Origin of the sequence: Aeromicrobium camelliae (assembly GCF_003850045.1) — a bacterium.
In the GTDB taxonomy this organism is placed as follows: Bacteria; Actinomycetota; Actinomycetes; order Propionibacteriales; family Nocardioidaceae; genus Aeromicrobium; species Aeromicrobium camelliae.
On the sequence record NZ_RQJX01000021.1, the window covers coordinates 1 to 56,873 of the forward strand.

Below are 56,873 nucleotides of genomic sequence, written 5' to 3' on the forward strand. Positions count from 1 at the left end.
ACGGCACACCGCCCGGTGACCTCACCGTCGACGCCACCGACGAGAACGGCAACACCGCCACCGAGACGGTCGAGGTCGCCGACGCGAATCCGGGTGAGCCGACCATCACGGCCGGTCCGGACACGGTGACGGAGGGCGACACCGTGTTCGTGCTCGGTGCCGGGTTCTCGCCGAACAGCGAGGTCACGGTGACGTTCACGGACGCCGACGGCAACGAGGCCGGCAGCGCGACCGCCACCAGCGACGACGATGGCACCTTCACCGCCGAGTTCGTGGTGCCCGAGGGCACGGCGATCGGGGAGCTGAGCATCGCAGCGGAGGACGCTGACGGCAACACCGCCACCGACAGCGTGACGGTCGAAGAAGCGCCCGCCCCGGGGGAACCGGTCCTGTCGGTCGACCCGGACACGGTCGACCCCGGCGACACGATCACCGTCGACGGCTCCGGCTACGCCCCGAACTCGGAGGTGACGATCATCTACACCGACGCGGACGGCAAGGTCATCGGTGAGCAGACCGTGACCACCGACGAGAACGGGGACTTCACCACGGAGTTCGTCGTTCCCGAGGACGCCGTGACCGGTCCGTTGACGATCGTCGCCACCGATGCGGACGGCAACTCCGCCAACGCGGTCGTTCAGGTCGCGGCGGCGGGCGACGGCGGAGCCCCGGGTAGCGGTGGTGGCGACACCGGTGCCGGCGCCGGCACGGGCGGCTCAGGATCGGGCGGCTACGGCTCGAGCCGGGGCAGCTCGTGGCTGCCGAACGCCGGTGCTCCGGTCGCCCTCGGCGGCCTGCTGCTCGGGCTCGCGCTGCTGGTCACCGGCGCCGCCGGCGTCGTGACCGGACGCACCCGGGGCCGCGCCCGCGAGTAGCGCGGCCGCACCGCGCGGCGAGGCGGTGGGGAGGGCTCGACGAGTCCCTCCCCACCGCCTTCGTCGTGAGAGCGGTTCGGCCTCAGGCGTGCGAACGACGCGGAATCAGATGCATGACGGCGACGATCGCCGCGCCCACGAGCACCCCGAGCAGCGCCGAAGCCGCTGTGTTCGTCAGCCAGGCGAGCAGTCCGTCGAGCGCCGGGCTGGCGTGCGCGACGAGCTCCTCGAGATGGTGGACGGCGTCGTAGAGGCCGTGCCATCCCAGATCATGGGTGCCGACGAGCAGGATGTGTCCGCCGACCCACAGCATCGCGGCCACACCGACGGTGGCGAGCAGCACCATGACCTTGGGCATGCCCTTGACGAGGGCGCGCCCGATGCGCTGCGCGCCTGGCGACTCGCGCTCCGCAAGGCCCAGACCGATGTCGTCCATCCGCACGATGAGCGCCACCACCCCGTAGACGAGAGCGGTGATGCCCACCGCCACGATCGCGAGGATCACCGCGCGGGAGAGCAGCCCCTCACCCGCCACCTCATTGAGCGAGATGACCATGATCTCCGCCGAGAGGATGAAGTCGGTGCGCACCGCTCCGGAGACCACGGCGTCCTCGTCCGGGCCGTCCTCAGCCGCGGCAGGCTTCTCGGGACCGTGATGACCGGGCCCGAACTTCTCCCAGAGTTTCTCCGCCCCCTCGAAGCACAGGTACGCACCACCGACCATGAGCAAGGGCGTCAGCAACCAGGGCAGGAACTCGCTGAGCAGCAACAGCGCCGGCAGGATGAACACCAGCTTGTTGCGGAACGAGCCCTTGGCGATACGCCAGATGATGGTGAGCTCGCGCTTGGGGTCCAGGCCTTGCACGTAGCGGGGGGTCACCGCCGCGTCATCGACGATGACGCCCGCCGCCTTCGCACTCGCGCGGCCGGCGGCCGTGCCGATGTCGTCGACCGAGGTTGCCGCCAGACGGGCGAGTGCTGCAACGTCGTCGAGCAGCGCGACGAGGCCGCCGCTCACCGGGGATCTCCGCAGATCGTGGAAGTCACGGGTTCAGCGTAGGGCGCGGGCGTGATCCGAGCGGCGTGCACCGACGAACGGGCGCAGACCGCACTAGACTCGCCGCCATGATGGGATTCGGCATCGACATCGGCGGCACGGGCACCAAGGGCGCTCCGGTGGACCTCGACACCGGTGCTCTGGCCGGTGACCGGACCCGCTTCGACACGCCCGAGAAGTCCACCCCCGAGGCGCTCGCCGACGTCTGCCAGAAGATCATCGACGCGTTCCCCGACGCCCCGCAGCCTCCCGTCACCGGTGTCGCCATCCCGGCCGTCGTCCAGCGCGGCGTGGCCCGGTCCGCCGCCAACATCGACAAGAGCTGGATCGACACCGACGTCGACGCCCTGTTCACCAAGCACCTCGGCCGGGAGGTGCACGTCGTCAACGACGCCGACGCCGCCGGCTTCGCCGAGGCGAAGTACGGGGCGGCGCGCGGTCGCGGCGGCGTCATCATGGTCATCACCCTCGGCACGGGGATCGGATCGGCGCTCATCATCGACGGCAAGCTCGTGCCCAACACCGAGCTGGGCCACCTGGAGTTCAAGGGCGACGACGCCGAGCATTACGCCGCCACCAGCGCCCGCGAGCGCGAGGACCTCAGCTGGGAGTCGTGGGCCGGGCGCCTGCAGGAGTACTTCAGCCATCTCGAGCGGCTGTTCTCGCCGGACCTGTTCATCGTGGGCGGCGGGGTCAGCAAGGACCACCAGCGGTTCCTGCCCCTGCTCTCGCTGCGCACCGAGATCATCCCGGCCGAGTTGCGCAACAACGCCGGCATCATCGGTGCCGCCGCCCTCGCCGCCGAAGAACACTGACCCCGCCCGCCTCTCCCCGTAGGTGGTCGAGTAGGCGAAGCTCTGCGGAGCCGATGGAGCCATCGCAGGAGGGGCGTAGCCGCGATGGAGCGAGACCACCTTGCGTCCACTGGTCTCGATACGCTCCCTCGTTCCGGTTCCTGAGCAGCCGCGAGGAACGAGCGGCGTATCGAAGGGCGGTCGCTACTCGACCACCTATCCGGGACCTCGGTGGTCGAGTAGGGAGGCCGGCCGCGGCCGACCGTATCGAGACCACCTACCGGGCGCTCGACCATCACACAGCGGGCTCGTGGTCAGGTCAGCAGGGCGCGGAGGGTGAGTTCCATGGCGGCGCGACACGCAGCGGCGTCGCGTTCATGGTCGTCATGGAGCAGCGACCACGCGTTCCAGCTCGCGGCGACGGTGAGCGCATCGAGCAGTGCATCGCGATGGTCACTCTCCTCGAGCTCGTCGGCGAACACCCGCTCCAGTTCGTTGCGTACCCGGTTGATGTGGCCGGCCCGGCTGGCGCGCAGCGTCGGTGAGACCGGCTCGAGCAGCAGCGCCGCCCGCGCAGCCGGAGCGATGTTGAGCAGCCGTCGCTCCCGCCCCGCGCAGAACTGGGTGATGCGGTCGTCCAGAGGCTGGTCGGCATCGATCGGCTCGACGAGCGCGTCGTCGGACGCGAACCAATAGGCCACCGTCTCGGCGAACAGGTTCTCCATGTCGCCGAAGCTCCCCCACAGCGTCCGCACCGACACGCCCGCCTCCTGGGCGATCTGCTTGGCGCTGGGGCGCAGTTCACCGTTCCGCAGCAGCCGCGCGTGGGCGTCGACGATGGCCGCGCGGGTGCGCTCCGAACGACGCGCCCGCCCATCGGTCTGGCGCGAGACGAATTCCTCCACGGCGAGAAATTTACACCCCGTGTGCAGAAAGTGGGTGACGCGGGTCACGTTGTGTGCCAGGATGCTGGGCATTCACTCACGCGGGAGTTAGGGAGTCGTCGTGCTGAGCGTGAAGAACCTCGAGGTCGTCTACAACGACGTCATCCTCGTGTTGCGCGGGGTGAGCCTCACGGTGCCCCGCGGACAGATCGTCGCGCTGCTCGGCGCGAACGGTGCCGGCAAGACCACCCTGCTGCGGGCGCTGTCGGGCCTGCTCGACATCCACGACGGCAGGATCACCAAGGGCGAGATCCTGCTCGGCGATCGGCCGATCCACGGGTGGGACGCGCCCAAGATCGTGGCGGCCGGACTGGGCCAGGTGCTTGAGGGACGCCGCGTCTTCGGCGAGTTCACCGTGGAGGAGAACCTCCGCGTCGGCGGACACACCCGGCGGGGAAGCCTGACCGACTCGATCGACGAGATCTACACGTTGTTCCCGGTGCTCAAGGAGCGCCGCAAGCGCACCGCCGGCTACCTGTCCGGCGGCGAGCAGCAGATGCTCGCGATGGGCCGCGCCCTCGTGGCGCAGCCCGACGTCATTCTGCTCGACGAGCCGAGCCTCGGCCTCGCGCCGCGGATCGTCCAGCAGATCAAGGACATCGTCGTGCAGATCAACGAGGAACGCGGCACCACGGTCCTGCTGGTCGAGCAGAACGCCACGATGGCGCTGTCGATCGCCCAGCACGGCTACGTCATGGAGCACGGGAAGATCGTGATGGATCAGCCCGCCGCGGCCCTCCTGGAGGACGACGACATCCGCGACTTCTACCTGGGCCGCGGTGAGCTCGCCACCTCCTACCGCGACATCAAGCACTACAAGCGCAGGAAGCGGTGGCTGTCATGACCGAGTCCATCCTCGAGGTGACCGACGTCGAGCTGAGCTTCGCCGGCGTCAAAGCGCTGGGCGGCGTGAGCTTCGACATCCGCGGGCACGAACTGTTCGCGATCATCGGCCCGAACGGCGCGGGCAAGACGTCGATCTTCAACGTGCTCTCCGGCGTGTACCGGCCGCAGGTCGGCGCGGTGCGGTTCGGCGGGGAGTCCATCCTCGGAGTCGCCCCGCACCGCATCGCCGAACGCGGCCTCGCCCGCACCTTCCAGAACATCGAGCTGTTCGAGAACCTCGACGTCGTCGACAACCTCATGCTCGGCCGACACCACCACCTCGGCTACGGCTGGCCTTCGGCGGTCGCCTGGCTGGGCAAGGCGCGGCGGGCGGAGGTCGCGAACCGCCGGCGCGTCGAGGAGATCATCGACTTCCTCGAGATCGAGAGCTACCGCCATCTGCCGGTGGGGATGCTGCCGTACGGCGTGCAGAAGCGGATCGAGCTCGGCCGCGCCCTGGCGATGGAACCGCGCCTGCTGCTGCTCGATGAGCCCGTCGCCGGCATGAACGGCGAGGAGACCGAGGACATGGCGCGTTTCATCCTCGACATCCGCGACGAACTCAAGATCCCGATGATCCTCGTCGAGCACGACATGGGGCTCGTGATGGATCTCGCTGACCGCGTCATGGCGATGGACTTCGGCGTCCCGATCACGATCGGCACCCCGCACGAGGTGCAGACCCATCCTGACGTCGTCCGCGCCTACCTCGGCACGGTCGACGACGCCACCATCGCCGACGTCATCGAGGAGGTCTCGACCCGATGAGCACCTTGGCCCTGCGCATCCGCGAGCGCGCCGAGCGCACCCCGGGCGCCGTCGCGATGCGCGAGAAGAACTTCGGTATCTGGGAACAGGTCACCTGGCAGGACTACTGGCAGAACGCCGTCCTCGTCGGACATGGTCTGCTCGCGCTGGGGGTGCAGCCCGGCGACCGCGTCGCCGTGCACAGCGAGAACCGGCGCGAATGGCTGTTCAGCGACATCGGCATCACCGCGGTGCGCGCCGTGACGGTCGGCCTCTACCCCACGAACCCCGCGCCGGAGGTGCGGCACGTGCTGAGCGACTCCGGGTCGTCGGTGCTCATCGCCGAGGATCAGGAGCAGGTCGACAAGACCCTGGAGATCGTCAACGAACTCCCCGACCTCAAGCACATCGTCTACATCGACCCGCGCGGCATCCGGGGCCGCTACACCGATCCGCGGCTCATGTCGTGGGAGGAGTTCCTCGCGCTCGGTGAAGAACACCGCGCACAGCACCCGGGCGCCGTGGAGGAGCGTGCGGAGCAGGCCGAACTCACCGACGTCGCGACGCTGGTCTACACGTCCGGTACCACCGGTCCGCCGAAGGGCGCGATGCTGACCATCAGCAACATCGAGTTCGTCATCGACACGCTCGCCAACCAGGGCGCGTTCGTCGACCCGCCGGCCAGCGACAAGGACCTCATCGTGTCCTACCTGCCGCTGTGCCACGTGGCCGAGCGCGTGTTCACGACGTGGTTCAACGCGGCGGTCGGCTCGCAGGTCAACTTCGCCGAGTCGATCGAGACGGTGCAGGTCGCCCTGCGCGAGGTGCAGCCCACGATCGTCTTCGGTGTCCCGCGGATCTGGGAGAAGATCGCCGCCGGTGTGCACATCCGCATGAGCGGCGCCTCGCGCCTCAAGCGCGCCAACTTCGCCCTGTGGATGCGCGTCTCGCGCTGGATCGGCCGCAAGCTCGTCGAGAACGAGGGCAACCACACCCTCGCCACCCGCCTGGCCTACGCCGCCGGCTGGGTGTTCTTGTACCGCCCGCTGCGCGAACGGCTCGGGCTGGCGAAGGCACGCTACGCCGCGTCCGGCGCCGCGCCGATCGCGCCGGAGGTGCTCGAGTTCTTCATGGGCATCGGCCTGTCGATGCACGAGGTCTACGGCATGACCGAGAACAGCGCGATCGCCACCGCCAACGTCGCCGGCCGCATCAAGGTCGGCACGGTCGGCGAGCCTCAGCAGGGCGCGGAGGTGCGGATCGACGAGGAGACCGGCGAGATCCTCACCCGTCACCCCGGCACGTTCGCCGGCTACTGGAACAACCCCGACGCCACCGCCCGCACCATCGACCCGGACGGGTGGCTGCACACGGGCGACGTCGGCGAGTGGGTGGATGGCACCCACATCAAGATCACCGACCGGATCAAGGACATCATCATCACCGCCGGCGGCAAGAACATCGCCCCGAGCGAGATCGAGAACAGCCTGAAGTCCTCGCCGTACATCAAGGAGGCGATCGTCGTCGGCGACCGCCGCCGCTACCTGACCGCGCTCATCGGCATCGAACTGGACACTGTGGGCGACTGGGCGCAACGACGCAAGATCGCGTTCACGACCTACCGCGACCTCACCGAGAAGCCCGAGGTGCGCGAACTCGTCCAGCAGATCGTCGACGAGACCAACACCAAGTTCGCCTCGGTGGAGACGATCAAGCGTTTCACGCTGCTGCCCAAGGAACTCGACCACGAGCAGGGCGAGCTCACCGCGACGCAGAAGGTCAAGCGATCAGCCATCACCGAGCAGTTCGCGGCGCAGATCGCGGCGATGTACGACGAGGCACCCCAGGAGGTGCCGGCATGAGCACCCACCAGGACGCCCGAATGACGCAGTGTCGACCCGTCGCCTGCCCCACCCTCGACTCTTCCAGGCAGGTGACCGGATGAACCAGTTCGCGCAGGCCATCTTGAACGGCTTCAGCCAGGGTGCGATCTACGCGCTCCTCGCGCTGGGCTACGTCATGATCTACAAGGCGACCCACGTCATCAGCTTCGCGCAGCCGGCGCTCATGGTGTGCGGCGGTTTGTTCAGCTACCACCTCACCGCACAGATCGGGCTGCCGTTCTGGCCGGGTCTGCTGCTCGCGATGATCCTCGGCGCCCTCCTGGGCATGGCAGTCGAGCGCCTCGCGCTCCGGCCGATGGTCGGCAAGCCGGTCTTCACGCTCGCGATCATCACGATCGGCGTGGACATCGTGCTGCGCATCGCCGCGAACCGCTACATGGGAGCCAACCCCCGCATCGTCACGTTCCCCGACGGATCGCGGCAGTACGAGTTCCTCGGGCTTTCCATCACTCATCAGCGGGTGGCGCTCATCGCGGTCACCGCGATCACGGTGGTGGCCCTGGTGATGTTCTTCCGTTACGCCAAGGCAGGCCTGGCGATGCGGGCGACGGCGCTCAATCAGGAGACGGCGCTCGCCCAGGGGATCCGCGTCGGCGCGATCTTCGCGCTGGCCTGGGCGATCGCCGGCGGTCTGGCCACCATCGCCGGCACCTTCGTCGCCGCGGGGTCCGCGGGCATGGAACAGAACACGTGGATCATCGCGCTCAAGGCGCTCCCCGCGATCATCATCGGCGGTCTGGACAGCCTGCCCGGGGCCGTCATCGGCGGCCTGGCGGTCGGCATCGTCGAGTCGCTCACCGCCGTGTACCAGCCGGACGTCGCACCGTTCCTCGGCGCGAACTTCGCCCTGGTGGCGCCCTACGCCCTGATGTTCCTGGTGCTGCTCGTCAGACCGTACGGACTCTTCGGCACCCGAGAGGTGGAACGCGTATGACCAGCATGCTCACCCCCCGCCGCGCTCCGCGGCCCCCGCGGGGCCGGCCTCAGCTGCGCACCTCCTACGCCCAGGACATGGGGCTGCTGAACACCCCGGCGAAACGGCGCTCGACGGCGCTGGTCATCCTCGCCGCGTTCACGGTGCCGTTCCTCGTCACCGACGACCTCCTGCTGATCTTCACGCTCGGACTCATCGCCTCCGTCGGAGCGATCGGCCTCAACCTCGTGACCGGCTATGCCGGACAGGTGTCCCTCGGTCACGCCTTCTTCCTCGGCCTCGGCGCCTACACGGGCGCGGTACTCGGCGGGGATCCGGAAGGCAGCGTGACCGGTTACGGGCTTCCGATGTGGATCTGGCTGCCCGCCGCCGGAGTCGTCGCCGCGATCGCCGGTCTCATCGTCGGTCCCGTGGCCGTCCGCCTGCGCGGGCTCTACCTCGCGATCGTCACGCTCGGCCTGGTGTTCCTCGGCGAGCACATCTTCCGCGAGGCGCGCACCTTGACCGGCGGCCCCGGTGTCGGTCGGCGCGGCCCGGATCTCGAGTTGTTCGGCATCGACTTCGCCGAGGCGGGATCGCTGTTCGGGCTCGGCCTCAGCCGCGACCAGCAGCAGTACCTGCTCGCGCTGGTCTTCCTCATCGTCTTCGCGATCCTCGGACGCAACATCGCCCGCTCCGGTGTCGGCCGTGCGTTCTCGGCCGTCCGCGACCGCGACGTCGCCGCCGCCGTCATCGGTGTGAACCTGACCGTTTACAAAGTCATGGCGTTCGCGATGTCGTCGTTCTTCGCCGGTGTCACCGGAGCGCTGTACTACGCCGTGGTCGGCGTGTTCGAGCCCGGCGCCTTCGGGCTGCTGCTGAGCATCCAGTACCTCGCCATGGTGCTCATCGGCGGCGTCGCGACGATCTCCGGCTCCATCATGGGCGCGCTGTTCATCACCTCGCTGCCGCGCATCGCGCAGGAGATCGCGCACCTCTTCCCGATCATCAGCACGTCCACCGTCGGGGGCGGCCTCATCAACGTCTTCCAGTTCGAGGCCATTCTCTACGGCCTGCTGATCATCGGCTTCCTCATCTTCGAGCCTCGGGGCTTGTTCGGCATCTGGATGCGGATCCGGAACTACTGGAAGGGCTGGCCCTTCTCCTACTGAAAGGAAAGAAGTGATCATGACGCACCGACGGTTCATGACCCGGGCGCTCGCGGGAGCGGCCATCGCCGCCCTCGTGCTCAGCGGGTGCCGCAGTGGAGGGGGCGGCTCGGAGGACGGCGCAAGCGCCGGCATCACCGAGGAGCCCTGTCCGGACGCGGTGAACGAGGACAACGGCTGCATCTACCTCGGCGCCATCTCCGACCTCACCAAGGGCCCGTTCGCGCCCTTGGCCGTGCCCATCACCGACGCCCAGAAGGCGTTCTGGCAGCGGGTCAACGAGGAAGGCGGCGTCGGCGGCTACGACATCAACATCGAGGACCACATCGCCGACGCCGAGTACAACCCGGAGATCCACAACCGGCGGTATCAGGAGATGCGCAACGACATCCTGGCGCTCGGCCAGACGCTCGGCTCTTCGCAGACCCTCGCGATCCTCGACGACATGAAGAACGACGACGTCATCGGCATCCCGGCGTCGTGGAACTCGGCGTGGTCGTTCGAGGACCAGATCCTCGAAAGTGGCGCGAACTACTGCTTCGAGGCGATGAACGGCGTCGACTGGGCGGTCAAGGCTCGCGGCGTGAGCGGCAAGGTCATGGCGATCAAGTACCCCAACGACTACGGCGGAGACGCCGCCGCGGGTGCGAAGGCGGCCGCTGAGGCCAACGACCTCGAGTTCGTGGAGGTCGAGACGCCGACCGGTCAGGACAACCAGGCCGGCGCCGTGGCCGCGGTGCTGCAGCAGCAGCCCGAGCTGATCGTCGTGACGACCGGTCCGGCCGAGATGGCCACGATCGTCGGCGGCGCGGCGGCTCAGGGCTGGCAGGGAACCGTCGTCGGCTCGAGCCCGACGTGGAACCCGGCGCTGCTGCAGTCGGCGGCCGCACCGGCACTGGAGGCGATGTACTTCCAGGCCGGTCCGTGGGGACCGTGGGGCACCGACACCCCCGGTCACGAGGCGATGCGCAACGCACTCGGCGACGTCACCCCCAACGACGGGTACACCTCCGGCTGGGCGTGGAGCTACCCGCTCCTCGCCGCGCTCGAGGCGGCCGCGGAGATGGACGGCGGCATCACCCGCGCCAACCTCGTCGAGGCGGCGCAGAACCTCGAGGAGGTCGACTACGAAGGCATGCTTCCTCCGGAGTCCGGCAACCAGGCCGGTGACCCGGAGGAGGTCGCCTGGCGCGAGAGCGTCATCAGCAAGGTGGATCCGGACGCCCCGACGGGAGTCTCGATCGAACAGGAGATGATGGCCGGCCCCACCGCCGAGTCGTATGACTTCTCCGAACCCTGCTTCGCACTGCGGTAACCGATCACGACACGAGGGGCCGGGCGTCTACCCGGCCCCTCGGTCGTGGTCGAGGAGTTGCTCGCAGGCTCGTCGGTCAGGAGATTGCACTGACGCCGGTAAGGTGGCCTATCGTGCCTGAGCTGACCGATCTCGAACGCCAACGCCTGGATGCGCTGCTGTCGGCGCACCCCGTGCTGACCGACCTCGGCCGGCGTTTCTCCGCGGCCGGACACGAACTGGTTCTGGTCGGCGGACCCGTCCGCGACGCCCTCCTCGGCCGCGTCGTCCACGACCTCGACTTCGCCACCTCAGCCTCCCCCGACGCCATCGAGAACGTGCTCACCGGGTGGGCCGACGCCACGTGGGACGTGGGACGTGAGTTCGGGACGATCGGGGCGCGCAAGGGTTCGGATCAACTGGAGATCACCACCTATCGCACCGACGAGTACGATCCCGCCACCCGCAAACCGGTGGTGGCGTTCGGCGACACCCTGGACGGCGACCTCTCTCGACGCGACTTCACGATCAACGCGATGGGCCTGCGCCTGCCCTCGGGTGAGTTCGTGGACCTGTTCGGCGGACTCGACGACCTCGCGGACCGGCGGCTGCGCACGCCCGTCACCGCGGAGCAGTCGTTCAGCGACGACCCACTGCGCATGATGCGCGCCGCCCGGTTCACCGCGCAGCTCGCCGTCGCGCCCACCGACGACGTGATCGCGGCGATGACCCAGATGGCCGAGCGTCTCGACATCGTCTCCGCCGAACGGATCCGCGACGAGCTCAGCAAGCTGCTGCTGGCGGACTTTCCCGTCGCGGGCTTGCGGATCCTCGTCGAGACCGGGCTTGCGGACCGCATGCTGCCCGAGCTCCCGGCGCTGATCCTCGAACGCGACGAGCATCACCGGCACAAGGACGTCTACGAGCACTCCCTCACGGTGCTCGAGCAGGCCATCGACCTGGAGGCGCGGCTCGACGAGCGGCCCGACCTCATCGTCCGGCTCGCGGCCCTGCTGCATGACATCGGCAAGCCCGCGACGCGGCGGTTCCAGTCCGACGGGACGGTCACGTTCCATCATCACGATGTCGTCGGCGCCAAACTCGCCCGCAAGCGGCTGCGTGCGCTGCGCTACCCCAACGATGTGGTGGACTCGGTGAGCAAGCTCGTCGAACTGCACCTCCGGTTCCACGGCTACGGCACCGGGCAGTGGACCGACTCCGCAGTGCGCCGGTACGTGCGGGACGCGGGCGACGAGCTCGAGCGGCTCCACATCCTCACCCGCGCCGACAGCACGACCCGCAATCAGAAGAAGGCACTGCGACTCCAACGTACGTACGACGATCTGGAACGACGGATCGGACAACTGGCCCAGCAGGAGGAGCTCAACGCGATCCGGCCGGACCTCGACGGCAACCAGATCATGCAGATCCTGGGCGTCGGGCCTGGTCGCGTCGTGGGTGAGGCCTACCGGTTCCTCCTCGACCTCCGCATGGACCGCGGTCCCCTCGGCGAGGAGTCCGCGGCCGAGGCCCTGCGCGCGTGGTGGGCCGCGCGGGACTGAACGGCAGGACGTCGCGATGCCCGGCCCGGTGTGCGCCCGCCCCTACCATGGGGCGGTGACCTCCCGACGGATCCGGCTGCGCGGCCTCCTGCTCGCCGTGGGCGCCGCGATGGTCTGGATGGTGCTCGGCGGTGTCGCCGCAGCCGAGGAGAAGAGCGACCAGGGCGGGCTCACCGTCACGATCGACGCCCTCAGCCCCGCCCGCCTCGACCCTGACGCCACGATCCAGCTGTCGGGGACGATCGAGAACACGGGCACGTCGGAGTGGACGGCCGTTCAGGCCTATCTCGTGATGGCGCGCTCGCCGTTCACCACACGCGACCAGGTCGAGGCGGTCGCGACCGACGACACGACGTACATCGGCGACCGGATCATCACACCGGGGCTGTTCGACGAGGTCGGGGACCTGGAGCCCGGCGAGTCAGCCTCCTTCGACCTGGAAGTGCCGCTCGCTGAGGTCGGGGTCACCGGCGCCCAGGGGGTGTATCCCGTCGGGGTGCAGCTGCTCGCGACGGACGCGGAGGGCACCCGTTCGGACCGGTCGGTCGCGCGCGCCACCACCTTCCTCCCGTGGGTCGAGGATCCGAGTGATCCCGTGCCCTCGGGGTTGGTGTGGTCGTTCACGCTCGGCCCGCACCGAGAGGACGCGGCGGACGACGTCGAGGCACTGCGCGACGCGATCTCCGACGGTGGACGCATGCGCCAACAGCTCGACCTGGCCGCCTCGCTGCCCACGTCCTCACGGACACTCGTGATCGACCCTGCCGTCCTCGACGCCGCGCAGAACCTCGCCGACGACACCGGGATCCCCGAGGCGGCCGACATCGAGGACGACGATCGTCGCGCTGCGGACTCCTTCCGCGAGGACCTCATCGCGTTGGCTCGCAGTTCCGCGACGTGGATCGTCGACTACGACCGGCCCGACCGTGTCGCCCTCGTCAATCGCCCAGACCTCGAAGCCACCATCGCCCCACAGTTGGAAGCCGCGACCACTGACGCACTCTCGCGCCACCAGCTGACCGGTCGACGCGCCCACTGGGCGGCTGAGACCGGTGCGACCACAGGACTGATGAACTCCCTGCGCTCGGCCGGTGAGAGTCCGACGATCGTCCGATCGTCGTCGCTCCCGGACTGGGAGCAGCGGCACGGGAGTCTGGTGACGGTCGAGACACGCAGCGGGCCCGCTCCCCTCGCCGTCAACGACACGCTCCGGGCGGGCGACGGAACGGAGACGACGGTGACGCTGCGGCAGCGCGTCTTGGTGCAGGCGGCGCTGGCGAGCCTGTCGCGTGCCGTCGACCCGCAGTCGCGTGCCGACGCCCTCACCTTCGTGGACCCGTCGTGGGTTCCCGACGAGGACGCCCGCGCCACGACGCTTCTGCCCGCATTGGGCGATGATGACCTCACGCACGCGGTCACGCTCGACGAGCTCCTCGCCGGCGGTGTCGACGGATACGACGAGGAGCTTCCGGATCAGCCGCTGACGGCTCCGCTCCCCAGTCCGGTCCTGTCTGCCGTGGAGCAGCTGCAGCAGGCCCAGACCATGGCGGCGGCCGCTGTGACCGGCCAACAGGACCAGGAATCGGTGCTCGCGCGGCAGCTCGCGGGCGCCCTGTCGGTCAGGTGGCTCGACCAGCCCGAGCGCGCGGCCGTCTCGGCCACCCAGCAGGCCGACCAGATCACCGAGAGCCTCGACGGCATCGAGGTCCTCGGGCCACGTGCCGTGACATTGTCCAGCAGTCAGGGGAGCTTCCCCCTCACCATCAGCAATCCCACGACCCTGCCGATCTCGGTGTCGATCGCCCTCGACGCGAGCAACCCCGCGTTGGACCCGGAGGCCCTTCCGCCCGTCGACATCGCGCCCGGCGAGCGGAAGACGGTGAACGCAGACATCGATCTCGGCCGGCAGACCTCGACGACGCTGACCGCTCAGGCGATGGCCGGCGAGACACCGATCGGGCGTCCCGCCGAGTTCAACGTCCGCTCGAGTCAGGTCGGCGTCATCGTCTGGCTCGCGATGGGCGCCGCTGCGCTCGGTGTCATCGTGGCCATGGGGCGCAGGTTCTCGCGGCGCGGCTTCCGACGCCTGTCCGACGATGCGGCCTCGAAGGCCTCGGCCGATGAGTGAACGTCCGGCCCTCGCGCGGGCCAGCGCCTGGATGGCGCTCGGAACGATCGTCTCGCGCATCACCGGCATGCTGCGGTCGATCGTGCTCATCGCGGTCATCGGCGCCTCGCTGAACGCGGACCTCTTCAACATCGCGAACTCGATCCCCAACTCCCTGTACATCCTCGTGGCCGGCGGCGTCTTCAACGTCGTGCTCGTGCCGCAGCTCGTGCGCGCCATGAAGAACGACGAGGACGGCGGCGACGCCTACGCGAACCGGGTCATCACGCTGGGACTTCTCGTCCTGCTGGCCGCCTCGATCGTGTTGACGATCGCGGTTCCGCTGATCATGCGACTGCTCTTCGACGGCGCGCTGTTCACGCCCGAGTTCGCCGATCAGCGACGCTCAGCCCTGCTCCTGATGGTGCTCTGCATGCCGCAGGTGTTCTTCTACGGGGCGTTCGTCCTCGTCGGCCAGGTGCTGAACGCTCGGCAGCGGTTCGGACCCATGATGTGGGCGCCGATTCTCAACAACCTCATCGCCCTGGCCATGCTGGGGACGTACGCCTGGTTGTTCGGGACGTCGGATGCCGCCGACGGTTTCTCGACCGGTGAGGCGCTGCTGCTCGGCCTCGGTTCCACGCTCGGGATCGTGGTGCAGGCGGTGACACTCGTGCCGTATCTGCGCGCCGTCGGCTTCCGCTACCGGCCCCGGTTCGACTTCCGCGGCGTCGGCCTCGGTCACACCGCCCGTCTCGGCGCCTGGACCCTGGGGTTCATCGTGGTCAACCAGATCGCGTTCTTCGTGATCGCTCGTATCGGCTCGGGCGCGACGATCGAGGGCCGCCGCACCGGCCAAGACGCGGCCGGCCAGACGGTCTACGACCTCGGTTTCCTGCTCGCCCAGGTGCCGCACGGCGTCATCACCGTCTCTCTGGCGACGGCGATCATCCCCACCCTTGCGGCGTACGCGGCCGACGGACGCCTCGCCAGGGTCGGCTCCGAGCTGGGCCGGACCTTGCGGCTCGTGCTGATCCTCATCGTGCCGATCGCCGTCGCCACTGCTGTGCTCGGACCACAGCTCGCACAGGTGCTCGCCTCGGGCGGTGCGGCGAGCTCGTCGGTGGGCGCGATCGGGACGACGATCTCCGCGTTCAGCCTCGGCATGCTGGCCTTCACCCTGCATTACGTCGTGCTCCGCGGTTTCTACGCGATGGAGGACACGCGCACGCCGTTCTGGATCCAGACGGTCATCGCCGCCACGAACGTCCTCGTGGCCTTCATCGCCTCCTCGCTGGTCTCCCCGATCTGGGTATCGACGATCCTGGCGCTGTCCTTCGGCGCGGCCTACCTCGTCGGCCTCACGATCTCCGTGACGCTGCTGTCGCGCCGGGTCGGCGGCCTCGCCACAGCGGAGATGACCGGATTCCTCGTGCGACTCGCGCTCGTGACGCTGTTGACCTGCGCGGTGATGCTCACGGCCAGTGTCGGATGGTTGCGGCTCGATCTCGGCCCGGACGGGACGTTCCTCGGGGCCCTGCTCCACCTCGTCGTCGTCGGCGGGTTCGGCGCGCTCGTCTACCTCGTAGCGGCACACCTCGCTCGACTCCGTGAACTCCAGTACGTCGTTCGCAGCCTGCTCCGCCGTGGCTGACTGCTGGGCTGGCCCGGCGTCTTACCATGGTGGAGACCGAAGGAGTACACCGTGACGAGCGAACGACGCGCCCTCGCGCCGGGCGTCGTGCTGGCCGGACGGTATGAACTCCACGATCTGGTGAGCGAGAGTCTCGGGGCCTCCAACTGGCGGGCTCACGACCACATCCTCAACCGCAACGTGCGCGTCGAGCTGCTGCCGTCGGACGATCCGCGGTCCGGCAACTTCCTGCAGGCCGCACGCGACTCCACGAAGGTGACCGACCACCGCTTCCTCCGGGTGCTCGACCTGGTCGAGGACGATGCGGGATATCACGTCATCGTGCGCGAGTGGGCGCGGGCCGTGCCGCTCAGCAGTCTGCTCGTCCAGTCGCCGTTGCCCAACCGTCGCGCCGCCACGGTGGTGGCCGAAGTCGCCCAGGCGCTCGCGCACGCTCACGAGCACGGCCTGTACCACCGGCGGCTCACCCCCAACCAGGTCCTGCTCAAGGAGTCCGGCGCCGTGCGCATCGTCGGGCTCGGCGTGGCCACGGCCCTGGCACCCGTCGACCAGCAGGTCTCGGCAGCGGACCTCGACAGCTACGAGCGCGCCGACGTCCACGCGATCGGCAAACTTCTCTACGCGTGCCTCGTCAGCCGGTGGCCGGGCGGACATGTGGACGGTCTGCGCGCGGCACCCACTGAGCACGGCCGACTGCTGCGCCCCCGCCAGGTGCGCGCCGGCGTCGCCCGCGACATCGACACAGTGTGCGACCGTATCCTCGGCGATCCCCCGCGGCATCACGAGCCTCCGCTGACCAAGGCGTCGGACATCGCGCACGTGCTCCTGCTGACCGGTGAGGACGACGACGTCGACTCCGAACAACTCGTCCACTCCCCGGTGTCGTCGCCGGACCTGCTCCGGCTGGATCCGGTCATCCTCCCGTCGGGTCCCCCGCCGGGGCTCACCCCGCCGCGCCGTCGGCCCAAGGCTTTCGAACCCCCTCCACCGACGCGGTTCGAGCGTGGTCGCCGTCGCCTGCGCGAAGCCGCCCGCGGCGACCGTGGGCTCGTGCTGCTGGGGGTGCTCGGCACCGTCATGATCGTCGCAGTGCTCGCCTTGCTCGTGGCCCAGTCCACCCGGTCCTCGGGCCCGGACAGTTCCAGCACCCCGTCGGCAAGCGAGCCCGCGCGCGTGCTGCCGATCCAGGCGGCGATCGATTTCGATCCCCAAGGCGCTGACCTCGAGGAGAACTCGCGCCTGGTCGACAATGCTCTCGACGACGACCCGGAGTCGGGGTGGTACACATCGACGTACTACGGCGATCCCGCGTTCGGACGGCTCAAAGACGGCGTGGGCCTGATCCTGGATCTCGGATCGCCCACGCAGGTCGAACAGGTGCAACTTCGGCTCGCCGGTTCTCCGACCGACCTGTCCATCATGACCGCACCGTCGACGATGCAGCAGGTACCGACGTCACTCGACGATCTGCGCGAGGTCGCCGTGCTCGACGCCGCCGGTGAGGACGCCGCCATCGCGCTGCCGTCGGGCACCTATACGAGGTACGTCGTCGTGTGGCTGCGATCGCTGCCGCAGGTGGGCAGTGACGAGTATCGCGGCGAGATCCGCGGTGTCGCTGTCCGCGGACGATGAGTCGGCGTCTGCGGGAATGTCCTGCACCTAGAATCCGTTTGCACCAGTAGTTCCACCGTCGACGAGAGAGTCTCCATGAGCGAAGTCCGCAACGTCATCATCATCGGCTCGGGTCCGTCGGGCTACACCGCCGCCGTCTACGCCGCGCGGGCGAACCTCGAGCCTCTGGTCTTCGAGGGTTCCGTGACCGCCGGCGGCGCGCTCATGAACACGACCGACGTCGAGAACTTCCCCGGCTTCCCTGACGGCATCATGGGCCCCGAGCTCATGGACAAGTTCCGCGCCCAGGCTGAGCGTTTCGGCGCCGAGCTCATCGCCGACGACGTCACCAACGTCGACCTCGCCGGCCCGATCAAGACGGTCTCCCTCGCTGACGGCCGGACGTTCTCCGCACGCGCCGTCATCCTCGCCATGGGCTCGGGTTACCGCAAGCTCGGTCTCCCCGGCGAGGACCGCTTGTCCGGCCACGGCGTGAGCTGGTGCGCCACGTGCGACGGCTTCTTCTTCCGTGGCAAGGAGATCGCGGTGGTCGGTGGCGGCGACTCGGCGGTCGAGGAGGCGACGTTCCTGACGCGCTTCGCCGACAAGGTCACGCTGATCCACCGCCGCGACGAGCTGCGGGCGAGCAAGATCATGGCGCAGCGCGCGCTGGCCAACCCCAAGATCGAGTTCGCCTGGAACAGCGAGGTCGCCGAGATCCACGGTGACGGCACGCTCGAGGCCGTGACGCTGCGTGACACCCGCACCGGCGATACCCGTCAGCTGCCGGTCAGTGGCCTGTTCATCGCGATCGGTCACGACCCGCGCTCCGAGCTCCTCATCGGGCAGGTCGACCTCGACGACGAGGGATACGTCCTGACCCAGCCGGGCTCGACCGCCACGAACATCCCGGGCGTGTTCGCCGCCGGCGACCTCGTCGACCACACGTACCGCCAGGCCATCACGGCCGCGGGCACCGGCTGCTCGGCCGCCCTGGATGCCGAGCGTTATCTCGCCAGCTTCGAGGAGGCCGGTGAACCCGCACCGGCCGCCGCACTGACCGAATGAACGAAGGAGCACATCGCATGGCTGACATCGCTGCCGTCACCGACGCCGACTTCGAGGAGAAGGTCCTCAAGGCCGACGGACCCGTCCTCGTGGACTTCTGGGCCTCGTGGTGTGGTCCGTGCCGCCAGGTTGCCCCGATCCTCGAGGAGATCGCGGCCGAGAACCCCGACACGTTGACCGTCGTCAAGATGGATGCGGACGCGAACCCGGTCACGCCCGCGCAGTACCGCGTGACCGGTCTGCCGACCATCAACCTCTACCAGAACGGCGAGCTCGTCCGGTCCATCACCGGCGCCCGCCCGAAGTCGGCGATCCTCAACGAGATCGGCGATTTCATCTCCTGATCACTGAGACGATAAAGCCCCTCGTAGATATATCTACGAGGGGCTTTATCGTTTTGTCGACTTATGGGTTGATCAGACCCACGATGCGCTCGAGGTCGTCGATCGTCGCGAACTCGATCGTGATCTTGCCCTTCGACTTGCCCAACTGCACCGTGGCGCGGGTGTCGAAGTGCTCGGAAAGGCGGTGCGCGAGTTCGGCGACCTTCGGCGACGTCGGGCGCGTGGTCTGCTTGCGCGGTGTCCCCTGCGGCTCATCCTGACCGAATCGCACGATCTCCTCGAGGCCGCGCACCGAGATGCCCTCCGCGACGACGCGTTGCGCGAGTCGGTCCTGCACCTCCGGGTTGGTCACCGAGACGAGCGCCCGTGCGTGCCCCGCGGACAACACGCCGGCGGCGACGCGACGCTGCACGGCCGGAGTGAGCTTCAGGAGCCGGATGGTGTTGGTGATCTGCGGACGTGACCGGCCGATACGTGCCGACAGTTCGTCATGGGTGCACCCGAAATCGTCGAGAAGCTGCTGATAGGCGGCCGCCTCCTCCAGTGGGTTGAGCTGGGAGCGATGCAGATTCTCCAGCAGCGCGTCGCGAAGGAGATCCTCGTCGGTTGTCTGGCGGATGACCGCGGCGATCGTGTCCAGACCGGCGAGCTGATGGGCGCGCCAGCGCCGCTCCCCCATGATCAGCTCGTACTGGTCGGCGCCCAGTTCGCGCACGACGATCGGCTGGAGGAGCCCGACCTCCTTGATGGAGTGCACGAGCTCGCTCAGTTCCTCTTCATCGAACACCTGACGCGGCTGCTTGGGATTCGGACGGATCGACGCCACGGGGATCTCCGCGAACCGAGCGCCCTCGACTTCGGCCAGCCCTTCCCGTTCCGCCGCTGCACGCGACGTCGGGATCAACGCCTCCAAGCCACGTCCAAGACCCGGTCGTGTGGTCATGCTCGGCTCTCCTCACGTCGATGCGTCGTGATCTCCCGCGCCGCCTCGAGGTACGACAGCGCACCCGTCGAGGTCGGATCGTACGTCAGGATGGTCTGCTGATAACCCGGCGCCTCGCTGATCTTGACCGACCGCGGAATGGCGGTGCGCAGTACTCGATCACCGAAGTGGTGTCGGACCTCGGCCGCGACACTCGCCGAGAGATTCGTGCGGGCGTCGTGCATCGTGAGCAGCACAGTGGAGACCTCGAGGCGCGGGTTCAGGTGCTGCTGCACGAGTTCGATGTTGCGCAGCAGCTGGCTGAGTCCTTCCAGAGCGTAGTACTCGCATTGGATCGGAATGAGCACCTCACGCGCGGCCGCCATCGCGTTCACGGTGAGCAATCCGAGTGAGGGTGGACAGTCGATAAACACGTAGTCGACCGGGTCGCTGCTCGCCGCGAGGTAGGCGTCGATCGCCTTACGGAGCCGCTGCTCGCGACTGACGAGCGAGACGAGCTCGATTTCCGCACCCGCCAGGTCGATCGTCGCCGGCACCACGGCGAGGTTCTCGATCTCGGGGGCGTTCTGGGCGACGTCGGCGATGGCCGCCCCGTCGAGAAGGACCTCGTACGTACCGGGAGTGCCGCTGCCGTGCTCGATGTTCGTCGCGGTGGACGCATTTCCCTGCGGGTCGAGGTCGATGAGGAGCACCCGCAGTCCTCGCATCGCCATGGCTGCGGCGATGTTGACTGAGGTGGTCGTCTTACCGACGCCGCCCTTCTGATTGGCGACCACGAAGACCCGGGGCGATGACGGACGCTCGAAGTCGCCCACTGTGGACAGCCGCTCAAGCATCGTGACGTGGTCACGTGCCTGCGTGGCCAACGGGGTCGAGGCGTCCTCCTCGAATGCCTGGGCAGCGAACTCCGCTGCCGTCGGCGTCTGCTCAGCCATCGTCAGTCCTTCGTTGTTTCACGTGGAACCTGCCACCCGACGGGCGCACTCGCCTCGGGACTGAGCTCCTCCTCCATGGGGCGCTCCTCCACGAGGGGCCATCCCAGTTCCGGCACGACGGTCATCGGGTCACCTCCACCACAGTTGTCGGGATCTCGAGCTGGTCGTCACCGTACGTCGTGACCACGATAGACCGAGCGCCGAGGCGGTCGAGGACGCCACGCGCCTCCTCGACCTCGGTCGCTGCACTACTGCCCTTCAGTGCGAGGAAGATGCCACCGGACCCGACGAGAGGCAGGCACCACCGCGCGAGCTTGTCCATCCGCGCCACAGCCCTCGCCGTGACGACGTCGAACCGGTCGTTCACGTCCTCAGCGCGCCGGCGGACGATCGTGACGTTCGTCAGCCCCAACACCGCGACGACATCATCGAGGAAACGCGTACGCCGCAACAACGGTTCGATCAACGTCATCTGAACGTCTGGCCGCGCGATCGCCCACACGACACCGGGGAGGCCGGCACCCGTTCCGACGTCAGCGACCGTCGCACCCTGCGGGAGCCGGGGACATACGACGGCGGAGTTCAGTAGATGACGCTCCCAGAGCCGCGGCGCTTCGCGTGGACCGATCATTCCGCGTTCGACCCCGTCGGTCGCGAGGATTTCGGCGTAGCGCTCGATCAGTGGCGCGCGATCCCCGAAGAGCGCGGAGATGAGCGTTTCACGTGAAACAGAGACTCGACGTTCCTCGGTCATGCGGATGCAGGGCGAACAACCACGTGACGGGAGGCACCGGTGCCCTCGGATTCACTCACGAGGCCCGCTGCTGCGACCACGTCGTGCACCACTTTGCGTTCGAACGCCGACATCGGAGCCATGGCGACTTCGGCGGCACCAGCCTTGACCTCGTCGACCGCCGCAGTGGCCTCGTCGACGCGGCGACGGCGAATCGCGGCGCGGTGACCGCCGATGTCGAGCATGAGCCGGCTGCGCTGCCCGGTCTCGCGGTAGACGGCAAGGCGGGTCAGCTCCTGCAGCGCGTCCAGCACTTCGCCGTCGCGACCGACCAGGTGGTTGAGCTCACCGCCCACGATCTCCACCGCCGCGCGGTCACCATCGACGTCGATGTCGATATCGCCATCGAGATCGGCGATATCGAGCAACTCCTCGAGGAAGTCCGCCGCGATGTCGCCCTCACGCTCCAGATCCTGAGCCGTCTCGCTCATCGGTGCCCCTCCCGTACTCATCGCTTCTTCGGGGTGTTCTTCGGCCCCTGCTTACGCTGACTGCGAGGCTGCTTCTTCGGCTGCTGACGCTTCTGCGCCGCCTCGCGCGCAATGCGCTTGCGCTCCTCTGCCGCGGCCTCCGCCGGGTCGATCTGCGGCGCCTTACCGCGCTTGCGATCACGCTCCTGCTTGGCTTTGAAGGCAGGCGTACCGGGTGCCGGATTGTTGCGGATGACGTAGAACTGCTGCCCCATGGTCCACAGGTTCGAGGTGGTCCAGTAGACGAGAACTCCCAGCGGGAATGCCACACCGGACACCGCGAAGACGATGGGCAGGATGTAGAGCAGCATCTTCTGCTGCTGCGCGAACGGCCCGTTGAGCGCTTCAGGCGGCATGTTCTTGGCCATCAGCTGACGCTGCGTGATGAACTGCGTGGCGCTCATCAGCACGACCATCGCCATCGCGATGATCTTCGTCTCGAGGTGCTCGCTCGTGAGGAACGTGTCGGCGATGCGGCCGCCGAGCCATTCGGCATCCTGCAACGACTCGGCGTGGTCCCGGGACAGGAAGCCGAGCGCCCCGTCCCCGCCCTTGCGGGCGGCCTCGTTGATGACCCGGAACAGTGCGAAGAAGATCGGCATCTGCAGCACCAGTGGCATGCACGAGGAGAACGGGTTCGTCCCCGAGTCCTTGAACAGCTTCATCTGTTCCTGGGCGAACCGCTCACGGTCATGTCCGTACTTCTCCCGCAACTCGCGCAACTGCGGCTGAAGGAGCTGCATATTGCGGCTGGACTTGATCTGCCGCACGAACAACGGGATCAGCATCGCACGGATGGTGACGGTCAGGCCGACGATCGACAGCGCCCACGACCACCCCGACGCCGAGTCGAGGAACAACGAGAACAACTCGTGCCACAGCAGGACGATGCCCGACACCGCGTAGTACAGCGGCGTCATGATCGCGTTGAGGATCGAGCCTAGGAAGTCGAACATGCCTCTCCTTGTTCAGACGCGCGGACAGGGCGCGCCGTCGTGGGGGGAACGGGGTCGTAGCCACCTGCGGTCCAAGGATGGCAGCGCCCCAGACGCCGGGCGGCCATGAGCGAGCCGTGCCAGGCGCCGTGCCGCTCCACCGCCTCGAGCGCATAAGCCGAGCAACTCGGGTAATAACGACACACCTGCCCGTAGAGCGGGCTGATGACTGCGCGGTAGCCGCGCAGCAATCGCACCAGAAGCCACCTCATCGCCGGCGGCCGTTCAGCGCGCGCGTCATCGCACGATCGAGGTCACGAGACAGCGACGACGACGGCGCCTGGGCCGCAGGCGGCAGGGCACGCACCACGACCCAGGTGGGATCTTGAAGGTCGTCGATCCGGTCGCGCATCAGATGCCGGAGACGGCGCTTGACGCGGTTTCGGTCGACGGCCGACCCGACGGCCTTGCTCACGACGAAACCGACGGACGAATCCGCCGGTTCCGGAGCAGTCACCGCATGGACGACGAGCGTGGGGGCCACGCCTTTGGTTCCGCGCCTCATCGTGTGGCGGAACGCGTCACCGTCGCGCATGCGGTGGGCACGCGCGAGCACGTGAATCAGGCAGCCAGCTTCGCGCGGCCCTTACGGCGACGCGACGAGATGATCGCGCGACCGGCGCGGGTCCGCATGCGCAGGCGGAAGCCGTGCTTCTTCGCGCGACGACGGTTGTTGGGCTGGAAGGTGCGCTTGCTCACGAGAGTTTCCTTTGACGTCTGGATCTGTGTCGGCCGATCGACGGCCACCGCTCGCTCACGAAGGATACTTCGTGGGCACGCGGCGGGAGTCGCGCAGGGACGACCAGTTCAACGGTACGGGGGTGACCCGAATCGGGTCAAACTGACCTCAGTACTCGCCAGATCAGCTCCAGGTCCAGCCGACACGCCGACGTCGTCCACACAATTATCCGAACCGGCTTGTCGCCGTTGCCGCGGCACCGTTAGAGTCCCAGAAGGCTTTTCCACAGGTCGTGAGGCGTCCGCCACCAGTCATACACATGGTGTGGACAACTGTGTGAACAAGTTCGTGAACAAGTTCCGGGGAACGTCCTGGAACGCCAGGAAAACCCCGGCAACGACGCGAGGAGTGCAGACGCGGTGAGCGATGTGGACCACGGCCAGAACATCGATCTTCGGGATCTGTGGGACCAGGCCGTGTCCACGCTGTCGCCGGGCGCGAAGGTCTGGGTCTACGGCGCAAAGCCGCTCTCCCTGCACGACGGCATCCTCATCGTCGCGGTTCAGGACGATCTCACCCGCGCGCAGCTCGAATCGCGCGTCCGGCCCGCCCTTGAGCAGGCGCTGACCTCTCGGCTGGGCAGAGACGCCCGTCTCGTCGTCACGATCGACCCGACCGTCCTCGACGACTTGGAGACAAATCTGCAAGTCGACAAAGACACACCGGCGTCGGCCGAGCTCGACGAGGACGACGATCTGGACGAGACCGATGAACCCGCCGACCGCGACGGCTTGACCCCCAGCTGGGTGAGCCGTCCGGCTGCTGTCGGACCGGTCAGCAGCGAACAGCATCGCAACAGCATCGCGGAGGCTCGACTCAACCCGCGTTATCAGTTCGAGAACTTCGTCATCGGATCCTCGAACCGTTTCGCCCACGCCGCCGCCGTCGCCGCCGCCGAGGCACCGGGTAAGGCGTACAACCCACTCGTCATCCACGGCGACTCCGGACTGGGCAAGACCCACCTGCTGCACGCCATCGGTCACTACGTCCTCAACCTCTACCCGTCCTCGCGGGTGCGGTACGTCAGCTCCGAGGAGTTCGTCAACGACGTCATCAACGCGATCGGCGAGAACCGCACCCCTGCCCTGCGCCGCAAGTACCGCGAGATCGACGTCCTGCTCGTCGACGACATCCAGTTCCTGGAGCGCAAGGAATCGACGCAGGAGGAGTTCTTCCACACCTTCAACGCGCTGCACAACGAGAACAAGCAGATCGTCATGACCTCGGACCGGCCACCGCAGGAGCTCAAGACCCTCGAAGAGCGGCTGCGCAATCGGTTCACGTGGGGCCTGCAGACCGAGATGCTGCCGCCCGACCTCGAGACCCGCATCGCGATCCTGCGCAAGAAGGCCTCGAACGAGAAGCTCACGGCGCCGGCCGACGTGCTGGAGTTCATCGCGAGCAAGGTCCAGACCAACATCCGTGAACTGGAGGGCGCCCTCATCCGCGCCACGGCCTTCGCGAACCTCAACGGCACCACTGTCGACCTGCAGCTCGCGCAGATCGTCCTCAAAGACCTCGTCGCCGAGGGCGAGGAGCCGGAGATCTCGATCGGCCTGATCATGGCGCAGACCGCGGCCTATTCGGAGTTCACGATCGAGGAGCTCTGCAGCACCAACCGCTCGCGCGACCTCGTGCTCGCCCGCCAGATCGCGATGTACCTGTGCCGCGAACTCACCGAACTCTCACTGCCCAAGATCGGCCAGGAGTTCGGCAATCGCGACCACACGACCGTGATGCACGCCGAACGCAAGATCCGCAAGCTCATGGCCGAGAAACACGCCGTCTACAACCAGGTCACCGAGCTCACGGCCCGCATCAAGCAGCAGGCCAGGCAATCGTGACCCGCACGGCCCCTCTACTGCGCGACAGGTCGCTGCGTCAAGTGCTTTTCACACGTGGGGAAAACCCTGTGGGTAACTGTGGACAACAGGTGGACGACGCGCCGGATCCCTGTGAACGCCTCGTGGATGCCCCCGTCGGATCCACAACGCACGGGGGCGCATCCACGCTCGACTCCACACGTCGTCCACGGGACCCACGCCCCGCTGACCAGCGCAAACAGGGGTTCTCAACACTTTCCACAGTGCCTACTACGACGACGACAGAGATACATATGACAGAAGTTCGTCGAAGTCATGCGCACCGGGATGTGTGGATTCCTCGCTCGACTACGCTGCTGTCTCCGCACCGTGGCAGGATTCGACTCGTCGCCTCCCTCGACCCTGGAAAGGCCTTGCTCTCGTGAAGTTCCGCATCGATCGCGACACCCTCGCTGATGCCGTCGCGTGGACCGCGCGCAGTCTTCCCAACCGTCCGAGCGTGCCGGTGCTCGCGGGACTGCTCATGGAGACCGCCAACGATCAGCTGACTCTCGCCGGCTTCGACTACGAGACGTCGACCCGCGCCACGCTGCCGGCCGAGGTCTTCGACGACGGCAAGGTGCTCGTGTCCGGGCGGCTCCTGGCCGAAATCGTCAAGGCCTTGCCTCACCAGCCGGTCGACGTCTCGCTCGACGGCAGCAAGGTGCAGGTCGTGTGCGGTAGCGCGCGATTCAGCCTGCAGACCATGCCGGTCGACGAGTACCCGCAGCTCCCGGAGATGCCCACTGCGTCGGGAACCATCAAGGCCGACGCGTTCGCCACCGCCGTCGCCCAGGCCAGCGCCGCGGCCGGCCGCGACGAGATGCTCCCGCTGCTCACCGGCGTGCGCCTCGAGCTCGAAGGCGAGACGATCTCCTTGATGGCCACCGACCGCTTCCGTGCGAGCCTGCGCGACCTCGACTGGTTCCCCGAGTCCAGCGACATCTCCGCTCGCGCTCTCGTTCCCGCCCGCGTGCTGGGCGAGGCCGCACGCGCATTGGCGGCGAGCGGCGACGTCACGATCGCAGTCTCGGCCGGCGAGACCGGTGACGGCATGATCGGTTTCGAAGGCACCGTCGGTAACGGCGTGCGCCGCACCACCACCCGCTTGCTCGAAGGCGACTTCCCGCGGGTTCGGCAGCTGTTCGCGGCGCAGGCTGAAACGGTCGCCTACGTCGGCACGCAGACCTTCGTCGACGCGGTCAAGCGCGTGGCGCTCGTCGCCGAGCGCAATACGCCCGTGCGACTCACGTTCTCCGAAGGTCAGGTCCTTCTCGAGGCTGGCAGCGGCGACGAGGCTCAGGCGTCGGAGTCCATCGAGGCCACGATCCAGGGCAACGACATCTCGATCGGCTTCAACCCCACCTACCTGCTCGAGGGCCTCTCGGTCATGAACGAGCCGGTCGTCCACCTCGCCTTCACCCAGCACACCAAGCCCGCCGCGATGTCAGGCGTGTCGGAAGTGGGTACGGATCCCGATGGCGCCTTCCGTTACCTGATCATGCCGGTGCGACTGCAGAACTGACCTCATACGACAACGCGAACCAGGAGTGACGCCTCATGCACATCGGTCTCGTCGGACTCGGCAAGATGGGCGGCAACATGCGAACCCGGATGCAGCGTGCCGGGCTCACCGTCGTCGGCTACGACCTCGACCCCAAGGTCAGTGACGTCGGATCGCTCAGCGAACTGGTCGAGCAGCTTCCCTCCGATGCGCCGAAGGTCGTCTGGGTCATGGTGCCGCACGGCGGCCCCACCCGCGCCACCGTCGAGGAGCTCGCCGGGCTGTTGGGCCAGGGCGACGTCGTCGTCGACGGCGGCAACTCGCGTTGGACCGACGACCCGATCCACGCCGCCATGCTCGCGGAGAAGGGCATCGGCTTCGTTGACTGCGGCGTGAGCGGTGGCGTCTGGGGCCTTGAGAACGGCTACGCACTGATGGCCGGCGGATCCGCTGAGGACGTCGCCAAGGTGCAGCCGGCCTTCGACGCGCTGCGACCTGACGACGAGAGCGGGTTCGTGCACGCCGGCAAGATCGGCGCTGGCCACTTCGCGAAGATGGTCCACAACGGCATCGAGTACGCGATGATGCAGGCCTACGCCGAGGGTTACGAACTGCTCGAGAAGGCCGAACTCGTGGAGAACGTCACCGAGGTGTTCGACTCCTGGCGTGTCGGCACCGTGGTGCGCTCCTGGCTGCTCGACCTCCTGGTCAAGGCACTGCAGGACGACCCGGGACTCTCGGAGATCCGCGGTTACGCCGAGGATTCGGGTGAGGGTCGCTGGACCGTCGAGGCGGCGATCGACCACGCGGTGCCCATGCACGCGATCTCGGCGGCGCTGTTCGCGAGGTTCACGTCCCGGCAGGACGAGTCTCCGGCGATGCAGGCCGTGGCGGCCATGCGCCAGCAGTTCGGCGGCCACGCCGTCCGCGCCACGCTGGAGTCGCCGGACGTCCCCCCCGCCAAGGAGTGAGCCGCTCGCTGGTGTGAGGCTGTGCCGACACGGCCACCCGTTACCGTGGTCCTGTGCACGTCGCCCGGCTCTCCCTCGTCGATTTCCGCTCCTATCCGAGCGTCGACATCGAGCTGAGCCCCGGTGCCACGGCGTTCGTCGGCGCCAACGGTCAAGGCAAGACCAACCTCGTCGAGGCGATCGACTACCTGTCGCGGATGGACTCCCACCGCGTCTCGTCGGACGCGCCGCTCGTGCGCGCGGGAGCTGAGCGGGCGGTCGTACGTGCCGATGTGGTCAAAGAGGGGCGCAGCGCGCTCATCGAGCTGGAGATCACTCCCGGCAAGGCCAACCGCGCTCGCGTCAACCGCAATGCCGTCCCCCGGATCCGCGATCTCGTCGGGACAGTGCGGACGATCATCTTCTCGCCGGAGGATCTCGCCTTGGTCAAAGGCGACCCTTCGGACCGGCGGCGGTTCCTCGACGGGCTCTTGGTGCTCCGCACGCCCCGACTCGCGGGCGTGAGAGCGGACTACGAGCGCACCTTGCGTCAACGCAACACCTTGCTGAAGTCCGCGGGCCGCCGTCGCGAGGTCGACCTGTCGACACTGGACATCTGGGACGAGAATCTCGCTCGCATCGGTGGGCAGTTGACGGCTGCGAGGCTCGCGCTGCTCGACGCTCTCGCGCCCTACGCGACGCGCGCGTACCGCGCCGTCGCTGCGGCGGCCGCCGAGGACCGGCAGACGGTGGGACTCACCTATCGTTCGTCCGCTCACGACCTGGATCCCAGCGAACGGGATGCGGACGCGATCGCCAAGTCGCTCATGGACCACCTCGAACAGCGCCGCCGCGACGAACTCGAGCGCGGCATCAGCCTCGTCGGTCCCCACCGCGACGAGGTCGTGCTCTCGATCGGCGACCTTCCGGCCAAGGGGTACGCGAGCCATGGCGAATCGTGGTCGCTCGCCCTGGCCCTGAAGCTCGCGGCCTTCGACCTCGTACGCGACGACGGCGACGACCCCATCCTCATCCTCGACGACGTGTTCGCCGAGCTCGACCAGCGACGTCGCGAGCATCTCGCCGAACTGGTCGCGAGCGCCGAGCAGGTCCTCGTCACCGCCGCGGTCGAGGACGACGTGCCAGAGGGACTGAGCGGACGGCGATTCACGGTGCGATCCGGGGAGGTGACAGCGCATGACCACCGAACCTGACGAGCCGGCGCGCAGCCCCGAGGACGTGCTGCGCCTCGCGCGAGAGATCGCCGACTCCTACCGGACCGGCGGTGTCCCGGCGGCCCCACGGCGCCGGCGCCCCGGCCCGCGACGACCCGCGCGACCCGAACGCGAGGATGCCACGCCAGTCTCGGACTTCCTGGGCGACCTCGTGCGTCAGCAGGGCTGGACCGACCAGTTGGCCGCGACCCGCGTCTTCACCGACTGGCCCGCGATCGTCGGACCCGAAGTGGCGCAGCACTGCGAGGTCGTCGAGTTCACGGACGGCATCGTGCGGATTCAGGCCACCTCGACCGCGTGGGCCAAGGAGCTCACCTTGCTCGCGCCGCGGCTCGTCGCCAAGCTCAACGAACTGCTCGGCGACGGATCCGTGCTGCGCCTCGAGATCCGCGGGCCGCAGGCGCCGTCGTGGAAGAAGGGCCGCAGATCGGTGCGGGGCGGGCGAGGCCCGCGCGACACCTACGGCTGAGCGTCAGTCGCGTGCGGGAGTGACCAGCGTTAGCAGCGCCACCGCGATGCTCGTGGCCAGCGCGACCACACCGAGGACACCGATCGCCAGGACGACGTCCTGCCACGAGTGCTCCGGCCGAACGCCGAGTACGACGAGCATGACGACCGAGCTCGCTGCTCCGAGGAACGCTGCAACGCTGGACAGGAGCCACGAGCCGCGCCGGCCTCCGACGACGGCGGACACCGCACCGGTCCAGGCGAGCACCACCAGCAGCGCGGCGATGACATCGGCGGGCCGGTGCCAGCCGGCGACGACGGTGGACAGCCCGGTGAGACCGATCGCTGCCGCGCCGATGACGGCCATCAGCGGGCGCATGACCGCCGGCAGGACCAGCAGCAGCGCCGCCACAGCACTCACGACCACAGTGGTATGCCCGCTGGGCAGGCTGTTGTGCACGCCGAGGCCGAGATTCGGCCGATCGAGCACGTCCTTGAGCACCTGTGTGGTGACGTTCGATCCGCCGATGATCGCGATGGCCCCCACCGCGAGCGCGAAACGGCGGCGCAGGACCGCGATGACGACGCAGCCGATCGCCACTGCGAGGATCGCGCCGAGCGACACGCGCCCCAGTCCGCTCAGCAGCGTCAACTCGGTCGTGTTGCTCGCCGTGACGGCGTTCATCGCCGCGTCGTCGACGAGCTGGCCCGCCGAGGACGTGAGCGCAGCGCCGACGAGGGCAGCCAGCCCCAGTACGGCCGCCACCGCGACGACCGCCGCGAGACCGTTGACTCTGCCGCGGCGCGCGACGGGTCGCGTAGGCTGCACGGGAGTATCGACGGACATACCTCCACTGTGCCGCACCGGGCCGAACGCTTTCACGCTCCCACGCGGATCGCCCTCAGCGCGGCCCAGCCGGTGCTCGGACGGGGTGCTGGTCGTCGCCGGGCCCGCGAAGAAGTCCTGAGGGCCGTTACGTCCCGTTCACCGCTACTTCAGCAACGACATGACGCTCACTTTTCGGGCCTGGGATCCGTGAGAGCCACGAGGTTGCCCGTATACTTGACGAGTGACCCAAGCGCCTGAGACCAACAACGCGAGTTCGACCGGTCAGCCGCAGTCGTACGATGCCAGCAATATCCAGGTTCTCGAAGGCTTGGAGGCCGTACGCAAGCGCCCGGGCATGTACATCGGTTCCACCGGAGAGCGCGGACTCCACCACCTCGTGTACGAGGTCGTGGACAACTCGGTCGACGAAGCCCTCGCCGGTTACGCCTCGCAGATCCTCGTCGTACTGCAGTCCGATGGCGGCGTGCGGGTCGTCGACGACGGCCGAGGCATCCCGGTCGGCGAGCACCCGGTCGAGAAGATCCCCGCGGTGACGCTCGTGCTCACCTCGTTGCACGCCGGCGGCAAGTTCGGCGGCGGCGGGTACAAGGTGTCCGGCGGTCTGCACGGCGTCGGCGTCTCGGTCGTCAACGCGCTGAGCACCCGGTTGTACGTCGAGGTCAAGGCCGACGGCTACCGCTGGACGCAGTCGTTCACGTACGGCGAGCCGGACGGTCCGCTCGAGCAACACGAGCAGACGGACGAGACGGGCACCAGCATCACCTTCCACGCGTCGCCGGAGATCTTCGAGACGACGACGTACGACTACGAGACGCTCAAGACGCGGTTCCGCGAGATGGCCTTCCTCAACAAGGGCCTCACCATCACGTTGCGCGACGAGCGCGAGCTGCCCGGTGACGAGAACCCCGAAGCCACCGAAGGCACGGCCGACGAGCTCGAGCGCGAGGTCACCTTCCGCTACGACGGCGGCCTCGTCGACTATGTCGCGCACATCAACACCGGCAACCGGCAGCCGATCCACGCCGACGTCATCAACATCGAGCGTGAGGACGAGCCCAGCGGCCTGTCGCTTGAGTTGGCGATGCAGTGGAACGCGAGCTTCAGCGAGTCGGTCCACACCTTCGCGAACACCATCAACACCCACGAGGGCGGCACGCACGAAGAGGGCTTCCGCGCCGCGCTGACCACGACGGTCAACCGTTTCGCCGAGACCAACAACCTCATCAAGAAGAAGGAAGACCGCCTCACCGGCGACGACATCCGCGAGGGGTTGACGGCGATCATCTCGGTCAAGCTCACCGAACCGCAGTTCGAGGGTCAGACCAAGACCAAGCTCGGCAACACCGAGGCCAAGGGCTTCGTGCAGCAGGTGCTGAACGACGAGCTCAGCGCCTGGTTCGAGCAGCACCCGAACGAGGGCAAGACCATCGTGCGCAAGGCGATGGACGCGGCCTCCGCGAGGCTCGCCGCCCGCAAGGCTCGTGATCTCGCCCGCAACCGCAAGGGCTTCCTCGGTGGCGGCGGTCTTCCCGGCAAGCTCGCCGACTGCTCGAGCCGCAATCCCGACGAGTGCGAGATCTTCATCGTGGAGGGCAACTCCGCCGGCGGCTCGGCCAAGGGCGGCCGCGATCCGCGCACCCAGGCGATCCTCCCGCTGCGCGGCAAGATCCTCAACGTCGAGAAGGCCCGGATCGACAAGATCCTGCAGAACGCCGAGGTGCAGGCGATCATCAGCGCGCTCGGGACCGGCGTCCATGAGGACTTCGACATCGCCAAGCTGCGGTACAACATGATCGTCCTCATGGCCGACGCCGATGTCGACGGCCAGCACATCACGACGCTGCTGCTGACGCTGCTCTTCCGGTTCATGAAGCCGCTCATCGACGCCGGCCACGTGTACCTCGCGCAGCCCCCGCTCTACAAGATCAAGTGGACCAACGCCCCGCACGAGCTCGCGTACTCCGACCGCGAGCGCGACGCCCTGCTCGCCGCGGGCGACGAGGCGGGCAAGCGGCTCCCCAAGGAGGCGCCGGTCCAGCGTTACAAGGGTCTGGGTGAGATGAACGACTCCGAGCTGTGGGAGACCACGATGGATCCGGAGGGTCGTCTGCTCCGCCAGGTGACGCTCGCCGACGCCGCCGTCGCCGACGAGATCTTCACCGTCCTGATGGGCGAGGACGTCGACCAGCGCCGGACGTTCATTCAGCGCAACGCCCGGGACGTGCGCTTCCTCGACATCTGACCGACTCCGTCTCGGTGGCCGAGGGCTGCGCGTAACAGCGTCCCGCGATCACCACATCCGCAAGAGGTACTGGACCTATGACAGACACTCCCATCGAACGCGATCGGATCGAGCCGGTCGAGTTGCACGACGAGATGCAGCGCTCGTACATCGATTACGCCATGAGCGTCATCGTGTCGCGCGCGCTCCCCGACGTGCGCGACGGGCTCAAGCCGGTGCACCGCCGCGTGCTCTACGCGATGTTCGACGGTGGGTACCGCCCCGACCGCGGCTTCTCCAAGTGCAGCCGCATCGTCGGTGACGTCATGGGTCAGTACCACCCCCACGGCGACAGCGCGATCTACGACACCCTCGTGCGCCTCGCGCAGCCGTGGGTGATGCGCGCGCCGATGATCTCCGGGCAGGGCAACTTCGGTTCGCCGGGCGACGATCCGGCGGCCGCCATGCGGTACACCGAGTGCAAGCTCGCGCCGATCGCCATGGAGATGGTCCGCGACATCGAGCAGGAGACCGTCGACTTCAAGCCGAACTACGACGGCCGCTCGCAGGAGCCCACGGTCCTGCCGTCGCGGATCCCGAACCTGCTCGTCAACGGCTCCGCCGGCATCGCCGTCGGCATGGCCACGAACATCCCGCCCCACAACCTGCGCGAGGTCGCCGAGGGTGTCCAGTGGGCTCTCGCGCACCCCGACGCGTCGAGCGAGGAGCTGCTCGAGGCGCTCATGCAGCGCATCAAGGGCCCCGACTTCCCGACGGACGGCCTCATCGTCGGCACCAAGGGCATCGAGGACATGTACCGCACGGGCCGCGGCTCGGTCACGATGCGTGCCGTCGTCACGATCGAGGAAGACACCAAGGGCAAGATCCAGCTCGTCATCACCGAGCTGCCCTACCAGGTCAACCCGGACGCGCTCATGCGCAAGATCGCCGACCTGGTCAACAGCGGTCGGCTTCAGGGCATCGCCGACCTGCGTGACGAGTCGAGCTCGCGGGTCGGCCGCCGCATCGTCATCGAAGTCCGCCGCGACGCGGTGGCCCGTGTGGTGCTCAACAACCTGTACAAGTTCACCGAGCTGCAGAGCAACTTCAGCGCCAACATGCTCGCGCTCGTCGACGACGTCCCCCGCACGCTCACGCTCGACGGGTTCGTCCTCAACTGGATCCACCACCAGATCGAGGTCATTCAGCGCCGGACCCGCTACCGGCTGCGCGAGGCCGAGAAGCGCGCCCACGTCTTGCGGGGTCTCGTCAAGGCGCTCGATCAGCTCGACGAGGTCATCGCGCTCATCCGCCGCAGCCCCACTGTGGAGGAGGCGCGCGAGGGCCTGAAGTCGCTCCTGGAGATCGACGACATCCAGGCCGGGGCCATCCTCGACATGCAGCTGCGCCGTCTGGCCGCACTGGAGCGCCAGAAGATCATCGACGATCTGGCCAAGATCGAGGCGGAGATCGCCGAGCTCAAGGCGATCCTCGAGAGCGAGGCGCGTCAGCGGCAGATCGTCAGCGAGGAACTCGCCGAGATCGTCGAGAAGTACGGCGACGACCGCCGTACCAAGATCATCCCTGCCGACGGCGACCTGTCCGACGAAGACCTCATCCCCGACGAGGAGGTCGTCGTCACGATCACCAAGGGCGGGTACGCCAAGCGCACCAAGACCGACCTGTACCGGGTGCAGAACCGCGGCGGCAAGGGCGTCCGGGGCGCCTCGCTGCGCGGTGAGGACTCCGTGGCGCACGTGTTCGCCACGACGAGCCATCACTGGATCCTGTTCTTCACCACCGCCGGTCGGGTCTACCGGGCCAAGGCATATCACCTCCCTGAGGGCGGCCGCGACGCCCGCGGCGGCCACGTCGCGGGACTGCTGAGCTTCCAGCCCGAGGAGGAGATCGCGCAGGTTCTCGCCATCCGCGACTACGAGCAGGCCCCGTACCTCGTGCTTGCGACCAAGAAGGGTCTGGTCAAGAAGACCCGCCTGGCCGACTACAACAGCCCGCGCCAGGCCGGCGTCATCGCGATCAACTTCCGCGATCCCGACGATGAGCTCATCGGTGCCGAGCTGGTGTCCCCCGAGGACGACATCCTGCTCATCAGCCGCAAGGCGCAGTCGATCCGTTTCCGCGCGAGCGACGAGCAGCTGCGCCCGATGGGCCGCGCCACGTCCGGCGTCACCGGCATGAAGTTCCGTCCTGACGACGAACTGCTCTCGATGACGGTGGTCAAGGCCGGCGCCGACGACGAGGACGACCAGCTGTACGTCTTCACCGTCACGGACGGTGGTTACGCCAAGAAGACCCCGATCGACGAATACCGCGTCCAGGGCCGCGGTGGCCTGGGCATCAAGGCCATGCAGATCACCGAGAGCCGCGGCGAACTCGTCGGTGGCCTCGTGCTCCGCGACAGCGACGACGTCATCAGCGTGACCGCCAGCGGACAGATCACCCGCAGCCTGGTGTCCGGCGTTCCTTCCAAGGGACGTGGCACGATGGGGGTGAGCTTCGTCAAGTTCAAGGGGGACGACCGGGTGGTGACGATCGCACGGAACACCGAGTTGGTGGCCCAGAACGAAATCGAGTCGCAAGCCGACGAAGCCACGTCGACCGATGAGGGGCAGAGCAGTGACTGACAAGCCAGAGGGCAACGGTCCGGGCCAAGGCGAGGCGCCCACGCAGCAGATGCCGCGCGTCCCGAAGGACGAGCCGAAGGCCGAGGCTCCCACCTCGCAGAACAGTGCGTCGAAGGAGCCGGACACGTCTGCCTCCTCGGACACGTCGGCGTCGAAGGCCTCGCCGACTCCGAGCAAGCCGGTGACACAGAAAACCGCCGGTGCCAAGCCCGCCTCGGGGTCGCAGGAGCCCAGCGTCTCGGCCCGGCAGCCCCTCAGCCGTCCGGCCGGGAGCACGGGGACGTCCGCAGCCGGTGGTCCTCGCAAGCCGCTCAGCGGCCTGAGTAAGGACGAGTACACGCGCACCACGAAGGCCGGTCCCGATACCACCGCGGTGATCCCGGCGGTCAAGGACGACGCACCCACCCCGCAGTCCAAGGGCGAGGGCGCGCCGCGCACCACCAAAGCGTCCGCACCCGCTGCGAAGAAGGCCGACGTCACCAAGCCCGAGCCCGCGAAGCGCGAGCCCAAGAAGGCGGACGCCAAGGCGCCGGCCCCGGCCTCGAAGCCGGCCGTCCAGGTCGAGCCTGACACGGCCGCCGCGGCCGCGGGCCAGGCGACGCTGCGGCTGCGCTACATCGAGCCGTGGTCCGTCACCCGGCTCGCGTTCGTCGTCTCGGTCGCCATGATGATCGTCGGCGTCGTGGCCGTGGCCGTCTTCTGGGTCGTGCTGCAGGTAACCGGTGTGTGGTCGGCGCTCAACGACAGCGTCGCCAACATCCTCAGTGACGACGCCGGCGGCTTCGACATCACCGAGTACTTCGGCTTCGGTCGCCTCGTCGGCCTGACGCTGGTGCTGTCGGCGCTCAACGTGGTGTTCATGACCGCGCTCGCCACCATCGCCGCGCATCTGTACAACCTCGCTGCGCAGATCCTCGGGGGCATCAAGCTCACCTTCGCCGACCAGAAGAAGTGAGTCCCACCCCCGCCACGACAGCGCGTGGACACGTACGGTAGAGTTCATCGCTGTTGCGGGCCTATAGCTCAGCTTGGTTAGAGCGCTTCCCTGATAAGGAAGAGGTCGCTGGTTCAAGTCCAGCTAGGCCCACCGCCCACCGGAGGGAAACGACATGAAGAAGCTCCTCGTCATCGTCGCCGCGGGTGCCGGCGTGTTCGCTCTCCTGCGTCGCCGTTCGGCCCGTCAGGATCCCTGGGCGCAGGCCAGCGACAAGGTCTGATCCGATCCGGGGGCTGTGGCGCAATTGGTAGCGCACCTGCTTTGCAAGCAGGGGGTTAGGGGTTCGAGTCCCCTCAGCTCCACCACGTACACGTGAGCGACTGACGCCGTCGTCGCCACTCGCGGCGAACCTTCTCCTCGCGGACCAGGACACCTCCGAACGGTCTCCTGCGCGCGGTTCCTCTGGCACGATGTGACGATGCAGCGACACTGGGGCGTACGCCGATGAGCGCGGTCGAGCCTTTGGCCTCCTGGCCCACTCCCATCGAGCCCATGACCCGCCTCGGTCCCGCACTGGGGCTGGGGCCCGACGACCTCTGGATCAAGCGCGACGACCTCGTCGGATTGGGACGGCAACAAGGTGCGCAAGCTCGAGCGGAGCATGGCCGACCTGATGGCCCGCGGCGTCGACGTGATCGTCACCAGTGGCGCGGCGCAGAGCAACCATGCCCGTTTGACGGCGGCGGCCGGGGCGAGGCTCGGTGTTCCGGTCATCCTCGTGCTGAAGGGCCGCGCCCCAGAGGTCGAGACCGGCAACCTCCTCCTCGACCGACTGTTCGGCGCCCGGATCGCATGGGCGGGCGAGGAGGACGTGGACACGGCCGTGCAGCGCGAGGTCGCAGCTGCGGAGACGGCGGGTGCGCGCGTGGGTGTCGTCCCGTTCGGGGGCACGAATGCCGCAGCGGCACGCGCCTACACCGATGCCGGGGAGGAGCTGCTGCAGCAACTGCCGGATGTGCGTCGCGGCCGGGTCGGGCGGGACGATGGCCGGTCTGGTCGCAGCATTGGGGCCGGACCGGGTGCTGGGCGTCGACGTCGGAGCCGTCGACGATGTGGTGGAGCGCGTTCAGCGCTTGTGGGGGGAACTCGTCGACGACGCCGACACCGATCCCCGGCGGCTGACGATCCGTGCCGACGTCGTCGGTGAGGGGTACAGCGTCTTCACACAGGCGTCCCGCGAGGCCTTGCAGCTCGTCGCGCGCACGGAGGGCATCGTGCTCGATCCGGTCTACACCGGGCGGGCCGCGGCGGGCCTGATCCGGGCCGTCCGGGAGGGCACGATCCGGCAGGGTGAGCGCACGGTACTCCTCCACAGCGGCGGACTCCCCGGCCTTTTCGGCCATGCCCACGCCACACCGTGGAGGGTCGCCTGATGCTCTCCTGGCGGCGTGTGGTCCGGAACGCTCGTGCCGTCGACGGCAGGGGTTCGTGCGATGCGAGTCGCGGCGCTTACGCCGGCCGGCTCGCGCAGGTGATGCACGTGCGGGCAGCCGGCCGTGCCAACAGCCGTTCCTGATTGATCTCGGCGCCGCAACGTTCGCAGCGGCCGTAGGTGCCGTCGTCGATCTTCGACAGCGCCGAGTCGACGTCGCTCAGGTGCTCGACGGCCGATGCGAGCAGGGCGCTCGCCTGCGACCGCTCGAAGGCGCTCGTCGTACCGTCCGGATCGTGCTCGTCGTCGGTGGCCGTCAACTGCGCGTCCTCGACGATCGCGGTGAAGTCCTTGTCGAGAGCGAGGATGCGCGCCGCGGTTCTCGCCCGGTCGGCGATCAACAGTGCGCGCACGTCTGAGAGGAACGCGTCCCGCTCCTCCCCCGGCATCCCCATGCGCTCCATGGCGTCCCACCTTCTCTCACCTCGAGACCAGCCAACGTATGACGTTAGCTAGGATGGCGCGAATGACCGCCGTACGTGAGGCCGACGCGAACGACCTCGCCGCCGCCGCCCGCACCCTGGCCGCCGCGTTCGACGGGTACGCCTGGACCGACTGGATCCTGCCGCCGGAGAATCGCGCGGAGCGCCTGCGGGAGGTGCAGTACCTCTACCTCGCGCATCTCGCGATGCCCCAGGGTCTCATCATGGTCACCGACGACCTGGCCGCCGTCGCCGCCTTCGTTCCGCCCTTGGGTGCTGAACTTCCTGAGGACGCGGAGCGGAGGGTCGTCGACCTCCACGGTGACCGGATCGCACGGCTCGCCTCGGTCGACCTTCCGGCCCCCGCGGACCCCGGATCCTGGACCCTCGCCACCGTGGGAGTCCGGCCTGACCAGCAGGGCCGCGGCCTCGGCAGCGCGGTGCTGCGCGCTGCTCTCGATCACCTCGACGAACGTGTCGGCGCGAGCGTGCACCTGGAGACCTCGGATCCGCGCAACGTCACCCTGTACGAGCGCCACGGGTTCGTCACCTCGGCGGTGACCGAGATCCACGACGGGCCGACTGTCTGGAGCATGGCGCGTCCTCGCCCGGCCTAGTGACCTCGTGGCCGGAGTGCGAGATGTACGACGACGCCGGTCACGAGAGCCCAGAACGCCGCTCCGACACCGAACACGCTGATGCCCGACGCGGCGACGAGGAAGGTCGCGATCGCCGGTTCGACGCGCTCGTCCGCACTCAGCGCCGACCGCAGTGATCCGGCCAGCGTCGTCAACAGAGCGAGTCCTGCCGCTGCGGCCACAAGCCCTGACGGTGCCGCGACGACGATGGCGGTGAGCAGGGCGGCCATCGGAGCGATGACGAGGTAGGACGCGCCCGTGGTGACCGCCGCGATCCACCGGCGCGACGGATCCGGCCCCGCCTCGGGCGATGCCGAGAGCGCTGCGCTGATCGCGGCGAGGTTGATCGCGTGGCCGCCGGCTGGTGCGCCAGCCACGGTTCCGACTCCGGTCACCACCATCGCGGAGCGCCACGGCGGCCGGTAGCCGAAGCTCGACAACACGGCCGCGCCCGGGACGTTCTGCGCCGCCATCGTCACCAGATAGAGCGGCACCGCGAGGCCGATCACCGCGCCGAGCGAGAAGGTCGGCGTGGTCCAGGTCAGCTGCGGCCACAGCGCTCCGGATCGCTCGTCTCCTGCTACGACAGCGAGCACGAGCGCGACGACGAGGGCGGCCGGCGAAGCCCAGCGTGGTGCCACCGCCGCGAGCAGCAACCACGTGAGCACGACCGGTGCGAGCAGCAGTGGCCGGTCCGCGGTCGCCGTCACCGGGGCGAGACACAGGGGCACGAGGACCCCCGCGAGCATGGCCTGAGCGATCGAGGTGGGGATCGCGCGCACGAGGTCGGCGAGTTGGCGGATGGCGGCGGTGGCGATCACGAGGATCCCGACGATCAGGAAGGCGCCCACCGCGGCCGGCCAGCCGCCCTCCACGGCGCCGGTCGTGGCGAGCAGCGCTGCACCGGGAGTCGACCATGCCAGGGTCACCGGCACGCGATACCGGAGCGCGAGCAGCAGGGTGCCGAGGCCCTGAGTGACGCACAAGATCAGCAGACCGGACGCGGCCTGGGCGGGCGTGGCCCCCACGGCATCGAGTCCGGCGAGAACCACCGCGAAAGAACTGGTGAAGCCGACGGCGGCGGTGACCAGCCCGGCCACGACTGCCGCTCTTCGGTCCGCTCGCACATCCGGAGCGTAGCGGGCCCCGCGCTCGGACGGCGCTATGACGTCGAACGCCCGGCGACCACGAGGACCACCGGGCGTCGGACGTGTAGGAGAAGGGTCAGCTGGTCGAGCCGGGTCGCGGCTCGTCGATCACGGTCTCCTCAAGCTGCTCGTCGATCGCGTCCTTGGTGTACGCCGCCGTGGCGTCGCCACGGGCCGCTTGCGACTGCGCAGCCTCGGCGAGATCCTCGGCGGCGGTCTGCGCCTCGTTGGCACTCTGCGCCGCCTCGGCACCATCGACGTCACCGAACGTCGCCTCAGCGTCGGCACGGGCATAGTCGGCCTGCGCCTGCGCGGAGAGATCGTCGGCGCGGTTCCAGGTCTCGTTCGCCTGGGCGGCGTCCGCGTCACCGGGCTCTTCGGAGGCGAAGTCCGCCGCACTCTTGACCTTGGAGGTCATCGCGCTCGCTGCGTCGCTCGCAGTCTCGGTGACCTTGTCGCTCACGGTGCTCGCGACGTCCGCGGCCTTGTGACCAGCATCAGAAGCGGCATCGCGAGCGACGTTCTGCACGGTGTCGACCGTGCTCTGCACCGGTTCGGAGCGCCACAGCTTCTCCGCCTGAGCCTTGATCTGCTCGTACCGCTCCCGCCCGGCCTTCGTGCCGAGGACGTAGCCGACGGCAGCCGCCGCCAGCAGGGTCAGCTTCTTCACGGTCGTTCACTCCTTCGGATGGACAGGTTTCCATTCTGTCGCGCCCGGACCGATTCCTCATGTCGAGATCGGTGGAGGGCCCATCGCCCACCGGATGCCGCTCGTGGCGGTGGTGCCGGCTGCTCGCACCGCGGTCGCTTCGACCACCGGAAGCCACGGCAATCGCAACGGCCACCGAGCCCACACCGGCAGGAGACCGACCGCTGCCGCGGCGAGGAGCCCGTACGGCGCGCGCACAGCCAGCGGGACCGGCGGGTGGACGAGAAGGAACCGCGCGGCTGCTCGCGCTGCCGCAGTGGACGCGAGTTCGGGCCGGTAGGAGGCGAGGGCCGCATCGAGTTCCTCGACCGAGCGCGGCACCTCGTCGGCGCCCAGCAGTTCACCCGTCACAGCCGCCTGCGCGACGTACTGATCACGCTCCTCGGGGCTGAGCGGTCGCGCGCCGTACCGGTCGTGTGCGCGCAGGAACGAGTCGACTTCGGCGACGTGCACCCAGCGCAGCAGGTGAGGATCGCTCGCCGCGTACGGCCGTCCGTCCGGCGCCGTCCCGCTGATATGTGCGTGCACGGCCCGGACGACCGCGATCGCGCGATCGGCCTGGTCCACGGGCGCGAACGTGGTCTCGGCGAGGAACCCGCTCGTGCGCTGCAGCCGTCCCCACGGGTCCCCGCGGAATCCCGAGTGCTGGTCGACCGCTGCCATCGCGAGCGGGTGCAGGGACTGCAGCAGCAGGGCACGGATGCCGCCGACGAACATCGACGCATCGCTGTGCACACGCCAGATCGGATCGGCCGGACCGAAGCGTCGCGGCCCCGGCGAACCATGGATGCGGTCGCGCCGCGCCGGGCCCTCGTCGCCGGCGACGCGCGCGAAGATCGCAGCGCTGACCCGCGATCGCACAGCCTCGAGGGCGTCCATGTCCCGAGCATAGGCGGTATTTCCTGGCCGGATACCCTTCTGATATGAGCCATGACGCGCACCTCGTCGATTTCGACCCCGAGATCGCCTCGCTGCTGGATGCTGAGCTGAAGCGTCAGCAGAGCACCCTCGAGATGATCGCCTCGGAGAACTTCGCTCCCGTTGCCGCCCTCGAGGCGCAGGGCAGCGTGCTCACGAACAAGTACGCCGAGGGTTACCCCGGTAAGCGCTACTACGGCGGGTGCGAGTTCGTCGACGAGGTCGAGCAGATCGCGATCGACCGGCTCAAGCAGCTCTTCGACGCTCAGTACGCCAACGTCCAGCCGCACTCGGGTGCGTCGGCGAACGCCGCGGCGCTCCACGCGCTCGCCAGCGCCGGCGACACGATCCTGGGTCTGGACCTGGCCAACGGCGGCCACCTCACGCACGGCATGAAGCTCAACTTCTCCGGCCGCCTCTACAACGTCGTGCCGTACCACGTCGTGCCCGAGACCGGCCTCGTCGACATGGACGAGGTGCGCTCGCTGGCTCTCGAGCACCGCCCGCGCGTCATCATCGCCGGTTGGTCGGCCTACCCGCGTCAGCTCGACTTCGCCGCGTTCCGCGCGATCGCCGACGAGGTCGGCGCGAAGCTCTGGGTCGACATGGCGCACTTCGCGGGTCTCGTCGCCGCCGGTCTGCACCCCAGCCCGCTCCCCCACGCGCACCTCGTCACCACCACGACGCACAAGACGCTCGGCGGCCCCCGCGGTGGCGCGATCCTCACCAACGACGAAGAAGTCGCCAAGAAGATGCGGTCGGCCGTCTTCCCCGGCCAGCAGGGTGGCCCCCTGGAGCACGTCATCGCGGCCAAGGCCGTGGCGTTCAAGATGGCGCTCGAGCCGGAGTTCAAGGACCGGCAGGCGCGCACCCTCGAGGGCGCTCGGATCCTCGCTGAGCGTCTCCTCGCCGACGACGCGAAGTCCGCGGGCATCCAGGTGCTCAGCGGCGGGACCGACGTGCACCTCGTGCTCGTCGACCTGCGCAACTCCGAGCTGGACGGTCAGCAGGCTGAGGACCGCCTCGACGAGGTCGGCATCACGGTCAACCGCAACGCCGTCCCCAACGACCCGCGTCCCCCGATGGTGACGTCGGGCCTGCGCATCGGCACCCCGGCCCTCGCTACTCGCGGCTTCGGAGCCGAGGAGTTCGCCGAGGTCGCCGAGATCATCGCCGCTGCGTTGCAGCCGGGCGAGGTCGACATCGCCGGACTGCGGCAGCGCACGGCGGCCCTCGCCGATCGTTTTCCGCTTTACCCCGGACTCACCCCCTTCACCGCCTGAACCTTGTCCTCCGACCGTCCCCCCTCGACTCTCCGGCTGTGGTTCCGGCCGTCGATGCTGGGCCTGCACGCCTTCGCGATCGCGGCCTTCGTCGTCTGTCTGGTGGCCGGCGCGTGGCAGTTGGGCGTCTACGACGCTCGCCAGGAGAGCGAGCGGGCGGATCGGCAGGAGGTGCCCACCAAGCCGCTCGCCGAGGTGTGGGGGCCGGACGAGGTCTTCACCGCCCGGCAGCAGATGCGGCCGGTGACGATCACCGGTGAGTTCCGTCCCGCGGAGGAGCAGCTGTGGGTGACGGGCAAGGAGTTCCCCGGAGCCGGAGTGGGTTCCTGGCTCGTCGCTCCGGTCATGGTGGACGGTTCGGCCTTGCTCGTGGTGCGGGGCTGGGCCCCGGAGCCGGACGGTTTTCCCGAGGTCCCGAGCGGGACGGTGTCCTTCGACGGCGTGCTGCAACCCTCCGACGGGCCGGCGGGGCGTTTCGATCCCGAGTCCCGCACGATCGGGTCGGTCCGCATTCCGACGCTCATCAACGACCTCCCGTACGACCTGTGGTCCGGCTACGCGCTCGCCGACGACGAGAACATCGTGCCCGCCGGTCTCCGCTCGCCGGATCTGCCGGAGCCGGACGTCTCGTGGACCGCGGGCGGACGCAATCTCGGCTACAGCCTGCAGTGGTGGGTGTTCGCCGCATTCGTCGTGTTCATGTGGTGGCGCATGGGCCGCGAGTCGGTGGAGACGGCGCGGGAACGGTTGGACCGCGGCGATACCCTGGCGTCGTGAACGACCGGCTGTTGCGCGCGTATCAAGTCATGGCCACGATCGTCGGCCTCAATCTCCTCGTCGTGATGGCCGGCTTCCTGGGCAAGTTGCTCACCGACCCGGGATCCTTCTGGCATCGTCACCAGGACACGTTCCTCATCATCGATCAGGTGCACGGCCTGCTGTTCATCGTGCTCGTCGTCCTCGTGGCCAAGCTGACGCTGCGACAGAAGTGGAGCTGGGGCTACATGGTGAGCGTCCTGCTGCTCGCGTGCATCCCGGCGGTCTCGTTCGCCGCCGAACGGCGGACCACGCACCGGGTGCATCGGGACGCCGCCCCCGCCGCGGTCTGACCCCGGCGGGCGCTGCCGTCACAGTGCGTCGTCGAGTGAGGCGACGCGCTCCAGCTGCTCCTCGATCTCCGTGGCCGTCGCGCGCAGCTCGGCCAGTATCCCGCTGAAATCATCGGGCACGGCGGTGGTCGAGGGTCGTGCCGCGGCGATCGCCGCGATGACGCGGCCCCCGGCGCGGATCGGTACCGAGACCGCATGCAGACCGACCTCGTTCTCGCCCACGTTCGTGGCGTACCCGTTGCGCTCGACCTCGTCGAGCTCCTGCTCGAGCGCCGCGATGCTGGCGATGGTGTTCTCGGTGACGCGCGGCGGATCCTGGGGGTACAGGCTCGTCAGGTGCTGACGGGGCAGGCTCGCCAGCAGCACCTTGCCGCTGCTCGTGCTGTGGGCCGGGGAGCGTGAGCCGATGCGCACCGTCACCCGGATCGGTCGGGGACTCTCGCTGCCGTCGATGAAGCGGATATCGGTCCCCTCGAGCACCGAGAGGTGGACGGTCCATTCGCGCTCCTTCGCGAGCCGTTCGATATGGGGCATCGCGATCTGCCGGAGCTCCTGATGCCCGGTGGAGGCGAGCGCGATCTCGACCAGCACGTCACCGGGGACGTAAACCCGCTTGACCGGGTCGTGGCGCAGAAAGCCCAGATAGGTCAGGGTCGACAGCAGTCGATGCGCGGTCGACGGGGCCACGCCGAGCTCCGCGCTGACCTCGGTGACGCGGACCTGGGAGGCGTGGCGCAGCGCCAACAGGATGCGCAGGGCGTTCTCCGCGGACTCGATGAGATAGGGCGGTCGGCCCTCCTGGTCATCAGCAGGTTTTCCCATGAGCGGAACGTTACCTCTTTTTTACGTCTATTGGCAGAATCTGTGCACGATGTTAACAAGATGTTCCGTATAAAAGAATTGTCTTGGCAAAGCTTTCCACTCACCGGCACGCGTGTTTAGATGACTCCTACCGCCCGTGGCGTGACCTACACCACACGAACGGCGGCGAGTGAAGGAGAGAGACCGTGCCCGAAGCCCGCAGTTCCGTCGCGACGTTCGAGGGGTCCGTCCCCCTGGGAGAGCTCCCCGAGGTGGGCTCGGTGCCCAGCTCGATGACGGCGTTGGTCGTGCGTCAGGACCGTTTCGGGGATCCGGCGACGGCCTTCCAGGTCGAAACCGACATTCCCGTTCCGCCGATCAGCTCGACCGAGGTCCTGATCGGCGTCAAGGCGGCGGGCGTCAACTACAACAACGTGTGGGCGGCCCGCGGCTACCCGGTGGACGTCATCGGCGCCCGTCAGCGACAGGGCGATCCCTACGACTTCCACGTCGGCGGTTCGGACGCCTCCGGGATCGTCTACGCGGTGGGCGCCGACGTCGCCGACATCGCGGTCGGCGACGAGGTCATCGTGCACCCGGGCTACTGGGACGCCGACGACGCGTGGACCCGCTCGGGCAAGGACCCGATGATCGGTCCGAGCGCCCAGATCTGGGGCTACAACACGAACTTCGGATCCTTCGCCCAGTTCGCCCGGGTGCAGGCGCACCAGGTGCTGCCGAAGGCCGACCAGCTCTCGTGGGCCGAGGCCGCGGCGCCGACCCTCGTCGGCACGACGGCCTACCGGATGCTGCACGGCTGGGCCGGGAACACCCTCCAGGCCGGTGACGTCGTCCTGGTCTGGGGCGGTTCTGGCGGTCTCGGCACCCAGGCGATCCAACTCGCCCGGCATGCCGGCGCTCAGGCGGTCGCGGTGGTCTCGGACGATGAACGCGGCCGCTACGCCGAGAAGCTGGGAGCGGTCGGCTACATCAACCGCCGGGATTTCAGCCACTGGGGCATTCCCCCGCTCGTCGACGACGCCGCCGGGCAGAAGGAATGGACCGCCGAGGCACGGCGGTTCGGCAAGCGCATCTGGGAGATCGTGGGCGAGCGCAAGGATCCGGCGATCGTGTTCGAGCACCCCGGCAGCGCCACCATTCCCACGAGCATCTTCGTCTGCGAGCCCGGCGGCATGGTCGTCATCTGCGCCGGCACCACCGGCTATGACGCGATGGTGGACCTGCGGTACCACTGGACGCGTCAGAAGCGCCTCCAGGGCAGTCACGGCACCAACGACGAGCAGGCCCGTGCCTACAACGACCTCGTCCGCGCCGGCCACATCGACCCGTGCCTGGGCCGCACCGTCGCCTTCGACGAGCTGCCCGCCGCCCACGCCGAGATGGGACGCGGCGAACAGGTCTTCGGCAACATCGTCGGCCTCGTCGCCGCGGCCGACGAGAACGAAGGACGCCGCTCATGACCACCACCTCCACCACCGCCCTGAACGGAGTGCCGCCGATGCACTATGACGACCTGACCCTCGCCCACACCAACGGCGTCACCACCATCACCATCAACCGGCCGGAGAAGCACAATGCGCTGCGCCAGCAGACGTTCGCCGAGCTCGGCGCGGCCATCGACGCCGCCGCGGCCGACCCGGCGACCCGCGTCATCGTGCTCACCGCGGCGGGCTCGCGCATCTTCTGCTCCGGCATCGATCTCGAGGCCGACGGGCTGCCTGCCACGACCGAGGAATGGGACGACCACACCAAGGGCAACGCCGACGTCATCAAGCGACTCTGGTACTGCGACAAGCCGCTCATCACCGCGCTCAACGGCGGAGCGATCGCCGGCGGCTGCAATCTGGCGATGGTCGGCGACCTCACGATCGCCGCCGACACCGCGTTCCTGTCCGAGCCGGAGATCCGGCACGGGGCGCTGTCACCGCTGCTGATGCTGCCATGGCTCATGCAGTTCAAGGGCTTCAACGAGCTCTACCTCACGGGGGACCGTCTCGACGCTGCGCGAGCCCGCGAACTGGGGCTGGTCAACTACGTCGTGCCCGGCGACGAGCTGGCCGCCGCGGCCCAGCAGCTGGCCGAGCGCGTGGCGCACGCCCCCATGTTCGCCCTCACGCTGGCCAAGCGGGCCGTCCGGCTGACGCTCGACATCCAGGGCTTCAAGGCCGCCCAGGACGCCCACCGGTACATCGACACGTTGCTGCTCGGGTCGCAGGGGGTCGTGGAGAAGGAGCGGCTGATGACGGTGCTCGCCGAGGACGGCATGGGGGCGTTCCTGCGGGCACGGGACACCCCCTACGGAGAACGCTGATGTCCGCACTGCGCCCGCTGCTGGACCCCCGGTCGATCGCCGTCGTCGGCGCCTCGCCGCGCGGCAACCGGGGTCTGCAGATCATCGAGAACCTGCAGCGGTTCGGCTCGACCGCCCGGATCTACCCGGTGCATCCCCGCGAGGCGAGCATCGCCGGTCTCCCGGCGTACCCGGACCTCGCGTCGCTGCCCGAGACCTGCGAGTTCGTGGCGATCGCCCTCGATGCTGACCGCGGCCTCGACGTGCTCGAGGAGGCGATCGCCGCCGGCATCGGTGCCGGCATGCTCATCGCGAGCGGCTTCGGTGAGGGTGGCGCCGGGGCACATCGGCGGGAGCGGCTGACCGCGTTGCTGGACGCCTCCGGCTTCCTGCTCTGCGGACCGAACTGCTACGGGATCCTCAACGTCGCGAGCGGCTTCGCCGCGTACAGCGGTCAGATCGTCGAGCCGTTCACGCCGGGCCCCGTCGGTCTCATCATGCAGTCCGGCGCCCTCACCCACTCGGTGACCGACTCGGCGGTGGGCCGCGGGCTCGGCCTCAGCCACCTCATCACGACGGGCAACGAGGTCGGGGTGAGCCTGGGACAGTACGTGCGCGCCCTCGCCGCCGACGACCACGTCGGGGTGATCGGCCTGTTCATCGAGGGGCTGCGTGATGCCGACGACTTCGCCGCGGCCGCCATCGAGGCGGCTGGCCGCGGCAAGCCCGTCGTGGCGCTCACGGTGGGCCGCTCGGAGTTGGCGCAGCACGCGGCTCATGCGCACACCGGAGCGATCGCGGGGCACGGCTCCGCTCTCGCGGGGCTGTTGCGTCGGTGCGGCGTCGTGCAGGCCGGCGATCTCGACGAGTTCCGCGAGCTGCTGGTGCTGTTCGGGTCCGGCATCACGCCGACGGCCGATGCGGTGGCGGTCTCGTCGATCTCCGGAGGCGGCACCGGCCTGCTCGCCGACCTAGCCGAGGACGCCGGGCTCGAGCTCGCGACGCTGGAGGCGCGGACCGTCGCGCAGTTGGCGGCGACGCTCCCGGATTTCGCGACCGTCGCGAATCCGCTCGATCTGACCGGTGCCGCCGTGGAGGACCACGGCATCGCCAGTGAGGCGCTGGCCGCTCTGCAGTCGGACTCCGGCGTCGGGTTGGTCGTGCTGGCGCTCAACGTTCTCGCCGGATCCGCGGGCCAGCAGGAGCTCTACCGCGACCAAGCCCGGATCCTCGCGAAGCGTGCCGGTGAGGCCGGAAGCCCGGTGCTCGCGCTCAGCCTCACCAGCGGGGCGTGTGACCCCGTGGTCGCCGCGACGCTGTCGGAGCGCGGCGTGCCGCTGCTCGCGGGCGCCCGGCCGAGCCTCACCGCGATCGCCGCCTGGCAGCGCTGGCACCGTCAGCCGCCGCCACGACCGCTCAGCCGGTCGAGCGGCGACAGCGCGCTGCCATGGGACGGCACGGTGTTGGTGGGCAAGCCCGCCATGGACGTCCTGGGCGAGGCCGGCATCGCGGTGCCCGAGGCGGTCCTCGCGGCCTCGCCCGCGGCGGCCGCTGCGGCGTGGGGTGAGCTGAGCGCCCCGGTCGTGCTCAAGCTCGAAGCCGCCGGGCTCGCGCATAAGACCGAGCTCGGTGGTGTGGTGACCGGCATCAGAAGCCGAGACCAGCTGGCCGAGGAAGCCACGGCGATGCTCGCGACCGTGCGGGACCGTGCACCTGAGCTCGACATCGCCGGCTTCCTGCTGCAGGAGCAGGTCGTGGCCGACGCCGTCGAGTGCATCGTCGGCATCGTCCGCGACCCCCAGGTCGGTCTCGTGCTGACGGTGGCGCCCGGCGGCGTGCTGGCCGAGCTCGCCGGCCCCGCCAGCACCACGCCGGTCCCGGCAGCCGCCGAGGACATCGACGCCCTCATCGACGGCTCCGCCCTCGGGACGCTGTTGGCCGGGTACCGCGGTGCTCCGCGCGCCGACCGCGCGGCGCTCGTCGAGCTCGTCCGGGCGTTCAGTGACCTGGTGCACCGCGGCGGTCCCGAGGTGGCGGCCGCCGAGCTCAACCCTGTCCTTGTGCTCCCCGAAGGCCAAGGAGCCGTCGCCGTCGACGCACTGTTCGTGAAGGAGGAGTCATGAGAACGGCAGCCAGTGAACCGGCCCAGGCCGGTCAGCGACACGATGAGCAGCTCATCTCGATCCGAGGGGCGACGCTCGCTTATCCCACCGCCAGCGGCGATCCCGTCCAGGCGCTCAACCCGATCGACCTCGACATCCGCGCGGAGGCGTTCGTCTCGCTCGTGGGGCCCTCGGGCTGCGGCAAGAGCACCCTGCTGAAGATCCTCGCGGGTCTGCTCCACCAGTCCGAAGGTGAGGTGACGTTGGACGGCCGGCCGCTGACCGGACCGTCCCCCAACGTCGGCGTCGTCTTCCAGCAGCCGGTCCTGCTGCCGTGGCTGACGATCCTCAACAACGTCCTCCTCCCGATCCGGGTGCAGAAGCGGAACGTGGACGAGTACCGGCAACGCGCCATGGACCTGCTGGCGATGGTCGGGCTGGAAGGCTTCGAGTCGCGCTACCCGTCCGAGCTCTCCGGGGGCATGCAGCAGCGCGTGGGCATCGTCCGCGCGCTCGTCCCCGACCCCCAGATCCTGCTGATGGACGAGCCGTTCGGAGCGCTCGACGCCTTGACCCGTGAGCAGCTGAACGACGATCTGCAGACCATCTGGGCCGAGCAACGCAAGACCGTCTTCTTCATCACGCACTCCATTCCGGAGGCCGTGTACCTGAGCGACCGGGTGCTGGTCATGTCCGAACGCCCCGGCCGGGTGATCGCCGACTTCGAGGTCGACATCCCCCGTCCGCGCTCGCTTGAGGACGTGTCGCTTCCCGAGTTCGTCGAGCTCACCGGGCGGATCCGCCGCCTGCTCAATGCCAAAGGAGGAATCGACTGATGACCGCCGACCTGGCTAGCGCCTCCCCCCGGACATCACCGGCACCACGACGGACCGCCCGGCGCACCGCGCGCCGTGCCCGCCGCGCCGACTGGATCGCGGTGGTTTCGACCTTCGTGGTCGTCGTCGGCGGCTGGGAGGCCGTCGTGCGCATCGCCGACATCTCCTCCATCGTGCTCCCGCCGCCCTCGCTCATCGTGGGCAAGCTCTACGACGGCCTCGTGCACGGCACCTTCGTGAAGAACCTCGGCTACACGATGGCCGAGACGGTGCTCGGTTTCGCGATCGCCGCGTTCCTCGGGATCGTGCTCGGCGCGCTCGTCGCGGAGATCCGCTGGATCCGCCGGGCCGTCTACCCCTACATCGTGGCGTTCCAGACGGTGCCCAAGATCGCACTCGCCCCGCTGCTGGTGATCTGGTTCGGGTTCGGCATGACGAGCAAGGTCATCGTGGCGGTCACCGTCGCGTTCTTCCCCGTCATCGTCAACACCATCGAGGGTCTGCAGAATACCGATCATCAGCGCATCGACATGATCCGCGCGATGGGGGCGGGGCGCTTCGAGGCGTTCCGTCGGGTCAAGCTGCCCTCTGCGCTCCCATACATCTTCGCGGGCCTCGACGCGGCGATCGTGCTTTCGCTGCTCGGTGCCGTCGTCGGCGAGTTCATGGGGTCGCGCGCGGGCCTGGGCAACCAGATCCTCATCTTCAACTCGGTGCTCGACATCGCCGGCTCGTTCGCCGTGCTGATCCTGCTGTCGATCATCGGATTCCTGCTGCACCTCCTGCTCGTCATGGTTCAGAAGAAGGTCGTGTTCTGGACCAACGTCCACGCTGTCTCCAGCGGCGCCTAACCCCCCACCCCCTCAGGAGCCCCCTCCATGAAACTCTCCAAGCTCAGCCTGTCCATCGCCGGCGCCGTCGCCGCTGCCCTCACGATGTCCGCCTGCTCCGGCTCCTCGTCCGACGCCGGCGAGAACACCTCCCTCGTGGTCGCCATGGGCCACGAAGCGCCCTACCCGGGCGAAGAGGCCGTCATGTACGCGATCCCCAAGGGGCTCGGGTTGTTCGAGAAGTACGGCATCGACGTCCAGTTCCAGCCGACCGCGGGCTCGGGCGTCGCGATCCAGCTCGTGCAGGCCGGTGAGGCCGACCTCGGCCAGGGCAACCCGTCCTCGGTGATGGCGGCCGTCGACAAGGGTGTCGACATCAAGGTCGTCTACAACATCATCCCCACTTACGGTTCCGGGCTCGCGGTGCTGCCTGACAGTCCGATCACCTCCCCGAAGGACCTCGCCGACACCACCATCGGCGTCGCCTCCCTCTCCTCCTCACGGCTTCCGGAGGCGCAGGCGATGGTCGCGGAGGCGGGCCTCACCGACTCGGTCGAGTTCGTCGCCGTCGGCGTCGGCGCTCAAGCCGCGAGCGCGTTGACCTCGGGCAAGGTCGACGGCCTCTACCTGTGGGACGCTGCCTACAAGTCCATCGAGCTCAGCGGCACGCCACTGCGGGTCATCCGCGACGTCTTCACTGAGTCCGCCCAGCTGCTGGACTTCGTCCAGTACGCGAGCGCCGACGCCATCGAGAACAAGGCCGACGCCATCGAGAAGCTCGGCAAGGCCGCGGCGGTGGCCCACGCCTGGGCGAAGGAGAATCCGGAGAAGGCCCTCGACCTGTTCTACGAGGAGTTTCCGAATGCCCGGTCCGACGAGGCCGGTCGGCAGCGTGACCTGGCGATCCTGACCTTCACGCTCGAGCAGTTCGATCCCGAAGGCACCGACCAGTCCGGCTTCGGGGACACTCCGGAGAAGCGCACCACCACGACGGCGAAGTTCCTGGCCGATCATCAGTTGATCCCCAAGGCGCTGGCCGCTGAGGAGTACGTCGACAACCAGTTCGTTCCTGCCTACAACGAGGGCGTCGAGGACGACCTGGCCCAGCTCTCCGGCAAGGAGTGAGGTGCGAGTCGTCGACCGCCTCGCGCAGTCGCTGCGCGAGGCGGGCATCTCGACCGTCTTCGGCCTCTTGGGCGATGGCAACCTCGATCAGGTTCTCGCCTTCGCGGCGCACGGCGGCCGGTTCGTCCCCACCCTCGACGAGTCGGGGGCGGTGAGCGCGGCCGACGGCTGGGCACGCACCACCGGGCAGGTCGGCGTCGCCTCGGTCACCCATGGGCCCGGCTTCACCAATACGCTGACCGCGCTCACCGAGGCGGTCCGCGCGCGCAGCCACCTGCTGCTGCTGACCGGAGACACCGCGCCGGTAGCGCATCATCTCCAGCGGTTCGATCTCGCCGCCGCGGCGCGGCTCGCGGGGGCGGAGTACGTGCGGGTGGGGGCGGATACCGCCGGCGCCCAGATCGCCGCGGCGATGGAGCAGGTGCGGGCCGCCTCGGTGCCGCTCGTGCTCGACGTGCCGGTCGACATCGCAGCGGCAGAGGTCATGGCGGTCGCGGATCGCTCGGACCCGCCGGCGCCGGCGGTCGTCGAGCCGGACGAGGCCGCCCTGGACACGGCGATCGGCATCATGGCGACCGCGCGCCGGCCGCTTGTGCTGGCGGGCCGGGGCGCGGTGCTGGCCGATGCCCATGACGAGCTGGTTCGGCTGGCGGGGCTGCTGGGGGCGCCGCTGGCGACCTCGCTTCTCGGCCGGGAGTACTTCGCCGGTGATCCGTTCGACCTCGGCATCGCCGGGACGTTGAGCGAGCCGGCGGTGCTGGACGCCTTGCTGAGCTGCGACTGTCTCATCGCGTTCGGCGCGAGCCTCAACCGGTTCACGACGGCCGACTTCGCGCTCGCCACCGGTCGTCCGGTCATCCAGGTGGACCGCGACCCGGCCGCCTTCGGTCGGTACACCGCACCGACCGTGGCGGTCACGGGTGACGCCCGCCAGGTCGCCGCCGCGATGAGCCGGGCGCTCGAGGGGGCCGAGCTCGAGCCGAGCCACTGGCGGCAGCAGGCCCGCGAGGCCCGGATCGCGGCAGCACCCGAGGACGGGCCGCGCGCTGCGGCGGGAACACTCGACCTGCGCACCGCGATGCGGGTGCTCGACGAGGCGCTGCCGGACGACCGGCTCGTCGCCACGGACACCGGCCGGTTCATCTACACCGCATGGCGCGAGCTGCGGGTCGCGGACCCGCGCGACTTCGTGCACACCCTCAACTTCGCGTCCATCGGGCTCGGGATCGCCACCGCGGTCGGGGTCGCGGCGGCTCACCCCGATCGCATGACCGTGGCCGTCGCGGGTGACGGCGGCGGGATGATGGGCCTGGGCGAGCTGACAACCGCCGTGCGCGAGCGGCTGCCGCTCGTCGTCGTCATCGCCGACGACGGCTCCTACGGCATGGAACGGCACCACCTGCGCCGGGCCGGGCTCGACCCGGAGCACGCGAGCACGCAGTGGCCGAGCTTCGCCGAGGTGGCCCGCGCGTATGGGGCCGAGGGCCACACCGTCACCGACGCGGACCAACTCCGCAAGGTCCTCGAAGGGCTCGACCCGCTCCCGGCGGGTCCGGTGCTCATCGACGTGCTGGTCGACCCGGACGCGGTGGTCGCGCAATGACCGGCGCTATTCGCCGATGAAGGTCGCCTTGCCGGGCCCGTCGGCGAGGAACGAGGCCATGCCGTGCTGCAGGTCGGCGGTGTCGAAGAGTGCCGAGGCGATGGCCGTCGTGGCGGCGTTCGCTCCGGGGACGCCACCGGCCTCGTAGGCGCGCAGGATGTCCTTCGCGGCGCCGAACGCCCGTGTCGGGCCGTCGGCGAGGTCCTGCGCGAACCGGTGGACCTCGGCATCGAAGTCGGCCGGTTCAATGACCCGGTTGACGACGTTCCAGCGCTCCAGCGTGGCCGCGTCGTAGTGCGTACCGGTGAACACCAGCTCCTTGGCCCGAGCGACGCCGGCCCGAGCGGCCAGGCGCTGCGTGCCGCCCATCGTGGGCGTGAGACCGATGACGCGCTCGACAAGACCGAACCGGGCGGCGGTGCTGGCCAGCAGCACGTCGCAGGCCAGCGCGACCTCGAACGCCCAGGTGAGGGTCAGGGCGTGCGCGGCGAAGATCGTCGGGATGCGCAGGGCCGCGATCCGGTCCGGCAGCTCCATCATGCGGTCGTACAGCGCCTGAGTGGCATCACGCGAGGGGCAGGCGGCGAACTGCGCGACATCGACGCCTCCGGAGACGATCCGGCCCTCCGCGCCGATCACCAGCACACGCGGCAGCTCCGCCTCGATCTGGTCGAGGGCCCGATCGATCTCGTCGTGCAGGTCCAGCGAGTACAGGTTGAGCGGAGGCGCGGAGACGACGAGGGTGGCGACGCCGCCCTCGCGCTCGACGCGGACCGTCACTGCGCGGACGGCTGGTAGACGCCGCCCTTGTCGGCGGTGGCCTTGCGGTACACGACGACACCGGCAGCGACGAGCCCGGCGAGGACAAGGAGGCGACGTGCAGACATGCCCCCACCGTAGCGGGCTCCGCGGGCGTGCACGTGGGAAGATGAAAGAAATCCCCTCGAAAGGACCTGCAGTGCCCCTCACCGCCACTCTCCACACCAACCGCGGCGACATCGTGCTGAATCTCTTCGACAACCATGCCCCCGTCACGGTCGAGAACTTCGTGGGTCTGGCCGAGGGCGGCAAGGAATGGCTCGACCCGACGACGCAGCAGGTCACCAGCAAGCCGCTCTACAACGGGGTCGTCTTCCACCGCGTCATCTCCGGGTTCATGATCCAGGGCGGCGATCCGCTCGGCAACGGCACCGGCGGGCCCGGCTACGAGTTCGCCGACGAGTTCCATCCCGAGCTGAGCTTCGACCGGCCGTATCTGCTCGCGATGGCCAACGCCGGACCGGGCACCAACGGCTCGCAGTTCTTCATCACGGTCGGTCCGCAGCCGCACCTCAACCGTCGGCACACGATCTTCGGCGAGGTCGCCGATCAGGCGAGCCGGGACGTCGTCGATGCGATCGCCAGCACCCCGACCGATCGCTTCGATCGTCCGACCGAGGACGTCGTCATCACCTCGGTGACCATCGACCGCTCGTGACACCGACGCCGTACCGCTGCTACCGGCACCCGGACCGCGAGGCTTACATCCAGTGTCAGCGGTGCGAGCGGTACATCTGCCCCGACGACATGCGCGAGGCTGCGGTCGGCTTCCAATGCCCTGAGTGCGTGGCGGCCGGCAACGCCGGGATGCGGCGGACGCGTACTCCGGTCGGCGGGACTATCACGGCGCGGGGCGGCGTCGTCACGTTCGCCATCATCGGGCTCAACGTGCTCGCCCAGGTGCTCGTGCTGCTGACCGGCGGCACCTCCGGGTCGATCTTCCGTGACGGTGCGATGGTGGGCTTCCAGGTCGCGTTCGGCGACGAATACTGGCGTCTGCTCACCTCGGCCTTCCTGCACGGCGGGCTCCTGCACCTGGCCTTCAACATGCTCGCGCTCTACCTGTTCGGGCCGTTCGTCGAGTCGATGGTGGGCCGCTGGCGGTTCATCGCGACCTACGCCACGGTGGCGCTGGTGGCCTCTGTCTTCGTGTACTGGTTGTCGCCGCCGCAGGCCGCCACCATCGGGGCGTCCGGGGCGGTGTTCGGCATGTTCGGCCTCGCCCTCGTCTTCCTCATCCGGCAGGGGCAGAACATCACCGGGATGCTCGTCCTGCTGGCCGTCAACGGTGTCATCAGCCTGCAGGCGGGCATCAGCTGGCAAGGACACCTCGGGGGTTTCCTCACCGGCTGCCTGCTCGGCGCCGTGTTCGTCGCGGCGCCGCGCGAACGCCGCACCCTCGTGCACGTGGCGGCGCTCGTCGGTCTGTGGCTGCTCAGCGCCGGCGCCGTCGCGCTCCGCTCGGCCGAACTCACTCAGGGCCTCGGAACCCTGCTGGGCTGACGAATCACATCCATGTAGTTATCCACACCTGTGCACACAGCTGTGGAGAGTTACATCGGTGTTATTCACACGCTTACCCCCAGCGGTGGACGAACACGACGACGGCGCAGGTGGTGATCCACCTGCGCCGTCGTCGGGGTCGAGTCCGTGCGGTTGGCTCACTCCCACTTCATGGCGAAGCCGAACGCCGCCACGATGAAGCCCATGCCGATGGCCAGGTTCCACTGACCCAGGTCCGAGTACCACGGGATGGTGATGTCGGTGGAGCTGATCGTGTAGAACACGACGATCCAGGCCAGCCCGATGACGGCCGAGATCACCATCGCCGGGGCGGCCCAGCGGTTGCCGATCTTCTGCGGCTTGGGGCCCTGGCTCTCCTTGTTGCGTCGTCGCACGGTCGTTCTCCCGGTGGTCGCTACGGCACACGGCCGTGGTGGATTCTCGACTAGCCTAGTGCGCATGGCGGAGCATGAGGAGTCCGGGAGCACACGTCGGTCCCGGCGGGGCTGGCACCTGGCCGTCCTCGGTGTGTCCGTCGCGTGCGGATTCTTCTTCGTCTCGGCGAACGTGAGCTCCGCCGGGCTCGACCTGCGGCCCGCCGGCGGCGACATCAGCACCGTGCTGAGCGACCGCGCGCGGTCGGTGGAGACCCGGCAGCAGCGGGCCGCCGCGCTCCAGGAGGAGATCGATCACCTCACGCAGCAGGTGTCGGCCTCCCAGGATCTCGATGCGGCACGCGCCCAGGTGCAGGACCTCGAACCTCGCAGCGG

The 56,873-nt window shown here is 68.7% G+C and carries 56 protein-coding genes, 2 tRNA genes and 1 pseudogene (1 of these 59 running past the window's edge); 40 read left to right on the plus strand and 19 right to left on the minus strand.

Features of this window, described 5'->3' with window-relative positions; all coding sequences use genetic code 11:
* On the plus strand, positions 1–875 hold an 875-nt coding region (locus EHW97_RS15385; RefSeq protein ID WP_208002048.1), incomplete at its 5' end, for a hypothetical protein.
* Between the two features lie 82 nt (positions 876–957).
* Here the strand turns inward: EHW97_RS15385 and EHW97_RS13315 are convergent.
* A complete protein-coding gene (locus EHW97_RS13315; protein ID WP_124237669.1) occupies positions 958–1,893 on the minus strand; it encodes a DUF808 domain-containing protein in 936 nt (311 codons plus the stop codon).
* Positions 1,894–2,000: 107 nt separating this feature from the next.
* On the opposite strand from EHW97_RS13315, the gene ppgK reads away from it, so the two are divergent.
* Positions 2,001–2,747 carry a polyphosphate--glucose phosphotransferase gene (ppgK, locus tag EHW97_RS13320; protein WP_124237670.1) on the plus strand — a complete coding sequence of 249 codons (747 nt, stop codon included), beginning with the start codon at positions 2,001–2,003 and terminating at the stop codon, positions 2,745–2,747.
* Positions 2,748–3,040: 293 nt separating this feature from the next.
* Here the strand turns inward: ppgK and EHW97_RS13325 are convergent, their stop codons facing one another.
* Positions 3,041–3,703: a TetR/AcrR family transcriptional regulator gene (locus EHW97_RS13325; RefSeq protein WP_124237671.1), complete on the minus strand. Its 663-nt coding sequence runs from the start codon at positions 3,701–3,703 to the stop codon at positions 3,041–3,043.
* A 28-nt stretch (positions 3,704–3,731) separates the two neighbouring features.
* On the opposite strand from EHW97_RS13325, the gene EHW97_RS13330 reads away from it, so the two are divergent.
* From EHW97_RS13330 to trxA, 12 genes are all read left to right on the plus strand, one after another.
* A complete protein-coding gene (locus tag EHW97_RS13330; RefSeq protein ID WP_124237672.1) occupies positions 3,732–4,514 on the plus strand; it encodes an ABC transporter ATP-binding protein in 783 nt (260 codons plus the stop codon).
* Positions 4,511–5,323 (plus strand): ABC transporter ATP-binding protein, encoded by an 813-nt coding sequence (locus EHW97_RS13335; RefSeq protein ID WP_124237673.1) that lies wholly within the window; start codon positions 4,511–4,513, stop codon positions 5,321–5,323. Before EHW97_RS13330 ends, EHW97_RS13335 begins: the two co-directional genes overlap by 4 nt.
* A complete protein-coding gene (locus EHW97_RS13340; protein ID WP_124237674.1) occupies positions 5,320–7,164 on the plus strand; it encodes an AMP-dependent synthetase/ligase in 1,845 nt (614 codons plus the stop codon). Before EHW97_RS13335 ends, EHW97_RS13340 begins: the two co-directional genes overlap by 4 nt.
* Positions 7,165–7,243: 79 nt before the next feature.
* Positions 7,244–8,140, plus strand: a complete 897-nt coding sequence (locus EHW97_RS13345) for a branched-chain amino acid ABC transporter permease (protein ID WP_124237675.1) — start codon at positions 7,244–7,246, stop codon at positions 8,138–8,140.
* Positions 8,137–9,291, plus strand: coding sequence for a branched-chain amino acid ABC transporter permease (locus EHW97_RS13350; protein WP_243696449.1), 1,155 nt, complete (start codon positions 8,137–8,139; stop codon positions 9,289–9,291). Before EHW97_RS13345 ends, EHW97_RS13350 begins: the two co-directional genes overlap by 4 nt.
* Positions 9,292–9,307: 16 nt before the next feature.
* The gene (locus EHW97_RS13355) at positions 9,308–10,603 is read left to right on the plus strand and encodes an ABC transporter substrate-binding protein (protein ID WP_124237676.1); all 1,296 of its coding nucleotides are present in this window, start codon (positions 9,308–9,310) and stop codon (positions 10,601–10,603) included.
* A 113-nt stretch (positions 10,604–10,716) separates the two neighbouring features.
* Positions 10,717–12,144, plus strand: a complete 1,428-nt coding sequence (locus EHW97_RS13360; protein WP_378079928.1) for a CCA tRNA nucleotidyltransferase — start codon at positions 10,717–10,719, stop codon at positions 12,142–12,144.
* A 55-nt stretch (positions 12,145–12,199) separates the two neighbouring features.
* A complete protein-coding gene (locus EHW97_RS13365; protein ID WP_124237677.1) occupies positions 12,200–14,272 on the plus strand; it encodes a DUF6049 family protein in 2,073 nt (690 codons plus the stop codon).
* Positions 14,265–15,905: a murein biosynthesis integral membrane protein MurJ gene (gene murJ, locus EHW97_RS13370; RefSeq protein ID WP_166367510.1), complete on the plus strand. Its 1,641-nt coding sequence runs from the start codon at positions 14,265–14,267 to the stop codon at positions 15,903–15,905. Before EHW97_RS13365 ends, murJ begins: the two co-directional genes overlap by 8 nt.
* A gap of 51 nt (positions 15,906–15,956) precedes the next feature.
* A complete protein-coding gene (locus EHW97_RS13375) occupies positions 15,957–17,537 on the plus strand; it encodes a protein kinase family protein (protein WP_124237679.1) in 1,581 nt (526 codons plus the stop codon).
* Between the two features lie 75 nt (positions 17,538–17,612).
* Positions 17,613–18,584 (plus strand): thioredoxin-disulfide reductase, encoded by a 972-nt coding sequence (trxB, locus tag EHW97_RS13380; RefSeq protein WP_124237680.1) that lies wholly within the window; start codon positions 17,613–17,615, stop codon positions 18,582–18,584.
* Between the two features lie 17 nt (positions 18,585–18,601).
* A complete protein-coding gene (gene trxA, locus EHW97_RS13385; protein WP_124237681.1) occupies positions 18,602–18,928 on the plus strand; it encodes a thioredoxin in 327 nt (108 codons plus the stop codon).
* A gap of 61 nt (positions 18,929–18,989) precedes the next feature.
* Here trxA and EHW97_RS13390 read toward each other — a convergent pair whose 3' ends face one another.
* The 9 genes from EHW97_RS13390 to rpmH are packed head-to-tail and all read right to left on the minus strand — an operon-like array spanning position 18,990 to position 23,763.
* Positions 18,990–19,871 carry a ParB/RepB/Spo0J family partition protein gene (locus EHW97_RS13390; RefSeq protein ID WP_124237682.1) on the minus strand — a complete coding sequence of 294 codons (882 nt, stop codon included), beginning with the start codon at positions 19,869–19,871 and terminating at the stop codon, positions 18,990–18,992.
* On the minus strand, positions 19,868–20,806 hold the full coding sequence (locus tag EHW97_RS13395; protein WP_124237683.1) for a ParA family protein: 939 nt from the start codon (positions 20,804–20,806) through the stop codon (positions 19,868–19,870). Before EHW97_RS13395 ends, EHW97_RS13390 begins: the two co-directional genes overlap by 4 nt.
* 2 nt (positions 20,807–20,808) lie before the next feature.
* Positions 20,809–20,931: a hypothetical protein gene (locus tag EHW97_RS15870; protein ID WP_279432320.1), complete on the minus strand. Its 123-nt coding sequence runs from the start codon at positions 20,929–20,931 to the stop codon at positions 20,809–20,811.
* Positions 20,928–21,560, minus strand: a complete 633-nt coding sequence (rsmG, locus tag EHW97_RS13400; RefSeq protein ID WP_124237684.1) for a 16S rRNA (guanine(527)-N(7))-methyltransferase RsmG — start codon at positions 21,558–21,560, stop codon at positions 20,928–20,930. The genes EHW97_RS15870 and rsmG overlap by 4 nt, the downstream gene beginning before the upstream one ends.
* Complete coding sequence (locus tag EHW97_RS13405; RefSeq protein ID WP_341770295.1) at positions 21,557–22,030, minus strand: Jag family protein; 474 nt, start codon at positions 22,028–22,030, stop codon at positions 21,557–21,559. Before EHW97_RS13405 ends, rsmG begins: the two co-directional genes overlap by 4 nt.
* Before the next feature lie 17 nt (positions 22,031–22,047).
* Positions 22,048–23,025 carry a membrane protein insertase YidC gene (gene yidC / locus EHW97_RS13410; protein WP_124237686.1) on the minus strand — a complete coding sequence of 326 codons (978 nt, stop codon included), beginning with the start codon at positions 23,023–23,025 and terminating at the stop codon, positions 22,048–22,050.
* Positions 23,010–23,276, minus strand: coding sequence for a membrane protein insertion efficiency factor YidD (gene yidD / locus EHW97_RS13415; protein WP_124237687.1), 267 nt, complete (start codon positions 23,274–23,276; stop codon positions 23,010–23,012). The genes yidC and yidD overlap by 16 nt, the downstream gene beginning before the upstream one ends.
* Positions 23,273–23,620: a ribonuclease P protein component gene (gene rnpA, locus EHW97_RS13420; RefSeq protein ID WP_124237688.1), complete on the minus strand. Its 348-nt coding sequence runs from the start codon at positions 23,618–23,620 to the stop codon at positions 23,273–23,275. Before rnpA ends, yidD begins: the two co-directional genes overlap by 4 nt.
* 5 nt (positions 23,621–23,625) lie before the next feature.
* Positions 23,626–23,763 (minus strand): 50S ribosomal protein L34, encoded by a 138-nt coding sequence (gene rpmH / locus EHW97_RS13425; RefSeq protein WP_124237689.1) that lies wholly within the window; start codon positions 23,761–23,763, stop codon positions 23,626–23,628.
* Between the two features lie 399 nt (positions 23,764–24,162).
* On the opposite strand from rpmH, the gene dnaA reads away from it, so the two are divergent.
* From dnaA to EHW97_RS13450, 5 genes are all read left to right on the plus strand, one after another.
* Positions 24,163–25,647: a chromosomal replication initiator protein DnaA gene (gene dnaA / locus EHW97_RS13430; RefSeq protein WP_124237690.1), complete on the plus strand. Its 1,485-nt coding sequence runs from the start codon at positions 24,163–24,165 to the stop codon at positions 25,645–25,647.
* A gap of 400 nt (positions 25,648–26,047) precedes the next feature.
* Positions 26,048–27,190, plus strand: a complete 1,143-nt coding sequence (dnaN, locus tag EHW97_RS13435) for a DNA polymerase III subunit beta (RefSeq protein ID WP_124237691.1) — start codon at positions 26,048–26,050, stop codon at positions 27,188–27,190.
* Positions 27,191–27,225: 35 nt separating this feature from the next.
* Positions 27,226–28,140 (plus strand): phosphogluconate dehydrogenase (NAD(+)-dependent, decarboxylating), encoded by a 915-nt coding sequence (gene gnd / locus EHW97_RS13440; protein ID WP_124237692.1) that lies wholly within the window; start codon positions 27,226–27,228, stop codon positions 28,138–28,140.
* 53 nt (positions 28,141–28,193) lie between these two features.
* Positions 28,194–29,333, plus strand: coding sequence for a DNA replication/repair protein RecF (gene recF / locus EHW97_RS13445; protein WP_124237693.1), 1,140 nt, complete (start codon positions 28,194–28,196; stop codon positions 29,331–29,333).
* Complete coding sequence (locus EHW97_RS13450) at positions 29,317–29,823, plus strand: DciA family protein (RefSeq protein WP_124237694.1); 507 nt, start codon at positions 29,317–29,319, stop codon at positions 29,821–29,823. Before recF ends, EHW97_RS13450 begins: the two co-directional genes overlap by 17 nt.
* A gap of 3 nt (positions 29,824–29,826) precedes the next feature.
* Here the strand turns inward: EHW97_RS13450 and EHW97_RS13455 are convergent, their stop codons facing one another.
* Complete coding sequence (locus tag EHW97_RS13455; RefSeq protein ID WP_124237695.1) at positions 29,827–30,648, minus strand: phosphatase PAP2 family protein; 822 nt, start codon at positions 30,646–30,648, stop codon at positions 29,827–29,829.
* A 223-nt stretch (positions 30,649–30,871) separates the two neighbouring features.
* On the opposite strand from EHW97_RS13455, the gene gyrB reads away from it, so the two are divergent.
* The 7 genes and pseudogenes from gyrB (at position 30,872) to EHW97_RS15905 (ending at position 37,887) form a co-directional block, all read left to right on the plus strand.
* Positions 30,872–32,893, plus strand: a complete 2,022-nt coding sequence (gene gyrB, locus EHW97_RS13460) for a DNA topoisomerase (ATP-hydrolyzing) subunit B (protein ID WP_124237696.1) — start codon at positions 30,872–30,874, stop codon at positions 32,891–32,893.
* A 77-nt stretch (positions 32,894–32,970) separates the two neighbouring features.
* On the plus strand, positions 32,971–35,517 hold the full coding sequence (gene gyrA / locus EHW97_RS13465) for a DNA gyrase subunit A (protein WP_124237697.1): 2,547 nt from the start codon (positions 32,971–32,973) through the stop codon (positions 35,515–35,517).
* Positions 35,510–36,472, plus strand: coding sequence for a DUF3566 domain-containing protein (locus EHW97_RS15820; RefSeq protein ID WP_243696450.1), 963 nt, complete (start codon positions 35,510–35,512; stop codon positions 36,470–36,472). Before gyrA ends, EHW97_RS15820 begins: the two co-directional genes overlap by 8 nt.
* 57 nt (positions 36,473–36,529) lie before the next feature.
* Positions 36,530–36,604: transfer RNA gene (locus EHW97_RS13475), tRNA-Ile, on the plus strand.
* A 22-nt stretch (positions 36,605–36,626) separates the two neighbouring features.
* Positions 36,627–36,734, plus strand: a complete 108-nt coding sequence (locus EHW97_RS15825; protein WP_243696451.1) for a DLW-39 family protein — start codon at positions 36,627–36,629, stop codon at positions 36,732–36,734.
* 9 nt (positions 36,735–36,743) lie between these two features.
* Positions 36,744–36,819, plus strand: a tRNA-Ala gene (locus tag EHW97_RS13480).
* 308 nt (positions 36,820–37,127) lie between these two features.
* Positions 37,128–37,887 (plus strand): annotated as a pseudogene (locus tag EHW97_RS15905) (pyridoxal-phosphate dependent enzyme).
* Between the two features lie 76 nt (positions 37,888–37,963).
* Here the strand turns inward: EHW97_RS15905 and EHW97_RS13490 are convergent.
* Positions 37,964–38,350: a TraR/DksA family transcriptional regulator gene (locus tag EHW97_RS13490; protein ID WP_243696452.1), complete on the minus strand. Its 387-nt coding sequence runs from the start codon at positions 38,348–38,350 to the stop codon at positions 37,964–37,966.
* Between the two features lie 62 nt (positions 38,351–38,412).
* Between EHW97_RS13490 and EHW97_RS13495 the strand changes: the two genes are divergently transcribed.
* Positions 38,413–38,985, plus strand: a complete 573-nt coding sequence (locus EHW97_RS13495) for a GNAT family N-acetyltransferase (protein ID WP_124237698.1) — start codon at positions 38,413–38,415, stop codon at positions 38,983–38,985.
* Here EHW97_RS13495 and EHW97_RS13500 read toward each other — a convergent pair.
* The 3 genes from EHW97_RS13500 to EHW97_RS13510 all read right to left on the minus strand — a co-directional run bounded on the left by EHW97_RS13500 (position 38,982) and on the right by EHW97_RS13510 (position 41,742).
* Positions 38,982–40,133 (minus strand): benzoate/H(+) symporter BenE family transporter, encoded by a 1,152-nt coding sequence (locus EHW97_RS13500; protein WP_208002051.1) that lies wholly within the window; start codon positions 40,131–40,133, stop codon positions 38,982–38,984. The two genes, EHW97_RS13495 and EHW97_RS13500, sit on opposite strands and share 4 nt — an antisense overlap.
* Positions 40,134–40,230: 97 nt before the next feature.
* Positions 40,231–40,824, minus strand: a complete 594-nt coding sequence (locus EHW97_RS15580; RefSeq protein ID WP_208002052.1) for a hypothetical protein — start codon at positions 40,822–40,824, stop codon at positions 40,231–40,233.
* A 57-nt stretch (positions 40,825–40,881) separates the two neighbouring features.
* Positions 40,882–41,742 carry an oxygenase MpaB family protein gene (locus EHW97_RS13510; RefSeq protein WP_124237700.1) on the minus strand — a complete coding sequence of 287 codons (861 nt, stop codon included), beginning with the start codon at positions 41,740–41,742 and terminating at the stop codon, positions 40,882–40,884.
* Between the two features lie 44 nt (positions 41,743–41,786).
* Here EHW97_RS13510 and glyA point away from each other — a divergent pair, with 44 nt between their 5' ends.
* The 3 genes from glyA to EHW97_RS13525 are packed head-to-tail and all read left to right on the plus strand — an operon-like array spanning position 41,787 to position 44,173.
* The gene (glyA, locus tag EHW97_RS13515; RefSeq protein ID WP_124237701.1) at positions 41,787–43,064 is read left to right on the plus strand and encodes a serine hydroxymethyltransferase; all 1,278 of its coding nucleotides are present in this window, start codon (positions 41,787–41,789) and stop codon (positions 43,062–43,064) included.
* A gap of 54 nt (positions 43,065–43,118) precedes the next feature.
* A complete protein-coding gene (locus EHW97_RS13520; RefSeq protein WP_124237702.1) occupies positions 43,119–43,841 on the plus strand; it encodes an SURF1 family protein in 723 nt (240 codons plus the stop codon).
* Positions 43,838–44,173, plus strand: coding sequence for a DUF3817 domain-containing protein (locus EHW97_RS13525; RefSeq protein WP_124237703.1), 336 nt, complete (start codon positions 43,838–43,840; stop codon positions 44,171–44,173). Before EHW97_RS13520 ends, EHW97_RS13525 begins: the two co-directional genes overlap by 4 nt.
* A gap of 18 nt (positions 44,174–44,191) precedes the next feature.
* On the opposite strand, the gene EHW97_RS13530 is transcribed toward EHW97_RS13525, so the two are convergent.
* On the minus strand, positions 44,192–44,995 hold the full coding sequence (locus EHW97_RS13530) for an IclR family transcriptional regulator (protein ID WP_124237704.1): 804 nt from the start codon (positions 44,993–44,995) through the stop codon (positions 44,192–44,194).
* 185 nt (positions 44,996–45,180) lie between these two features.
* On the opposite strand from EHW97_RS13530, the gene ccrA reads away from it, so the two are divergent.
* Genes ccrA through EHW97_RS13565 form a run of 7 tightly spaced genes read left to right on the plus strand, consistent with a single transcriptional unit; the run spans position 45,181 to position 53,781 of the window.
* On the plus strand, positions 45,181–46,455 hold the full coding sequence (gene ccrA, locus EHW97_RS13535) for a crotonyl-CoA carboxylase/reductase (RefSeq protein ID WP_208002053.1): 1,275 nt from the start codon (positions 45,181–45,183) through the stop codon (positions 46,453–46,455).
* A complete protein-coding gene (locus EHW97_RS13540) occupies positions 46,452–47,306 on the plus strand; it encodes an enoyl-CoA hydratase/isomerase family protein (protein WP_124237705.1) in 855 nt (284 codons plus the stop codon). The genes ccrA and EHW97_RS13540 overlap by 4 nt, the downstream gene beginning before the upstream one ends.
* A complete protein-coding gene (locus tag EHW97_RS13545) occupies positions 47,306–49,408 on the plus strand; it encodes an acetate--CoA ligase family protein (protein ID WP_124237706.1) in 2,103 nt (700 codons plus the stop codon). The genes EHW97_RS13540 and EHW97_RS13545 overlap by 1 nt, the downstream gene beginning before the upstream one ends.
* Complete coding sequence (locus tag EHW97_RS13550; protein WP_124237707.1) at positions 49,405–50,223, plus strand: ABC transporter ATP-binding protein; 819 nt, start codon at positions 49,405–49,407, stop codon at positions 50,221–50,223. The genes EHW97_RS13545 and EHW97_RS13550 overlap by 4 nt, the downstream gene beginning before the upstream one ends.
* Positions 50,223–51,074, plus strand: a complete 852-nt coding sequence (locus EHW97_RS13555) for an ABC transporter permease (RefSeq protein WP_124237708.1) — start codon at positions 50,223–50,225, stop codon at positions 51,072–51,074. Before EHW97_RS13550 ends, EHW97_RS13555 begins: the two co-directional genes overlap by 1 nt.
* Positions 51,075–51,101: 27 nt before the next feature.
* Positions 51,102–52,178 carry an ABC transporter substrate-binding protein gene (locus EHW97_RS13560; protein ID WP_124237709.1) on the plus strand — a complete coding sequence of 359 codons (1,077 nt, stop codon included), beginning with the start codon at positions 51,102–51,104 and terminating at the stop codon, positions 52,176–52,178.
* A gap of 1 nt (position 52,179) precedes the next feature.
* The gene (locus tag EHW97_RS13565) at positions 52,180–53,781 is read left to right on the plus strand and encodes a thiamine pyrophosphate-binding protein (protein WP_124237710.1); all 1,602 of its coding nucleotides are present in this window, start codon (positions 52,180–52,182) and stop codon (positions 53,779–53,781) included.
* A gap of 6 nt (positions 53,782–53,787) precedes the next feature.
* Here the strand turns inward: EHW97_RS13565 and EHW97_RS13570 are convergent, their stop codons facing one another.
* Positions 53,788–54,561 carry an enoyl-CoA hydratase/isomerase family protein gene (locus EHW97_RS13570; protein WP_243696453.1) on the minus strand — a complete coding sequence of 258 codons (774 nt, stop codon included), beginning with the start codon at positions 54,559–54,561 and terminating at the stop codon, positions 53,788–53,790.
* A 148-nt stretch (positions 54,562–54,709) separates the two neighbouring features.
* Between EHW97_RS13570 and EHW97_RS13575 the strand changes: the two genes are divergently transcribed.
* Positions 54,710–55,258 carry a peptidylprolyl isomerase gene (locus EHW97_RS13575; RefSeq protein ID WP_124237712.1) on the plus strand — a complete coding sequence of 183 codons (549 nt, stop codon included), beginning with the start codon at positions 54,710–54,712 and terminating at the stop codon, positions 55,256–55,258.
* The gene (locus EHW97_RS13580) at positions 55,255–56,103 is read left to right on the plus strand and encodes a rhomboid family intramembrane serine protease (RefSeq protein ID WP_208002054.1); all 849 of its coding nucleotides are present in this window, start codon (positions 55,255–55,257) and stop codon (positions 56,101–56,103) included. Before EHW97_RS13575 ends, EHW97_RS13580 begins: the two co-directional genes overlap by 4 nt.
* 158 nt (positions 56,104–56,261) lie before the next feature.
* On the opposite strand, the gene EHW97_RS15390 is transcribed toward EHW97_RS13580, so the two are convergent.
* Entirely contained in the window at positions 56,262–56,498 is a 237-nt protein-coding gene (locus EHW97_RS15390; protein WP_166367511.1) for a cell division protein CrgA, read from the minus strand.
* Between the two features lie 64 nt (positions 56,499–56,562).
* Here EHW97_RS15390 and EHW97_RS13590 point away from each other — a divergent pair, with 64 nt between their 5' ends.
* Positions 56,563–56,873, plus strand: partial view of a DUF881 domain-containing protein gene (locus EHW97_RS13590; protein WP_166367512.1) — the start only. 439 nt of this gene lie beyond the right edge of the window; 311 of the gene's 750 nt are visible here — the first part of the coding sequence; its start codon is at positions 56,563–56,565; the stop codon falls past the right edge of the window.

Coding starts and splice junctions, on each gene's coding strand:
- EHW97_RS13495 (WP_124237698.1), top strand. CDS start 38,413: ATGACCGCCGTACGTGAGGCCGACGCGAACGACCTCGCCGCCGCCGCC.
- EHW97_RS13545 (WP_124237706.1), top strand. CDS start 47,306: ATGTCCGCACTGCGCCCGCTGCTGGACCCCCGGTCGATCGCCGTCGTC.
- gyrA (WP_124237697.1), top strand. CDS start 32,971: ATGACAGACACTCCCATCGAACGCGATCGGATCGAGCCGGTCGAGTTG.
- EHW97_RS13335 (WP_124237673.1), top strand. CDS start 4,511: ATGACCGAGTCCATCCTCGAGGTGACCGACGTCGAGCTGAGCTTCGCC.
- EHW97_RS13560 (WP_124237709.1), top strand. CDS start 51,102: ATGAAACTCTCCAAGCTCAGCCTGTCCATCGCCGGCGCCGTCGCCGCT.
- glyA (WP_124237701.1), top strand. CDS start 41,787: ATGAGCCATGACGCGCACCTCGTCGATTTCGACCCCGAGATCGCCTCG.
- EHW97_RS13450 (WP_124237694.1), top strand. CDS start 29,317: ATGACCACCGAACCTGACGAGCCGGCGCGCAGCCCCGAGGACGTGCTG.
- trxA (WP_124237681.1), top strand. CDS start 18,602: ATGGCTGACATCGCTGCCGTCACCGACGCCGACTTCGAGGAGAAGGTC.
- EHW97_RS13395 (WP_124237683.1), bottom strand. CDS start 20,806: ATGGCTGAGCAGACGCCGACGGCAGCGGAGTTCGCTGCCCAGGCATTC.
- EHW97_RS13390 (WP_124237682.1), bottom strand. CDS start 19,871: ATGACCACACGACCGGGTCTTGGACGTGGCTTGGAGGCGTTGATCCCG.
- EHW97_RS15825 (WP_243696451.1), top strand. CDS start 36,627: ATGAAGAAGCTCCTCGTCATCGTCGCCGCGGGTGCCGGCGTGTTCGCT.
- EHW97_RS13405 (WP_341770295.1), bottom strand. CDS start 22,030: ATGAGCGAGACGGCTCAGGATCTGGAGCGTGAGGGCGACATCGCGGCG.
- EHW97_RS13510 (WP_124237700.1), bottom strand. CDS start 41,742: ATGGACGCCCTCGAGGCTGTGCGATCGCGGGTCAGCGCTGCGATCTTC.
- EHW97_RS13355 (WP_124237676.1), top strand. CDS start 9,308: ATGACGCACCGACGGTTCATGACCCGGGCGCTCGCGGGAGCGGCCATC.
- yidD (WP_124237687.1), bottom strand. CDS start 23,276: ATGAGGTGGCTTCTGGTGCGATTGCTGCGCGGCTACCGCGCAGTCATC.
- EHW97_RS13490 (WP_243696452.1), bottom strand. CDS start 38,350: ATGGAGCGCATGGGGATGCCGGGGGAGGAGCGGGACGCGTTCCTCTCA.
- EHW97_RS15870 (WP_279432320.1), bottom strand. CDS start 20,931: ATGACCGTCGTGCCGGAACTGGGATGGCCCCTCGTGGAGGAGCGCCCC.
- murJ (WP_166367510.1), top strand. CDS start 14,265: ATGAGTGAACGTCCGGCCCTCGCGCGGGCCAGCGCCTGGATGGCGCTC.
- EHW97_RS13455 (WP_124237695.1), bottom strand. CDS start 30,648: ATGTCCGTCGATACTCCCGTGCAGCCTACGCGACCCGTCGCGCGCCGC.
- yidC (WP_124237686.1), bottom strand. CDS start 23,025: ATGTTCGACTTCCTAGGCTCGATCCTCAACGCGATCATGACGCCGCTG.
- EHW97_RS13325 (WP_124237671.1), bottom strand. CDS start 3,703: ATGCCCAGCATCCTGGCACACAACGTGACCCGCGTCACCCACTTTCTG.
- EHW97_RS13540 (WP_124237705.1), top strand. CDS start 46,452: ATGACCACCACCTCCACCACCGCCCTGAACGGAGTGCCGCCGATGCAC.
- EHW97_RS13555 (WP_124237708.1), top strand. CDS start 50,223: ATGACCGCCGACCTGGCTAGCGCCTCCCCCCGGACATCACCGGCACCA.
- gnd (WP_124237692.1), top strand. CDS start 27,226: ATGCACATCGGTCTCGTCGGACTCGGCAAGATGGGCGGCAACATGCGA.
- trxB (WP_124237680.1), top strand. CDS start 17,613: ATGAGCGAAGTCCGCAACGTCATCATCATCGGCTCGGGTCCGTCGGGC.
- EHW97_RS13530 (WP_124237704.1), bottom strand. CDS start 44,995: ATGGGAAAACCTGCTGATGACCAGGAGGGCCGACCGCCCTATCTCATC.
- EHW97_RS13520 (WP_124237702.1), top strand. CDS start 43,119: ATGCTGGGCCTGCACGCCTTCGCGATCGCGGCCTTCGTCGTCTGTCTG.
- EHW97_RS13340 (WP_124237674.1), top strand. CDS start 5,320: ATGAGCACCTTGGCCCTGCGCATCCGCGAGCGCGCCGAGCGCACCCCG.
- EHW97_RS13550 (WP_124237707.1), top strand. CDS start 49,405: ATGAGAACGGCAGCCAGTGAACCGGCCCAGGCCGGTCAGCGACACGAT.
- EHW97_RS13575 (WP_124237712.1), top strand. CDS start 54,710: ATGAAAGAAATCCCCTCGAAAGGACCTGCAGTGCCCCTCACCGCCACT.
- rsmG (WP_124237684.1), bottom strand. CDS start 21,560: ATGACCGAGGAACGTCGAGTCTCTGTTTCACGTGAAACGCTCATCTCC.
- EHW97_RS13350 (WP_243696449.1), top strand. CDS start 8,137: ATGACCAGCATGCTCACCCCCCGCCGCGCTCCGCGGCCCCCGCGGGGC.
- EHW97_RS13345 (WP_124237675.1), top strand. CDS start 7,244: ATGAACCAGTTCGCGCAGGCCATCTTGAACGGCTTCAGCCAGGGTGCG.
- ppgK (WP_124237670.1), top strand. CDS start 2,001: ATGATGGGATTCGGCATCGACATCGGCGGCACGGGCACCAAGGGCGCT.